Source organism: Nonlabens sp. Ci31, assembly GCF_012974865.1.
GTDB lineage: Bacteria > Bacteroidota > Bacteroidia > Flavobacteriales > Flavobacteriaceae > Nonlabens.
This window is the reverse complement of the sequence record NZ_CP043633.1, coordinates 2592844-2650514: the sequence shown is the minus strand read 5'-3', so window position 1 is coordinate 2650514 and position 57671 is coordinate 2592844. Positions and strand designations below refer to the sequence as shown.

The following is a 57671-nucleotide window of genomic DNA, read 5'->3' as shown; positions in this document are numbered from 1 at the left end:
AGCGCCCAGTCTAGGTAAATAGAGCTATTTACAGAAAGGTATTTTTTATACATTTCTATTTTCTTAGAAGCAATACCAAAACTGTATGAACTCAATACATCAAAACTTTCTACAAGACGAGTAGGGAAAATTTTATGCAAGCCTAGCCTTCTGGAAAACCGCATCCTTCTAGGAAATTCTTTGTTAGATTTAACGGTAGAGATAAGAATAAGTTTATCTACGGTTATCTGTTTTGCCATTTCCTGAACAATTATACCGCCGAAAGAAACCCCTATAAGAACCGGGTTTTCGTGAGTGACTAATGTTAATAAGCGTCTGACATACGAAGTCAAACTTTCCTTTTTTTCAGGGATCATCCATTCTAAATAATGAAGAGTAAATTCATTTTCAGGAAGTTGTATATTCTCGAAAATTAAAGAAGAAGCTGCCATACCCGGCATAAGGTAAACGTGTCTCATAAGTTAAGTAATGATTTACATCAGTGGTTTAACATTAATATTTCCTTTTATGCATCAATTTTAAACTATCTTTGCACCATTATAAGTGAAATTTTTACTCACATCGCTAATCGACCATAAAGTTACCTTTAATAAAATTAGTGATCGTCTATTATTTAGTAGGTTATAATGAGTTAAAATAATGTATATGGATACCTCCGCTACCCTTGAAGTTACTGACAATGAATTTTTACGTCAGTACGAATGTCGCAAAGGCGATATGATGGCAAAAATAGAATATGCCCAGCAAGAAAGAAAAATTTTCCTTACTAAATTAATCATGCCTGAAGAACTTGAGGACGATGTGGAGTTTAGAAACGAATTTTTAACTGCTGTTTTTGAAAACATAAAAAATGAGAAAGAACTCAAAGTGGTTCCTACTCATCCTAAAATTGCAGGTTTTGTAAGAAAAAACCGATTGAAATACAAGGATATGCTTCCGGTTGGAATTGCTATTTAAGTACTCCAATACCCATTAAAAAAGGCTCTTATTTATTAAATAAGAGCCTTTTTTGTTATCAGTTATGCAGTTGATTCCATTGGACTACTGCTTTCTCTAAGTCTTCTGCTGTGTCAATTCCTATACTTAAGTGATCTGTAGCAATCATTTTGATTTTCTTACCATGCTCCAAATACCGTATACACTCTATCTTTTCTGACAACTCTAATGGTGTAGGAGATTGATTATAAAAATCTAATAAAGCTTCTTTTCTAAAAGCGTAAATCCCTATATGTTTAAAAACGGGTTGTAAAAGGTTCTCGTCTCTGGGAAATGGAATCACAGAACGTGAAAAATACAAGGCATGACCACTCAAATCTGTAATCACTTTTACATTATTGGGATTTTGAATATCTTGTTGATCCTGTATTTCGTGCATTAGAGAAGCTAAGGAAATTTCTTTCTTTGGATCATTTTCAAATACTTCAATGAGCTTTTTAAGATCTGCTTGATTGGTAAATGGCTCATCTCCTTGAACATTAATGACTATATCTGCTTTATAATTCTCTACTGCTTCTGCAATGCGATCACTTCCTGTTTGGTGATCTCTGCGACTCATTACCGCTTCTCCCCCATTATTAATAATCTCGTCATAGATCACTTTGCTATCTGTCGCAACGAGTACTTGATCAAAAAGACCGGTGTTCAAGGCTGCTTCATAAGTACGTAAGATCACTGACTTCCCACAAAGATCCTTCATGAGTTTACCAGGAAATCTACTGGCTTCAAAACGTGCTGGAATAACCGCGATTTTTTTCAAAGGTGTTGTTTTAAAATATTAGGAGAACAAGAGCCTCTTCTTTTAAATAAGAACACCCTGATCACGGATCAAATTTACTTTTTCCTTTGCTACTTCTACTTGAAAAACATATAGATTTCTAAATTTTCTATTGTTCAATTTTATTCTTATGATAGCGCTTCTATGATTTTGCGGTAATTAGTATGCTTTATATTTATTAATGCTTCAGAGGATATGGTAGATGTTTTGAAGAAGAAAACCGGACAAATAACTACGAAAAGATGGAAAAAAATAGAGAAAATCCTTTAAAAATCATCAGAAGTAAAATACATACCGATGTATAAAAATAATTGTGATCATAACATAATTCGCTTAAGCCAGGTTTATCCTTTTGCAAAATCATCTATCTCAAAGATTTGAGTCTTTGATTTAAAACTAACTTCAGAGCTTTTACTCTTAAAAAGGTTTTTAAAAAACACCATCCTTTTGTTCCTTAATTATTTTCCTAAATCAAGTTATTAGCTCTTTCTCGCAATCATTTAAATCACAAAAAAGACATAAATGATGTCTTTTTTACATCGACACCTTGCTCTCTAAACCAATTTACTTTTTTATCATTTTCTTTTAATTCGTACAAATATAATTTTCTCAACCTGCCATTTTTCAATTTAACCGCTACTGTGTCACTACTTCTTGACTTGCGATAAATAAGGTGGCTGATTTCTTTTAATGGAATTTTTGATGCATAAGAAAAGAATAACAAATGAACCAGAAGAAGAACTAAAAACAAGAAGAATAGTCAGATTGATTGGATTTTAAAAATTCTAATCCAGCAAAGACAAGTTGTATGAAACCCATTGCGTATACAAACCCTTTATAGACTTTGCATTATCTGCAACCTCAAAAATTTGCGTTTTTGAGTTAAAACTAACTTCAGATCTTTTGGCTTCAAAAAGGTTTTTGAAAAATGTCTTCATATTGATCAACGTAATTTTAATATTATCTAATAATTGAGCGGAAGTAAAGGTAATCTTCTATCTGTTTCTTTTATATCAAAACTATTTTCTCTCATAAAATGTATAAATGTTTTTCTCGCAGCGGTCGTCTCAAAAATTATATTGCGGTATGTGCCATTTTTAAGCCTTATGGAAGTTTGCTGAACTCCGACAAGATTGCGGATAAACAGATGATCAATTTTGTTTATTAAAATTCTGGATGCAACACACCCTGTCTTGATCATGACTACTGATATCAAAACACAAATTAAGATTATCAATCCTAATAATACTGACCACCATGTATCCCAATTTTCATGAAATATTAAAATATTAGCACCAGTAATAGGCCCAACCAATAAATTTAACCAATATCTCGAGATAACATCATCCTCTATTACTATAGATTCATTATCTGGCGTGATATAATAGCTAGCATTTTTAGGTTTAAAAAGTAAAAACATAAGTATGAGTAGTTGTAGTTGTTCCGCTTTCGCAAAAGCAATATAATTATAAAAAGAGAACAGATTTAATCAGCAACTGCCTCCTTTTTCTTCTTAAACAATTTCTTATACAACTTCCTTATTCCTATCAAAAGAAAGAAAACTACTATAACGGCAAGCGGCGCAAAAGCAATGGACAGAACGGATAGCACACTAGAAAAACCAGCTTCTATGGTACTTACTACTGGATTACCTAATCCACCAGTGGTTGCGGTACTGCTAGCACGAACGGCAGATGTTGTGGTAGAAATAGCAGCGGCAGTTCCTCCACCGGCGATAACGGCAAGCGACCAAGTAATTACCGGATTCAAATCACCCATAACACTTACCATCACAGCAGTACCAGCGATAGCAGCCAGCGGTACTGAAATTGTGTCTAGTAAATTGTCTATATAAGGAATGTAATAAGCCAGTAATTCTACCACAGCGGCAACGCCCAAAACAATCACAGCCGTAATACTTCCAGCCCATTGCCAGCTTTCATGAAGAGGTATAATACCTAAATATGCCGCAATACTTGCAAAAAGAAGCGGTATAAATACTCTAAAACCGACACTTGCGGCAAGTCCTATTCCTAGACAAATACTTAAAATAATATCCGTCATGAACTAGTTTTCTATAAAATGATCGTTTTTAAAACCTATAAGATACAAATTTGTTTTGGCACGAGTAACTGCCGTATACAGCCATCTTAAATAGCCTTTATTAGGTCCTTCCGGTAAATAAGGTTGCTCTACAATCACATTTTCCCACTGCCCACCTTGTGATTTATGACAGGTAATCGCATAAGAGAACTTCACCTGCAAGGCATTAAAAAACGGATTCTCTTTGATCTCTTTATACTGTTTGTATTTGGGTAGTTTTAGATAATCCATACGCACTTCTTGATAGAGTTTATTACTCTCGTCATATGTTAAAGAAGGTGTTTCTGAAGTGAGGGTATCCATTAAGAGAACGGTTTCAAATTCTTTCATTTTAGGATAATCCACCATTCTTACTTTCACCTCTGCAAAGTGAAAACCGTAAATATTTTTAAAAGAAAAGATTTCTAAAACTTCTACGATGTCACCATTGGCTATAAATCCAGCATCACTAGAGGGTTCTAACCAATGGTAGTTGTTCTTAACTACCATTAGATAATCTCCTGGTGAGAGCTCATTCTCATTAAACAAGATACGCGATCGTATTTGCTGGTTATACAAATTGGCTCTTTTATTAGAACGTACGATAATCGCGGTTTCTTCATGGCCGTGAAAATCATAGGCGCTAGTGATGGCATCCATGATCTCATAACCGTCTATAAGTCTATTGATATCGGTAAAATTCTCTACATCAAATTTAAAATCAAATTCCTCATGTAGTATATGATTGCGTATTCCTGTAGCATTGAGCAGGATTCCCGAGTTCTCGCTTTGGCGTTTAACCTCGTCTAATTCGATCTCTGTGACTTCTTTTAAATAACGTTGCTCAATCAACTGTCTGTCCAGTGCTGGAGAAACATCAAGTTTTACTGGAGGCAGCTGTGCGGTGTCTCCTATAATCATCAACTTACAATTTACACCACTGTATACATATTCAATGAGGTCGTCTAGAAGAGAACCGTTCCCACCAAACATTTTATTCTCTGCAACCACATCAGGAATCATTGATGCCTCATCTACAACAAAAAGCGCATTGCGGTGTTTGTTTTGCTTCAAGGTAAACTGCACGCTACCATTTCCTTGACTTTTTGGATAATAAATTTCTCTGTGAATCGTAGCTGCTTGTTTATTGGAATAATTACTGATCACTTTTGCTGCTCTACCGGTAGGTGCAAGCAGCACACAAGTCATTTTTAACTTCCAAATACTCTTAACAATAGTACTTGTCAAGGTGGTTTTTCCAGTTCCTGCATAACCGCGCAGCATAAAAAGCCGATCTTTATTTTTATCTAAAATAAAATCGGCTATGGACTCTAAGGCCCTATCTTGCTCATTTGTAGGCTTGAAGGGAAAGTCTAATAGGAGTGCTTTGTAAAATTCTTGTGAAGTCATTGAGGATTGTGGAAAACTGAGTATAAACTTAACTCAAATTTTATATCTCAGGCTAGGACGAGTGAAAAAAAATTGTAGATTTGTTAGCGTTAAAAAATAGCATTAAACCCTTCAAATATGGTCAATTTAATTATAGCAGTTGTTTTAGGTCTTATAGTCCTTGTTTTATTAGCGATATTCATTAATAAGATCCCTAAAAAATTACACCCCATTATAATTGTTGTGTTACTAGGTATAAGTGGCTTTTTTGGATACAAGCTTTACAAGTCTATAGAGGAACCCGTAAAGTTTGAAGCAGCAAAAGAAGAGCGTTACAAAGAAGTTGTAGCCCAATTGGTACTCCTAAGAGAAGCACAAAATGCCCACAAGTCCATCACAGGGGGATATAGTGATGATATTGATAAATTATCTCGTTTTATAGACACCGCTCAGTTTGCTTTAACTCAAAAGCGTGATAGCACGATAATTGATGAAGAGCGCAACATCAAATTTAGACTTCGTGCTGATGATCCTAATGGATACAAAAAAGAGATAACGCTTACAGATACTTTAGGATTTACTTCAGTTAAAGATTCCCTATTTAGTAAAGTAGACGTCTCTCAACTATTAAAGTATACTATCAAAGGAGCTCCTGGTTCTATCGAGTTAAAGACCGATGTTGTCATCGATAAAGAAAACAGAGTACCGGTTTTCCGTGCGGTGGCAAATAAGAAAGATATTCTCTTTGACCAACCAGAAAGGTTAGTACAACAAGAATTAGAAATGAAAAGTGTAGAAGGTATTGATGGCCCTACCATCTTTGTAGGTAGCCTTGAGGAAATTACTACTAGTGGAAACTGGCCAAGACAGTATGCACTCAACGAAAAATAGTCCTGACGACTCCATAAAGAAACTGTCCGTCCTGATTCATCAGGATGGACTTTCTTTTTATACCTATGACGCAACAGGAATTTTAAATTCGTTGCATAGGGAATTTAAGCACCGAGCAAACCCTATAGAAATCTTGCAGTCCATAGAGGATTGTTTTAAGGAAGAGGATTTTTTAAATTACGCTTTCGCGAAAGCTACCCTATTCTACCACCATAACATATTTACCAGCGTCCCAGCACTTTTATACAAGCAAGACCACGCAGTAGATTATCTCAAATACAATGCGAGAATATTAGAAACAGATGTCTTGAGTGTGGACAAAGATCTGGGAGATCTAGACATACATACGGTGTACATTGCGTATGCTAATATCAATAACTACTTCTTTGACCGCTATGGCAGCTATGAATATTTTCATTACAGCTCTCGCATCCTAGAGTTGAGGAATAAGGAAGTCCCTGCGTTGCAACCCCAAGTATACTTAGACATTAAGAAAAGTCATTTTTACTTGACTATTTTTAAAAACGGAAAGCTCGTGGCACAAAATCTTTTCCCGCATGACGCTATAGAAGATATTTTATATTACACGATGTTTACCACGCATCACAATGATCTCGATCCAGAGACCATGAAAATGATCTTATGTACTGAGCAGCAAGAAGAAAAATTATTTGATCTCTTATATACCTACGTACGTTATGTAAGTTATATAGAAGATTACCCTAACTATTTAGAACAAATCTTATGCGTATAATATCTGGAAAACACAAAGGCCGCCGTATATCGGCTCCCAAAAACTTACCTGTACGACCTACTACAGATATGTCTAAAGAGGCATTGTTCAATATTTTGCGTCATAAGATCCATATCCATAATATCAAAATGCTGGAACTTTTTGCCGGTAGTGGCAATATGTCTTATGAATTTTGTAGTCGTGGTGCTGGAAGCGTTATAGCTGTGGATCAACACCAGCCTTGTATTGCTTTTATAAAAAAAACTGCCGAATTACTAGATTTCCCTATAGATACCGTAAAGGCAGACGCATTCAAATTCTTAGAAAAACACAAAGGAAAGTACGACATCATCTTTGCAGACCCCCCTTATGCACTGGAAGAAGAGGAGTTTCTGAAAATCCCAAACTATGTGTATGCTAACGAGCTTCTTGCCGAAGATGGTATTCTTATTATAGAACATTCTAAACACACCTCACTAGCTACTCACGAACACTTTGATAACGAGCGCCGTTATGGCGGTACGGTTTTCAGCTTTTTTGAAGGTCCTAGTAGTGAGGAAGAGTAAAAAGTTTATGTTATGAAAAAGATACTTTTATTGATGATTACTCCTATTTGTGCAATCCGATTTTGCCCAAGATGATTTTGATAAATTAAAGGATTTTCAGTCAACCATAGAAAGATCTGACTCTCTAGATCAAAAACTTCTATCCATCTATTATGAAGTATCAAAAGAGGTCATCATTATGGATAAATTAGATAGAAAGATCGATTTTCTTCATAAACAACATCAGATTTCTATCTAAAAGAATTTTGATATTGATATTAAAATAAATTACGTTAGTATCAATGGTATTATAATAGTTGGATGGATTTCTCAATATGATGATTATGAGAAAAAATATTTAAAAACTAAATCATTTAAAGGTTCTATCAATGATCTCAATGAGTATTTAATAAAACATAATGACCTGTATCAATCCAACATAAAACTATCTGAATTAAATAAACAGATTTTTGAAAAATATAAGGTCGCTTCTGGATGTGGATATAATGGAAATTATGTTTCTGATGAATATAAAACGATGCTTAAATACGTTGAAAAGGGAAAAGTCAATAAACTAAATAAATTACTAACATCATTTTCGTCAGAATTACAAACTATTGGTGCTATTGGGTTAATTATGGAGGATGAATTGAATGAAAGACAAAAAACCATCATACCGCATTTAAAGGATCGAAATTCTCAAATTTACAGCTGTGGCGTTTGTAGTTATCGATATAATGAGCCTTTTAGTCATAGAATTTCCTACTTTTGAAAAACAGCAATAGTTACTTTTTTTTTAATTAATGAAACCTATAAACATTACTTCTAACAGATCTAAAATTGAATTGCTAGCCGGCCTTTATAGTGTCAGAATCGTAGGTGGATGGAAAGTTAAAACCAATAACTTTCATTTTGTTATCAAAGAATTGAGAACTGGACTTGAGATAGAAAGTAAGAAAACATCATGGGGTATTCAATCTTATGTATTGGGTAGAAAGGCAAAAAAAATAGGCTCCATAAGCATTCCTAGAAGTAGCACTTATGAAATTGAACTTTTTAATGTAGATCAACTCCAGGTAAAACCATATAACCATCCTTTAATTAACTACTTTCAAAACTACTTACCTAAAGATCAAATTGAGTTTTTTATTGGATAATTGAGCAAAACACAAGCGATACCAATAATTAGTCCTTAAAATAATGATGACAACCACAGCAAAATATATCATCCTACTCTTCGGAGTCTTTATTATTTTTGCTGGATTCTTAATGCTTTTGATCCTAAAAAAACAAGAGCTACATTAAGAAAAGCCGGAAGCTACAACTTGATCAACTATACAGAGATTACGCTTCGATTGATTCCTGCTATTGCCATGATCTTGTATGCTGACTATTCCAAGTTACCTATTGCTTTTGACGTTTTTGGATGGTTTATGCTATTCACTTTTCTAGTTTTATATGTCATTCCAAGAAAGATACATCACAATTTCTCTTTGAAAAGCGCTGATAGACTTCTTCCTATTTACTAGCAATTGTTAGCGCCATTTGCTTTTTTATTAGGTGAATTGATGATATATAAAGTATTATGAAACCACACCTCTCTGAACATCACAATCGTTCCAAGTTGGGAATAGAGAGAAAATCTGTAATACAACGCATCATTGATAAGAAGAAGAAAGCACAGAACAATGGCAACTAAGACTTTCTTTTTTCAAGCGACTAGCAACCTTAATAATGATTTCAAGAGTGCAGAAAACATCAAAAAAATAGTCGCTGAAAATAGAAATATAAAGATAAAACAGCTGACCCTATTTTTATTCATCATCACTTGGTTATACGTGTTGATGAATAACTAATCAAATTAAAATTCCCTTAAAAAAATAGAATTACAAATAGGCACTGCAGCGATTAATAAGATTACCTTCCCTAAAAAAATAATGTCTATAGAGCGTAAAGTACAATTAGTAGAGGGTCTTTTTCACCAATTGGAGCAAGAAACTACTGCCTTTGCCAAAGCATCAGGAATGAGTTGTGTTTCTAGTTGTGGTAAATGTTGCACCTATCCAGATGTAGAAGCTTCTCCATTAGAATTTTTACCCTGGGCATTTCATTTGTTTTTAAATGGAGAAGCAGAAATTATGCTCTTAAAATTAAAAGAAAATCACAGTTCCACTTGTTTGATTTACCAACCTTTGTCTGTCATTGATCAAGGCCGTTGCAGCAATTATAAATACCGAGGTTTGATCTGTAGGCTTTTTGGAAGTGCTGCCAGCACCGATAAATATGGCAAATTGAGAATAGCTACTTGTAAAATCATAAAAGAAGGGCAAACGCACGCTTATAATGCTACCCTAGAAGCTATTTCTAAAGGATTATCCGTTCCTGTTTTTTCGACCTATTACATGCAATTAAATCAAATTGATTTTCATTTAGGAAACATCATACTACCAATCAATAAAGCTCTTAAAATGGCTATAGAAGAAGTTTTACACTATTATGCCTACCGACCTTTTCCACTTTCAGGAAAAAAAGTGGTCTGATCATACGATGCAGTTATTTATTAAAATGGAATAAAAAATAGCAGGTCTATAAGCCGGATTCTGTTACCTAATTACTCAAGCACCTTATCATTTATCTAGTATAACGATTGCTCGTTATCTCTAACTGCCTACCCTTCAGAATCGCGCGGATCGCGCTCAAGCTCTGATTTACGCGACATTTCACTACATAGAGTTTACCTGGTTTCACTACAGCATTACCTGTACATACTTTCTGTTGCACTAGTCCTATCCCGATAGCTCTCGGGACGACGGCCGTTAGCCGCTATGTTATCCTATAGTGTCCGGACTTTCCTACCTCGCTTGCACAAGATCGATAAGGCGACCTGCTAAGTCGCAAAACTAGTTAATAAATGTTGATAATTCACAGAAATTATAAGCTTAGAAAGCCGATCTAAAAGCTCATAGAAAAGTATCTTTGACTTATGGAACCATTTATAGTATCGGCTAGAAAATACCGTCCTGAAACCTTTGAAGATGTCGTAGGTCAAGGCGCTATTACAAAGACGCTGGAGAATGCAATAAAAAGCAATCACCTAGCGCAAGCTTTGCTATTTACCGGGCCTAGAGGGGTCGGCAAAACAACTTGCGCCCGAATTCTTGCAAAAAAAATCAACCATGAAAGTGGTAACTATGATCCAGACGAGGATTTTGCCTTTAATATTTTTGAGTTAGATGCCGCTTCTAACAATGGTGTCGACCAGATAAGAAGTATAGTAGACCAAGTACGCATACCACCTCAAGTAGGTAAATACAAGATTTATATTATTGATGAGGTACACATGCTTTCTAATGCGGCCTTTAATGCGTTTCTTAAAACTCTAGAAGAACCACCTGCTCATGCGATCTTTATTCTTGCCACAACAGAGAAGCATAAAATTATTCCAACGATACTTTCTCGTTGTCAAATATTTGACTTTAAACGTATTACAGTGAGCGACATGCGAGAGCATCTAAAGCGCATATCTTTAAAAGAAGGCATCAATGCTGAAGAAGATGCCCTACAGATCATCGCTCAAAAAGCTGATGGTGCCTTGAGGGATTCCCTATCCATTTTTGACCGTGTGGTAAGCTTTTCGGGAAAAGAGCTCACTATTGAAGCAGTTACCGAAAACCTAAATGTTCTTGATAGAGATACTTATTTTAATGTGACTGATTTATTGCTGGAAAATAACATTCCACAATTGTTAGTGGACTATAATGTCATCATGGCAAAAGGTTTTGATGGACAGCACTTTGTAAGCGGTCTGGCTTCTCATTTTAGAGATCTGATGGTCTGTAAGGATGAGCGTACCATACCATTGCTAGAAGTAGGAGAGAAAACGAAGGCAAAGTATTTAGACCAGTCTAAAAAAGTGGATCTTCCCTTTTTAAGACAATGTATTGAAATAGCAAATCAAGCTGACTTTAATTATCGATCGAGTCGCAACCAGCGGCTTCTGATAGAATTAACTCTTATGCAACTTGCCTCCATCACTTCTGATGGAGAAAAAAAAAATGATGTAAAGTACATCATACCAGCTGTCCAATTTGAGCACATTGCTGTTAATGCAACCCTTTCATCTTTACCTACTTCTATTGAAGTAAAAGAAGAAAAGAAAGAGGTGGAAACGGTTTTGCAAGAAAAAAGCTCTCAAGTAGGCGAAGAATCACCCACGTATAACACTCCTGAAAGTACAGCAAACCATTCAGGTACAGAAGGCAAGCAGGAAGAAAAACAGGAAGAAAAACAAGAAGAATTAGTTACTGATGCGCCTTCACCTTCGATATCAGCATCTCTTGAAGAGAAACGAAAAGCCTTACTAGATAAAAGCAGGAAAAAGATAAGCGGGCTTTCTATTCAAGGAATAGAGGAAAAAAATACACATATTGCTCAACAACAAGGTAAAAAGGTAGCACAGCACCAATTGCCAGAGGAAGTGTTTACTCAAGAGCAGTTAAGCCTGTTATGGGTTAAGTATGTGGACCATCTTAAAGAAAGAGGACAACTTATACTAGCCAGTATCATCAACGCAGACCAGCCTATTCTTAAAGGCAACACTATCATGTTACGTTTTCCTAACAAATCCATGAAGGAAGATCTCGAGAAATCACAGGGTCAGATCTTAGAATACTTAAAACGCGAGTTAAACAATTATCTTATAGAATTTGAAATAACAGTAGATAAAAGCGTTACTAAGAAATATGTTTATACCGACCAAGATAAGTTCACAAAACTAGTAGAGAAAAACCCTGCCGTAGACCTATTGAGAAGAACATTTGATTTGGACTTTTAATAGAAAGAAAATAGACCAAACATAAAAAGCCTCTTTAATAAGAAACTTTACTGTATATAAATTGAAGTGGTATTTATAATTTATAAGAGACTCCTAATTGCAACCACCTATTACTCGCCTCAGAAACACCTGCAAATTCTTTATCAAAAACATTAGAAAACCCATAACCATAGCGCAAGTCTAGAGCTAAGTTCTCACTAAACATATAACCTAAACCTACAACACCATCAAAATCATAGTTGTAGTAGTCGTTTTGATCTCTTTCAGTCACGTTAACACCAGCTTGTGGACCAATGAGAACAAAAATCTGGTTACTCGTTTTTATATGAGCTAGAACGGCAACTTGCAACCAGTTGGTCTTTAATTGTACTATATCCCCGTTATCTAACCTTATTTCGTTTTCATTCACCCCCAAAGCAGAAAGACCTATTTCTGGTTGTAGATAAAAAGTGGCATTCAAAGGGATCTGTGCAAAAAAATTAGCGTGTAAACCTACTCGATTGTTATAGTCGTTTGATAAATCCCCACCTGATAATGAAGCGTAATTTACTCCTAAACGAAAACCATAAGAATTTGCACCAGCAACTTGAGCATACATCATAGTTGTTCCAGATACCATAAAAACAAAGAGGAAAAGTTTTTTCATAACTATTGTTGCATTGTACTTTAAGATATGTTAGCATGCATCCATGTAATGAAGCGCTCCTCGAAAGTGGTATAAATTAAAACCCTTTACTTTTATTACTTGTCAGCATTGTATATGGATTTAATGATACCATCAGTCAGACCTATCTTAGGAACATAGATGTTTTTAGCTCTACTCCACTTCATAGCTCTTAAATAGATACGACAAGCTGGTATAATAACATCTGCCCTATCGTGATTTAAGTTAAGGTGGTAGACTCGCTCTTCGTAATTATAATTTTGGAGTTGGTCGTAGTAATTAGCTAAATAAAAGTAAGAGAGCGGCTTACCTATCCCTTTACCACTGCTTTTAAAAATGTTATTAATATTGCCACCAGAACCTATTAAATCAATGCGTTCATAAGGGGCTGTTACCTCTTTGATCCATTGCTGAGCGTCATCCCAAAGTGTTTTGTTTACCATGTCATTCAGCAATCGTACCGTACCGATTTTAAAAGATCTGGATACGATTTCTTTACCGTATGCAAATAGGGTAAACTCGGTACTACCACCACCTACATCTACATAGAGAAAGACTTTACTTTCATCAATAACTGCGTGTAAGTCAGTCATTGCGATGATAGCCGCTTCGTGAGACCCATCAATGATATCTATATAAATTCCAGACTCCTTTTCAATGAGTTCTACTACATCTTTACCGTTCTTTGCTTCTCTCATTGCACTAGTCGCATAAGCCTTATAAGATTTTACTTTGTGCACACCCATTAACAACTGATAAGATTTCATAGCATCTATCATTCGAGCAATATTTTCTTTGGAAATATTGCCTGTAGTAAACACATCTTGACCTAGTCTTACCGGCACCCTAATCAAGCTTATTTTTTTAAAAACTGGTGGCTCATCATTGTATAAAGTTACTGTTGCAATTAGCAATCTAATAGCATTGGTCCCTATATCAATGGCTCCATATTTTCTTATTTCAAATGCCATTACCTTGTAATTTGATTTTTATAAAACTCATATGTGGCATATTGCGATCTTACAGGTGGCTCATCATTAACTACATAATTATTAAGTTGGTCTCCACATATTTCTCTTGCTTTCACATTATCACTCCAGCATATATCCATGGTGGCTATAATTTCGGCCTTGATATCTTCATCGTATATAGGACAAGCTATTTCCACACGACTGTCTAGATTTCGTCCCATAAAATCTGCACTAGATATATAGAGGTCGTTTTGTCCTTGATTATAAAATCGATACACACGAGGATGTTCTAAAAATCGGTCTATAATACTGATCACCTTTATATTCTCACTCATTCCTTTCACACCAGGAACAAGACAGCAAATTCCTCTCACAATCAATTCTATTTGAACACCTGCATTAGACGCCTCGTAAAATAAATCAATCATTCTAAAATCTGAAAAAGAATTTACTTTCATGCGCATTTTTGCAAATTTTCCCGCTTTCGCGAAAGCGATTTCACGACGAACCAATCGCTCAATTCCATTTCTGAGATAATTAGGAGAAACGAGTAAATGTTTATATCGATGCTGACGGTAATTGACCTCAAAAAATTCAAAGACACGCTCTACTTCTTTCAATATCTTCCGATTTGCAGTAAACAGGGTGTAGTCGGTGTAAATACCAGCAGTGGATTCGTTAAAATTACCAGTAGAAATAAAGCCATATCTAACAATTTTACCATCTTCTTCACGAGTGATACAACAAGCTTTACAATGCACTTTGAGTCCTGGAACACCAAATATCATATCAACACCTTCTTCCTGCATTAACTCTGCATAATTGATATTGGCTTGCTCATCAAACCTAGCTTGTAGCTCGATGGAAACAGTAACCTTTTTTCCGTTTTTTACAGCATTAATTAATGATCCAGCAATTTGCGATACTTCAGCCAGCCTATAAATAGTTATTTTAATGGTCCTTACTTGGGGATCAAGAGCTGCTTCTCTTAAAAACTTAATGGTATTAGCAAATGTGTGGTAAGGTGTGTATTGAAGGATGTCCTTTCTAGCTATTCTTTCTAAAAGAGAACCTTTAATTTTTACTTCTTTTATCGGCAAAGCCGGCAGTTTTTCATATAGTAAATCTGTTCTTCCCAGACTAGGAAACTTCAAGTAATCCCTTCTGTTGTGATACCTTCCTCCCGGAATAATACTATCGTGGTTATCGATTTGTAATTTCTTCATGATAAGATGCAAAGTATCTTCATGAATATGGCGGTCGTAAACAAATCGCACCGGATCTCCGTCTTTACGATCGTGAACACTACGACGTATTTTTTCTAATAAACTTTTCTTAAGGTCCAATTCCATATCTAGCTCTGCATCTAATGTCACCTTGATCATGTGTGCTTCAATTTCTTTATAATCAAAAATATTGAAGATATAGTGCATGCGATGCCTGATAAGGTCATCAATGAGTATGATGAATTGCCTTTCATCACCTTCTATTTGAGGTAAAACTACAAATCGATTCAAATACTTAGGCTTCTCTATAAGGGCGTATCTGATACTTTTATCTGTCATGAGCATACGCACAGCGAGGTAACCGTATCCATCTCTCAAATGAGGGAAATCTACCTCATCGTTAATCATTATGGTACCTATTGCTGGACTTATTTTTTCATTAAAGTAGTTTCTTATAAAGTCTTCATGATCGGGAAGCACTTCCGTCTCATCTACAAGGCTGATCTTTTCTTTCTTAAGCTCCTGTTCCAGCTCTGCAAGTACGCTAAAACTATGAGCTTGATCAACGATAACCATTTTATTAATTTCCTGTAAAAGGTCTTCTGCACTGATTCCGCCTAAAGATTTTGTGGCGTTCTTTCCTGCTCTTTGAATGCGTTGTATGGTCGCATAGCGAACTTTAAAAAATTCATCTAGATTATTTGAAAAAATTCCCAAAAATCTCAAGCGCTCTATAAGCGGTACATTTTTATCGCTTGCTTCTTGTAATACTCTTGCGTTAAATCGCAACCAGCTCAATTCTCTATTATAATATTTACTCATTTTAACAATTTAGGGAATAAATGAAATTTAGTGATGCCTTTACCTAGACAAGACCAAGAGTTGGAATCAAAATCTATAGCTACAACTCCTGTAGTAGGAACATTGTCAAATCTGGTGCTTCCCAAATCATTTACCAGATCTGTTATTCCATTGTTATGACTAAAGATAACGAGGGTTTCTATTGCATCCTCTGCATTAGAGATGACATGTATCAATTCATCACTGCTAAAAGTATACAACTCTCTTTTAAGCTCGAGTTTTGACAGACTGTAATTGAAATACTCACTAACTAAAGTTGCTGTTTGCAGGGCTCTAGCCGCAGTACTGGTCCAGATTTGATCTGGATCTACATTCAGGTCTTTTAATGCCTCTCCTATGAGATGTGCATCGTCAATACCGCGTTGTGTCAGTACGCGATCGTGATCTCTCACCTGAAGCTCCCAAGTTGATTTACCATGTCTTATAACTATCAATCGCTTCATTAGGGTTGTAATCTTTTAAAGGTCCAACGGTCGTTTTCCAATTCAAACAAAATGCGATCGTGAAGCCTGTTCGGTCTTCCTTGCCAAAATTCAAAACTTATCGGATCACAATCATATCCACCCCAAAATTCTGGTAATGGTATCTTTTGATCTTTAAATTTCTCTTCAAAATGATGCAACTGTTCTTCTATTTTTTCACGGGAGATAATAGCGCTACTTTGATTGCTTGTCCAGGCTCCTATCTGGCTGCCTCGTGGTCTGGAATGAAAATAATCTAAGGACTTCTCCCTGGAAACCTTTTTCACATTTCCTTTAATTATAATCTGACGTTCTAATGCCGGCCAAAAAAAGTGAAGACTGACTTTATCATAGGCTTCCATAGCGACTCCTTTTTCTGAAGTATAATTCGAATAAAACAAAAACTTACCTTCTACAATCTCCTTTAAGAGTACGATACGTGATTTAGGAAAGCCATCCAAACCTAGCGTACAAAGACTCATCGCATTTGCCTCATCAACTTCTATAGTTGATTTGGCTTCCTGAAACCAAGAGTCAAATAGTTGATAAGGGGTTTTCGGTAGGTTTTTTTCTAGTAAGGCATCTTTTTCATAAGATTTACGTAAGTTTTGAAGATCTCTTTGCATGGGACTAATTATTTCACTGCAATTTACATTAAATGCTTCTTTTGAAATGGCAAACAATTCTTAAATATACAGATAGATGATGAGTATTTTGCTTTCGCAAAAGCGAGATGATGCATTTCTAAATCGTAAAAAAATAGACGAGTAGAACATAAAAAACTACTGTTTTAAATCTAGAGGTAAGAATTAAAAAACATTTTAGATAATATACGGAGAATTTGAAACAAAAAAACCGTCTTCATAATAAAATGACGACGGTATATAAAAAGCAATAAAACTTCTAGTCGGGGTGGCAGGATTCGAACCTGCGACCTCCTGCTCCCAAAGCAGGCGCGATGACCGGGCTACGCTACACCCCGAATTTTATTTATATCAGCTCGGGAACTGATGATTTAACCTTTAAAATTAATATTTTTTAAGATATTAAAAGGGTTAAGTTGCGGAGAGACAGGGACTCGAACCCTGGCGACGGTTGCCCGTCGACAGTTTAGCAAACTGCTCCATTACCACTCTGGCACCTCTCCTAAATTTTAAAGAACTTGCTCCATTTCTGAAAGCGGTTGCAAATGTAAGCCAACTTTATAATTCCACAAACTTAAATGAAGATTTTTTCAATAAATTATTCAGGGTATTCTATGCGCAAATGATAGATACTGGCTAACTTCTTTTTAATCACAGCTTTAATAGTTTCTATCTGTTTAAAGGTAATATTTGCGTTGAGGAATTGACCACTTTCTACCTGACCGTCTATTATTTTATTCACTAAAGTATCTATTTTTACAGACGTGGGATTCTTGATGCTTTTAGAAGCTGCTTCTACACTATCAGCTATCATCAGTATAGCTGTTTCTTGACTAAAAGGCTTTGGGCCTGGATAACGGAAGTTATCCTTTGCAACTTCTGGATTATCCTCCTTTGCTTGGGCATAAAAATAATAAACCAAGCTATCTCCATGATGAGTTCTAATGAAATCGATGATACGATCTGGCAAGTTGTATTTACGAGCGATCTCAATACCGTTAAGGGTATGGTCAATGATGATTCTCGCACTATCTACTGGATCTAAATCATTATGCGGATTGATACCACTGCCTTGATTTTCTGTAAAATAAGTTGGATTAGACATTTTACCGACGTCGTGATAAAGCGCTCCAACACGAACTAACATGGCGTTTGCTCCTATTTCATTTGCGACAGTTTCTGCAATATTGGCAACGTTTAAAGAATGGTGAAATGTACCAGGAGCTTTATTAGATAAAGCCTTTAAAAGTTTTGAATTTGTATCGCTTAATTCTAAAAGTGATACGTCACTTACTAAACCAAATACCTTCTCAAAGATATATATCAACGGCCAAACAAAAAGCATCGCCAGACCACAGAGTACAAAGTAGCCTAACCTACTCCACTCCCAACCAGTAACACCTCCTTGATTAATAGCATAAAAGGCAAAATAGGAAAGGAAATATATGCCTATTATTTGAGCAACAGTAAGAAACAGGTTTGCTCGCTTATAAATTTCATTATTGGAGAGAATGGTTACAATACCTGCCATCATTTGTAAGAACAAATACTCGTCACTATTAGGCACAATAAAACTTAAAATAAAAATAGCAATGACATGAGTGAATAAGCCTAATCTCGCGTCAAAAAACGCTTTTAAGATTAAAGGTAAAATACAAACAGGGACGACATAGATGTACTGAACATCAATATTAACTACCGTTGCGGTTAAAACAACCACTACTAGTATATTGAAAAATATAAAGAAAAGCTTTCTGAAGTTTTCAAATATTGATTTCCTGTACCTCCATAAAAACAATATCAACATGGTGTACGCCATACCTACTAGTATGATATAACCACCAAGCTTCCAATTGTATTGTGAATCTGTCCACGTTTGAGATTTATAAGTATTGTTTAAGGTGTTGAGTACTTGTAACTTTTCTCCTTCAACAATTTCTCCTTGAGCAATGATCCTGACTCCTTGAGAAACCACTCCTCTAGTGGTTAGAATTTTATTTAACTCCTCGTTAATCGCTAAATCCGTTAATCCCTTATCATAGGTAATATTGGGTTGTATGACCTCTAAAAGGTCTGCTATCAATTCACTTCTCTTAAAACTGCTCGTATTCAAGCGGTCTACCCGTTCATTTAAAAGTTGACCTAAATCTTCAGGCTCATACAGATCGTTATAGGTAGCCGATTGTAATTCGTTATTAAACTCTATTAGAACAGGTTGGTTTTCTTCTAAATCTAATGGTAATTCTAAATAACCCACTTTATAAATTTCAGAAAATATTTTGCTTAATTCAGAATTGACACGTTTGAGTTCTTCTGTACTGATTATATCATCGCTCTTTATAGAATAATTATTAAGCCAGTTGTTGCGTACATTTTTTTCAACAGTCTGATCGATTTTAAAATAACGTGGCGCATTATCTGAAATACTTTGTCTCTCGTTTAAAAGAGCGTTTTCACCTTTCTCGATTGGGAATGAAAAAGGGGCGTACAAAGTTTCATAATCCCAAGGTTCTCCTTGGTTGTAATCGTATTTAAAACGATTGTTATTTGGGAATATATAGACCGTTAGTGCTGTGCAAAAGCATAACAAAATTATTCTATAAATAACATTTTGATAATTATATAATCTATTCATCTCGCGCTGTATAAAACAAATTAACAACTATACTTTTAAAATATCATTATTTAATGAAAACAATTGGTTGATGCATTAAAGGAACTCTATGAATTGCTTATTAAAATCATTATTTTTGCAAAGAAAAACAGAATCATGAAGAAAGTAGTTATTGTATCTTATGCTAGAACGCCTATAGGAAGTTTTATGGGTAAATTATCTTCTGTTCCAGCGACAAGATTAGGAGCTATAGCCATTAAAGGTGCCTTAGATAAAATTTCATTGGACCCAAATCATGTTGATGAGGTATTGATGGGAAATGTCGTCCAAGCTGGCACTGGACAAGCACCAGCAAGACAAGCTGCTATAGGAGCTGGGATTAGCGATCGCACCCCTGCTACTACCGTAAATAAAGTATGTGCTAGCGGAATGAAAACTATTATGATGGCTGCGCAATCTATCGCACTAGGTGATAACGACGTCGTTGTAGCCGGTGGAATGGAAAACATGAGCATGATTCCACATTATGTTCAAATGAGAACTGGACAAAAGTTTGGTCCTACTACCCTAATAGACGGAATGCAAAAAGATGGCCTCGTTGATGCTTATAGTCAGGAAGCCATGGGAACTTGCGCAGATCTATGTGCTACAGATCATAATTTCACAAGAGAAGATCAAGATAACTTTGCCATTCAATCCTATCACCGCTCTGCAGCTGCTTGGGAAAATGGAAAATTTAACGATGAAGTGGTTCCTGTTGCTGTTCCACAAAGAAGAGGAGAAGATATTATTGTATCTATCGATGAGGAGTTTACCAATATTAAAATGGAAAAAATCTCTGCTCTTAGACCAGCATTTTCAAAAGATGGCACCGTAACTGCTGCTAATGCCTCTACTATCAATGATGGCGCTGCAGCTTTAGTATTGATGAGTGAAGAAAAAGCTCAAGAGCTTGGTTTAGTACCACTGGCAACAATTATAGGCTATGCTGACGCCGCTCAAGAACCTAAATATTTCACTACTTCTCCTTCTAAAGCATTACCAAAAGCGCTTAAAAAAGCTGGTGTTCACATGGGAGATGTGGATTACTTTGAATTTAACGAAGCTTTTTCAGTAGTAGGTCTTGCCAATATGAAAATTCTAGGCCTTGAAGATAAAAATGTTAACGTTTACGGAGGAGCCGTATCATTAGGTCATCCATTAGGATGCAGTGGAGCAAGAATTGTGACCACACTTTTAAGTGTGTTAAAACAAGAAAATGGAACCATAGGAGCAGCTGCAATATGTAACGGCGGCGGCGGCGCAAGTGCGATAATCTTACAATCTTAATTAAGTTTTATGAGATACGGTATCTGTCCGATTTCTATTGCTCCCTTAAGGTCTGAAACTAGTGATGCCAGTGAAATGGTGTCTCAAGTACTCTACGGAGAAATCTTTAAAATTGTAGAGAGCAGAAAAAAGTGGTCTAAAATTAGACTGGCTCATGATAATTATGAAGGTTGGATAGACAACAAGCAGTTCCAAGAGATCGAAGCAGAAGAATACCATCACTTACTAAAAGAAGAGCACTACTATTCTAAAGATTTAATAGCACATCTTACACATGAAGACCATACCTTGAGTACCATAACCATTGGTGCTCAAGTGAGTTCTACTCCTTTCTTGAACGACCTGTTTCCAATAGATACCGCTAAGATCAACTTTAGTAAATCTCAACTTATAAATAACGCGTTACTTTTTTTAAACACACCTTATTTATGGGGAGGAAGAACACCGCTAGGAATAGACTGTAGTGGTTTCTCACAACTTATATACCGATTAAATGGTTTTGATCTCTTAAGAGATGCTAGCGAACAAGCAACACAAGGTGAGGTTCTTAGTTTTATAGAGGAGTCGGAGCCAGGTGATTTAGCTTTCTTTGACAATCAGGAAGGAAAGATCACTCATGTAGGAATCATTATGAGCGATAATTATATTGTTCATGCTCATGGAAAAGTACGTATAGATCGGCTGGATCAAAGCGGCATATTTAATATAGAAAAGAATATACACACTCATAAACTGAGAGTGATCAAAAAAGTTATTTGATTTTAAAACAAAATATGACAATAAAAAAAGCTCTTAGATGTTGATCTAAGAGCTTTTGTTTTATACTGCTTTCGCGAAAGCGGGATAATAAAATCAAATTACTGATCCATTACAATTTGGACTTCATTTCTGTAACCTTATCGTTCATGTCAAACACACCGTATAAACTAATTAATGTATTAATCGCGGTTTTATCTTCTGGCTCTACTTCATGAGCTTTTTCATAACAAGCAATTGCTTTCTTGTATAGTTCTAATTGATCCTTTGCAGGCGTGGTCTCTAAATTCCCTTTCTCCACGTAACAAAGACCTAAATTAGCTTGCGCAACAAAATTTTCGGGCGCTATACCTATGCTCAACTCATAATACTTTATGGCTTGGTCATAATCCTTTGTATTTAGTGCTGCTAATGCAAGTTTATCATACACCTTAGGGTCTTTAACTTCTTCCGTAAGACTTTTTGACGCTGCTTTATATTCCTCAATCATTTCTAAGTTCAAATAAATATCTGCCTTAGCAAACTTTAAAGACTCATCATTAGAAAAATCTTTTAAAGCCTTAGTAAATGTAGTTTTTGCTTTATCTACATCACCATCATTTTTATACATCCAGACCAAGTTAGTTACCATACTACCTACCTGTGAGGAGGTTTTAATATCTTTTGGTTGAGTGTGCGATTTTGAAGTAACAGCAAAGTCACGTAGCTTTTTGCTAGGGAAATCCTCTTCTTGTTGATTTGATATATTTACAGCAACGTAAGCAGTCTCTTGACCGGTATATGTATTATCCAGCAAGATTTGATACTTTTCTTTAGCCATTTCAAACTCACCAGCCTGGTAAGCTAAATTAGCCGCATTAAAATACATGTTCATATTAGAAGGATCCAGCTTTGAAAGATAGTTGACAATAGTTAACGCCCCTTTCATATCATTAGATTTGAGCTTTTCATTTGCCAGAGTAAATAAGCGATCTTTTGCTTTACTTTCTACTACAGCTAATAACTCCTTTTCATCATAGCCTAATTTTTCAGCGTTTTCAATTAAGTCTAAAGACACATAAATCTCCTTCTCAGAGGCACTACTTTTACCAGAAACACCAACGGTAGTTGCTGCTTTGTAAAAAGAATACGCTCCTTCATACTTGGGCTCTATGGTACTTTCATCGATCGAATTGAATAATGCAATAGCCGTTGAAATATCATTAGATTTTAGTGCCTTCTCAATTTTTCTCATTTCTCTTTTCTGAGCCATAGCTATAGAAGCTACAGCCAGAAAAAGTATTGTTAATTTAAGTTTCATACTATATATATTTATTATTCTTCACTATCATCTACAACTGTCGTGCCAGCGTCTTGAGTTTCAGAAACTGTACCGTCCTCAGATGCTATTTCTTCTTCTTCCTCTTTAACAACTTTAGCTACTGCAGCAATAGAATCGTTTCCTTTCAAATTAATCAAACGCACTCCTTGTGTTGCGCGCCCCATTACCCTTAGGTTAGCCACATTCATACGTATCGCAACTCCAGATTTATTGATAATCATCAAACCATCCTCGTCGCTTACATTCTTAAGTGCTACAAGACCACCCGTTTTCTCCGTAACTGAAATGGTTTTTACACCTTTTCCTCCACGATTGGTCTCTCTGTAATCATCAAGACTCGAACGTTTTCCATATCCTTTTTCTGATACGACAAGAATATTAGAATCCATATCGTTAACCGCCACCATTCCTATGACCTCATCATCTTCATTAGATAATCTTATTCCACGAACTCCACTGGCATTTCTACCCATAGGACGTGTTTTAGATTCATCAAAACGAATGGCTTTACCACTCTTCAGACCTAACATTACATGACTGTCTCCGGTAGTAAGTTTTGCCTCTAGAAGGGTATCTCCATCTCTGACGGTGATCGCATTGATACCGTTTGACCTAGGTCTAGAGTATTGTTCGAGAGATGTTTTCTTAACCACACCTTTCTTCGTACACATAATCACAAAGTGACTGTTGATATACTCTTCGTCCTTAATATCTTGGGTACAAATAACTGATTTTACATTATCATCCTGCTCAATATTGATTAGGTTTTGAATAGCGCGACCTTTAGAGGTTTTACTACCTTCTGGAATTTCATAAACGCGCATCCAGAAGCATTTCCCTTTTTCTGTAAAGAACAACATGTACTGGTGATTAGTTCCTACAAAGAGATCTACTAAGAAATCTTCATCCCTTGTGGTACTCGCCTTTTGTCCTACTCCACCGCGATTTTGGGTTTTGTATTCTGTAAGACTTGTCCTTTTAATATAACCTGCATGAGAAATAGTGATAACTACTTGCTCATCAGGGATCATATCTTCTATACTGAGATCACCACCTGCATACTCTATTAGAGAGCGACGCTCATCACCAAATTTTTCTCTAACCTCAATAAGTTCCTCCTTAATGATTTGCATGCGACGTTCTTTCTTTTCAAGAATGTCTTTCAAGTCAGTAATGGTCTCCATCAATTCACTATACTCTGTACGTAGTTTATCTTGCTCCAGTCCAGTAAGCTGTCTCAGTCGCATTTCAACTATCGCACGAGCTTGTATTTCGGAAAGCTCAAAACGCTCAATTAATTTTGCGCGAGCTTCTTCACCGTTACTACTAGATCGTATCAACGCAATAACCTCATCGATGTTATCACTAGCAATGATCAATCCTTCCAGAATGTGAGCTCGTTCTTCTGCCTTACGCAGCTCATAGACAGTTCTTCTAACAACTACATCATGCCTGTGCTCTACAAAATGATGGATCATCTCTTTTACATTGAGCAACTGAGGACGTCCTTTCACTAAAGCAATGTTGTTAACACTAAAACTAGATTGAAGTGACGTATGCTTGTATAATTTATTAATCACGATATTAGGAATAGCATCGCGTTTAAGAACATAAACAATACGCATTCCGTTTCTATCAGACTCGTCTCTTATCGAGGCGATACCTTCTAGTTTTTTATCGTTAATAAGATCGGCTGTTTTCTTAATCATATCTGCCTTATTGACCTGATAAGGCAACTCGTCCACTATGATACATTCACGACCTTTAACTTCTTCAATTCTAACACGCCCACGTATTTTTACACGTCCACGGCCCGTATGAAAAGCGTCTTTCACACCATCATAACCATAAATAATACCACCAGTAGGAAAATCCGGAGCCTTGATATGAGTGATCAGTTCATCGATCTCAATATCATTATTCTCAATGTAGGCTATAGTACCATCAACCACTTCTGTTAAGTTGTGTGGTGGCATGTTAGTCGCCATACCTACAGCTATACCACTGGCACCATTTACAAGAAGATTAGGGATTTTAGTAGGAAGAACAGTAGGCTCTGATAAGGTATCGTCAAAGTTAAGCTGCGTATCAACCGTTTCTTTATCAATATCTGCAAGCATCTCTTCAGATATCTTACGCATTTTTGCCTCTGTGTAACGCATTGCTGCTGGAGGATCTCCATCCACACTACCGAAGTTACCTTGACCATCTACCATCATGTAACGCAGTGACCATTCTTGAGCCATACGCACCATAGCATCATAAACAGAAGTATCTCCATGTGGGTGATACTTGCCAAGTACTTCTCCTACTATTCTCGCACTTTTCTTGTAACCTCTATTAGAAAGCACACCCAGTTCATACATACCAAAAAGAACTCTTCTATGTACCGGTTTTAGTCCGTCTCGCACATCTGGCAGTGCACGTGACACTATGACTGACATCGAGTAATCGATGTATGCTGACTTCATTTCATCCTCGATGTTTATCGGGATTAATTTTTCTCCATCTGCCATGTAAATCAGATTATATTAATTAGTTATTTTAACAACTAGCAATTTAAGTAAATCCCTAGTATTAATAAGGCTTTGATACTCATTATGAGCTATTTTTATTAACACTTTTAATCACTTCATGTGGATAAGTTTTAAGAGTTTAAATATTGGGGGAAATGACTGTTATTGTTAGGCTTTCGCGAAAGCCTAACAAAGTATTAACCCTTTTTTATAGTACGGAATGCTTTTTGAAAGGATAAAATCAATACATTTAAACGAAAGAAGCAATATGGACGATAATTTTTCACCAAGAGTAAAGGACGTCATCGCCTATAGCAAGGAAGAGGCGTTGCGATTAGGTCATGATTTTATAGGTACTGAACATTTAATGTTAGGATTACTGCGTGATGGAGATGGGAAGGCGATAGAGATTTTAACTAATTTATCGGTGGACTTGGATAGTTTGCGTCGTAAAGTTGAAATACTCAGCCCAGCAAACCCAAATATCTCAAGCGCGATAAATGAAAAAAAGAATTTACATTTAACGAGACAGGCAGAGCGTGCACTCAAAACCACTTTTCTAGAAGCAAAACTTTTTCAAAGTACTTCTATAAATACAGCACACCTTTTATTATGTATTCTACGTAATGAAAATGACCCTACGACAAAGCTTTTAAACAAGCTTAAAGTAGATTATGATAATGTAAAGGACGAATTTAAATTGATCCTTTCCCAAGAAGATGGCTATGTAGAAGATGTGAGTGCACAATCTTTTAGTGATGATGATGCTGGAGATGACATGCAAGACGGCGGTAAAGAAAACCTCTTCTCTCCTAGCGCAGATAAAAAGGTTAACAAAAAGTCTAAAACTCCTGTTCTTGACAATTTTGGTCGTGATTTAACTAAAATGGCCGAAGATGACAAATTAGATCCAGTTGTAGGTCGTACAGAAGAAATACAACGTGTATCTCAAATTTTGAGTCGTCGAAAGAAAAACAACCCTTTATTAATAGGAGAGCCTGGTGTTGGTAAAAGTGCTATAGCTGAAGGTCTTGCTTTAAGGATTATTCAGAAAAAAGTATCTCGTATTCTTTTTAACAAAAGGGTAATAACACTTGATTTAGCTAGCCTAGTCGCTGGAACTAAATACAGAGGTCAGTTTGAAGAGCGCATGAAAGCGGTAATGAATGAACTAGAGAAGAATGAAGATATTATTCTTTTTATAGATGAAATTCACACCATAGTAGGTGCTGGTGGAGCCGCTGGCTCCCTAGATGCAGCTAACATGTTTAAACCTGCACTAGCCCGTGGAGAGATTCAATGCATCGGGGCAACAACACTAGACGAATACAGAAATAGTATTGAAAAAGATGGTGCGTTAGAAAGACGTTTTCAAAAGGTAATGGTGGAACCTACTTCAGTAGAAGAAACAATTATTATATTGAACAACATCAAAGGTAAATATGAAGAACATCATAATGTAGAGTATACTCCAGAAGCTATTAATGCTTGTGTGAAACTTACCAACCGTTATATGACAGATCGTTTTTTACCAGATAAAGCTATAGATGCTTTGGATGAGGCTGGATCTCGTATTCACATTACCAACATAGAAGTTCCTGATCAAATCGTTGAAATAGAAAAGCAACTGGAAGAAGTTAAGGAAGAGAAGAATAACGTCGTTAAAAAGCAGAAGTATGAACAAGCTGCAAAACTGCGCGATGATGAGAAAAAACTAGAATTGCAACTTTCTGAAGCGCAACAAGCATGGGAAGATGCTTCTAAGCTCCATAAAGACACTGTTACAGAAGATAACGTGGCCGAAGTTGTTAGTATGATGACAGGTATACCTGTGAATCGTATCGCTACTAAGGAAATGAAAAAACTGAGTAACCTCAATGAATCAATAGGAGATCTTGTTATAGGGCAAGAAAAAGCAGTAAAACAAGTCGTTAAAGCAATACAACGTAATAGAGCTGGATTGAAAGATCCTAACAAGCCTATTGGTTCTTTTATTTTCTTAGGACAGACTGGAGTTGGTAAAACACAACTGGCAAAGGTTCTTGCTAGCGAGCTTTTTGATTCTGAAAATTCGCTCATTCGTATTGATATGAGTGAGTATATGGAGAAATTTGCTATTTCTAGATTAATAGGAGCACCTCCAGGTTATGTAGGTTACGAAGAAGGTGGCCAGCTTACTGAAAAAGTGCGACGCAAGCCTTATGCAGTGATCTTACTAGATGAAATAGAAAAAGCACATCCAGATGTTTTCAATATGCTACTTCAAGTTCTAGATGATGGTTTCTTAACAGACAGCTTAGGAAGAAAAATTGATTTTAGAAACACCATTATTATCATGACTTCTAACGTAGGGGCTCGCAAATTGAAAGATTTTGGTTCTGGTGTTGGATTCGGTACCGCAGCACGTAAATTGGCTGAAGGTGATAATGCTAGTAGCGTTATACAAGCAGCTTTAAAGAAAACATTTGCTCCAGAATTCTTAAACAGAATTGATGATGTCATTGTTTTTAATGCGCTTGAAAGAGAAGACATTTACAAAATCATTGATATCGAACTTGCAAAGCTCTTTTCTCGTATTAAAGATTTAGGATACGAATTAACGCTAAGTGATGAAGCAAAAAACTACATAGTAGACAAAGGCTTTGATAAAGAATATGGAGCTAGACCTCTTAAACGTGCCATTCAAAAGTATATTGAAGATACTCTTGCAGAAGAGATTGTCAATAGTCAACTGCAAGAAGGTGATACCATATTCATGGAATTTGACAAAGAAAATGACAAGCTAGTCGTAAAGATTGTAAAACCAGACACAGAACAGTCGGCAGAATAATCTTATAGACTACAGTTGTAAATACCAACGCATCTTAAAAATCACTTTTTAAGATGCGTTTTTTTATTTAATCATTAGTCAGTTTATATATAAACTGACAGTAATATATAAAAGTTGACTCAAACGATGTATTCTTTAAAAGTACTTATAAGTGTGCTTAAACACATCTTTTAAATATTACATAAACGGTAAAATTCAGCTTTAATCGATTTTATGTTATTAGCTTGATTATACTATGTATGCATAGTTCTTTAAGAGTACCTTTACGACATGGATAGTAAAACGAAGCATATTAAGACATTAGACCTAGATTTTGGAGATTTTGAATTGTACACTGATGTAATTATAGGTAGAATAAAAGAAGGAATTCATTTTAATTTAGAATTAAATAATATGTTGGCTGATGCCGTTATTTCTTACTACGGTGAAAATTATAAATTAGGATATATCAGCATCCGTGAAAACAGCTATAGTATTGACCCTATGGTACATTTACACAATACGAAGCATAATGATCTTTGTTGTATAAGCATCGTAGAAACTAAGGCGCAAGGCATGAGCTCTGTCCCTTTGGAAAGTAAATTTTTTAAGCCTGGTAAATTAAAATCCTTCCCTAACAAAGAAGAAGCACTTCTTTGGACTCATAAGGAACTACTTGATTGTTTTAATGGATCCGTACCCAACCATAGAATGAACTAATTCATTATATCCATATCTAACTCGGTAAACTCCATTATTTCTTTAGCAAGTTGTATGTCTTTATACATAACACGATCGTTTTCATAAGGTTCTACAACACTGCGCACTACAGATATTATGGACTTCAAGAAACTAGAGGTCTCTTTAGTATGAAACTCCAGAGCTTGTGAACTGGTCAATAGCTCTATAGCCAGCACTGTCTTTATATTATCAATAATCTTAAATGATTTTGTAGCTGCATTTGCGCCCATACTTACATGATCCTCTTGACCATTAGAACTCACAATACTGTCTGTTGAAGATGGATTTGCTAAATGCTTATTCTGGCTAACTATACTTGCCGCTGTATATTGTAGGATCATCATGCCACTATTAAGGCCTGCGTTTTTACATAAAAACGGCGGTAAATCGCGTGTTCCACTCATCAATTGAAATATTCTACGTTCACTAATGCTACCTATCTCACTCATAGCTATGGAGAGAAAGTCTAAACCTAGTGCGAGCGGCTGTCCGTGAAAATTACCACCAGAAATGATAGTATCTGATTCTGGAAAAACGTTTGGATTATCTGTAACAGAATTACATTCTGTCAAAACGGTTTTGACGATATAATCAATCGCATCCTTTGTAGCACCATGAACTTGAGGTGTGCATCTAAAACTATACGGATCTTGTACATTTTGTTTTTCATTTGCCGCTATCTCACTATCTTCTAATAGTTCTCTGATGATCGAGGCACTTGTCAACTGTCCTTTATGAGGCCTTATCAAATGAATACGCTCATCAAATGGAGACATGTTACAAGAAAAACCGTCTATAGATAAGGCAGCAGTAATATGAGACCAGTACCATAACTTTCTAGATTCCAGAGAAAGCAATACCCCGTAAGCAAGCATGAACTGAGTTCCATTAATTAAGGCCAGTCCTTCCTTGGATTGTAATTGTAAGGATTTCCAACCCTTTATCTTATTAATTTCTTCACCCGTATATCTATTTCCTTGATAGGTTACTTCTCCTAAACCTATTAATGGCAATGCCAGATGTGCCAGCGGCGCAAGATCTCCTGAAGCTCCCAAAGACCCTTGCTCATAAATGATCGGATAAACACCTTGATTGTAAAAATCTATTAAACGAAGCACCACTTCCACACTCACGCCACTATGTCCGTAACACAAACTTTGAATCTTAAGAAATAACATCCATTTCACAATTTGTTCGGGCACTTCCTCACCCGTCCCGCAAGCATGAGACATGACTAAATTATGTTGTAACTGAGTCAAGTGAACGCTATCTATTTGAGTATGACATAACGAGCCAAAACCAGTATTAATGCCATAAGTAGGCTTGCTATTGACACTTCCAAAATTCTTGTCTAAATAATCCCTACATGCTTGAATTGCATCTAGCGCGCTTTCTGATAGTTGAAGTTCAGTAACATTTTGAGAAATGTGATTTAAATCTTTTAGACTTAATCTTTTGGAAGAAATTTCATGTGTCATTTTTAGGCTGTTTAGACGGTGTAATATTAAACAAAAAGATCAACTCTATCATAGCAATTGTTCTTCTTATGCCTTAATAATTAAGGATATTCAATATTTTAGACCTAAATTATATTAAATCTCTAAAAAAAATCGATTGGAGTTCATCCGTCAATAGAATTACAGAGTTCCTATAAACTCCATTGTTGGTTTCAATAAGATACGAATTAATAAAGAGCAGCAAGAAATTGCTCATTATTTCTATTTAAATCTTATGAGTTACAGCTGCGTTTCCAACTTAAAAAAATTATTTTTGCATAATGAATGAGAATAAAGATAATATCCTATTTCCTAAAGGAACACTTATACCAATAGGTGGAAATGAAGATAAAGGAATAGAAGACAGTGAACAGTACACGTTAGAATTTGTAGAAGATGGGATTCTCTTTCATGTAGTGCAGGAATCCGGTGGTACTGATGCAAATATTGTAGTGATCCCTACCGCATCAAGTATACCGGTTGAAGTTGGCGCTAATTATTTAGAAGCATTTGATACCTTAGGTTGTAAAAATGTTACAGTGCTAGATATTAGGTCAAAAGAAGATTCTGAAAAGCAGTCTTCCATAGACATCATAAAAAAGGCCAACTGTATTATGTTTTCTGGGGGTAATCAGTCTAAAATTACACAAAAGATAGGCGGTACCACTATTCACGATATATTAATAGATCGTTATAAAAATGAAACTGGTTTTGTAATCGCTGGCACCAGCGCTGGCGCTATGGCTATGTCTAATGAAATGATTTCAGGTGGCAGTGCAACAGAGTCTTTTATAAAAGGTGCTGTTAGAATGCGTAAAGGCTTGAGCCTGATACCTGAACTAATCATAGATACCCATTTTATAAAAAGAGGTCGTTTTGGACGTCAGTCTGAAGCTATTGCAAAGTTTCCACATCTATTAGGAATAGGCCTTGCTGAGGACACAGGAGTGATTATTAAACAGGGCACACATTGTACCGTTATAGGTTCTGGGATGGTGATTGTTTTTGACGGAAGTTCACTATCTCACAACAACGAAAAACTTCTCGAAGAAGGGACGCCTATGACTATAGCAAATATGACCATTCACGTGTTATCCAACAGTGATCAATACGATATTAAAAATAGAAGAGTAACCGTTCTTCCTATAGAAGCTCCTTTTATTTAATAGAAAATCTGTTTAAATAACAATTATATGATTTCCCATGGCATTCACTTATCACACTAGCGTGCAATAAGGTCGGTCTTTCCGTTATATCTTTTTATTGAGTTAGTCATATAGTTTCCGTATCTTGTTATCATTAATAACACGGGTTATGGAAGTATTTAAAGGTCAAAATATACTGAGTTTTGTGAAAGAACTGCCAGATGATGATGCTTGTAAAGCATATTTAGCAAAAATAAAATGGCAGGATGGTTTTACATGTACAAAATGTGGTCACACTAAGGGCTGTGAAAAATCTGGTTATAGATATCACTGTTACAGTTGCAATCACGTTGAAAGCGCCACTGCAAACACCTTGTTTCATAAGGTTAAATTTGGTTTGCAAAAGGCATTCTGCGTTGTGTTTGAAATGAGTACTAGTACCAAGAGTGTTTCCAGTGTTCAAATGGGAAAGCGATTTGATATCCGTCAAGGTACCGCTTGGTATTTCATGCAGAAAGTTAGAAAGTCAATGAAAAGCAGTCAAAAATATCCTCTAACCGAAATAGTTCATGTAGATGAATTTACCGTAGGGGGAAAAGAACAAGGCAAGCAAGGTAGAAGTTACGATTCAAAAAAGAAAAAAGCAGTGATAGCGGTAGAACTGAGCGCCGAACATAAAATCAAAAGAGTTTATGTGAAGTCTATAGATGATTACTCAGCTAAATCACTAACTCCAATATTTGAAGAACATATAGATCCCTCTGCAAAAATAGTTACCGATAAATGGAGAGGTTATGCTCCACTTAAAAAGAATTATGATATAGAGCAGAAACTAAGTAATAACGGAAGTAATTTTAAAGAACTACATGTTGTAATTATGCAGTTAAAATCTTGGTTGAGAGCAATACCTACACATGTTAGTAAATGGCATGTGCAAAGCTACTTTGACGAATTCTGTTTTAGAATTAATCGATCTCAATCCAAACAGAGCATATTCCATAAAACAATAGAAAGAATGGTAATAGCTAAACCAATTTATCATAAAGATATAAAACAGATGCTAAGTGTGTAACTCAATCTTTTTATTTATAAAATATTTAGTTATTCAAGACACTCACCTATAAAAAGGATGCCACTACAATCCCTAATGCAAACATCAAAAATATTGAAGAACATTAGATTTAGCTAGTAATCAATAAATAAGCTATTGATCATAGCTACTCACTTATAAACAAACAGGTAAGAACTTTAAAAATTAATTTCTTTTTTAAGTATTTTAAGAAGGTATCGCTTTCAAAAAATCAATAGTCTTTATATTGAAATTTTCAGGTTGCTCCACGTTGACAACATGGCCGCAGTTTTCTACTACATACAAAGAAGACTGCACGTGTTCTTTTACCACCCTCTTAATAGAAGGCAAGAACAAATGGTCTTGTGCTCCCATAACATATAAGGTAGGAATTTGAATGTCGTTAGCTCTAAATAAACGCAACAGCGGATTAATTTCTGCCGTTAATTTAAACCACCTGATAAACTCTTTTCGGTATAGTTTTTTAGCCTCGTTTGCAAAAAGCATTCTAGATTCCTTGTGGTTTTTCTTTGGCATAATGATGAATGCAAAGAGTTTGTAAAGGATCATATAAGGGACAACAGACTTAAAAATGTTACCAACTCGCATTAAAACCTGAGAACGAACATTTAATTTCAAAATAGCGCCACCCATTACCATGCTCTCCACTAGATCTTGTCTTTTTTCAGCCAAATTACGGATCAAAATGGTCCCCAAAGAAATTCCAATAAAATGGGATTTCTTTATATCCAAGTGTTCCAATACTTCAATAATATCATCTGTAATAACGTCAAAAGTATAGTCCTCCTTAAAGGTATCTTTTAATACAGGCTTACTGTTTCCATGACCTCTAAGGTCTAATACCAAAACATTGAACTCTTTTTTAAAAGCTCGTATTTGACGAAACCAAATGGAACTGCTTCCACCAGCGCCATGCACAAAACTCACCCACTTGGTGGTGTTTTCGTTTAAATATGTATAATGGTGTAGCATAGGGTCTGTTGCAAATATACTCGTATCCCATTTACCATTTAAATTTACCTTAATAAAACTTCCTTTTCAAAGGTCTCCAATACAAATACAGGGGTTATTAGTCGCAACTTCTACTTATAAATAGAAATACCTTCCTCACCAGTGGAAGATTTATGAGCCCGATACATTCCTTCTGTATTAAAAGGCATGGAGATATTTCCTTTTGAGTCCACTGCGATTAACCCACCGTCGCCACCTATTTCTAGAATGCGTTTATGAATTACTTCTTGAGCTGCTTCATCTACAGACATTCCTTTGTGTTCCATAAGACAGGCAACATCGTAAGCAACAACGCCACGTATAAAAAACTCCCCGCTCCCTGTGCAACTAATCGCACAGGTTTTATTATTAGCGTAATTACCAGAACCGATCATAGGACTGTCTCCTACTCGACCCCATTTTTTATTAGTCATTCCTCCAGTAGATGTAGCAGCGGCTATATTGCCATGTTTATCACAAGCAACGGCCCCTACAGTGCCAAATTTGGAGTCTTTTTTTGTAGAATGATCCAACTGAAAACTATCAGTGTCTTTGATTTCAATCCATTGTTGGTATCTAAATTCGTCATGAAAATAGGCCGCATCTTTAAAATTGTAATTCAATTCCTTAGCAAATTCATGAGCTCCTTCACCAGCTAAAAAGACATGTTCACTTTTTTCCATAACATCTCTAGCAAGACTTACCGGATTCTTGATTCCAGTAATTAAAGAAACCGCACCAGCGTTTAAAGATTTACCATCCATAATACTGGCATCCATTTCATGGGTTCCATTTGCTGTAAATACAGCTCCTTTTCCCGCATTAAATAATGACGAGTTTTCCAAAACAATTATTGCTGCTTCTACTGCTTCTACTGCTGTGTTACCTGCTTCCAAAACAGCATATCCAGCAAGCATTGCAGTCTTTAAATCATTCTTATATCTTGACTCTAAATCTGGAGTCATCATTCCTTTTACTAATGTGCCAGCACCACCGTGTATGGCAATAGAAAATGTGTTGTTCATTCCTTGTTTTTATTTTTTTTAGACTGTACCTGTTCATTTGTTTAACCGAACATGAGTTTAGCCTTCTACTTCTTTATTCCTATACCGCTTCCTTCCCCGACCATTGCCACAAGATTCTTACGGGCATTAAAGGCGGAATTCCGGATGTTTCCATTTTCAAAAAAGTCAAACTGAGTTTCCTTTCATAAATCGTTTTCTAGTATCGCTCGAACTGGCATCGCTTTATTTTTATTTTGACTTTAATTTTTAACTCATCAAATCAATTAATCCAACAAATGCAATTCCCCCCTATTATCCATCTCCTTCAATTCTTTTACAAGCTCTAATGCATCTGGAACAACGTCGCTACACAAAACAATAAGAGATCCTTCTACTACATTTTTAACAGCGTATTTAATAGCTTCACTTTCAGAAGGAATAATAGTGGTCTTCTTATTGGGGTCTTGACTTTTAATCCCATCATCCAGCATCTTTATAAGCTCTTGCTCTGTCTTTCCTCTCAAACGTTTATCTTGTCTAATGATAATTTCATCAAACATTTCGGCAGCAATAGCGCCCATTTCATTATTATCTTCTTCTCGTCTGTCGCCTATTCCTGCTATAATTCCAACTTTGACAGTAGCATCTAGCTCATCTATAAAATCTTTTAACGCGCGCATACCTGCAGCATTGTGGGCATAGTCTAATAGAATATCAAACTTGCTGAACTTAAATAGATTTAAACGTCCTGGAGTTTGTGATGGAGAAGGCACAAAAGTTTCTAAAGCTGCTTTGATATCTTCGTTACTCATTCCTTGTACATGAGCTGCAAGAATAGCAGCAAGTACATTCTGAATCATAAACTTAGCTTTCCCACCAAAAGTTAATGGAATGTGCTCTGCTTTCATCAGTCGCATTTTCCACTCTCCTCTACAAATAGTGACATAACCCTCTTCATAAACAGCCGTAATACCATTCAATCTTTGCAAAGCTTTAATTCTAGGGTTATTTTCATCCATAGAAAATAAAGCGACATTACATTCAACAGTGCGTCTCATTTCGTATACCAAATCATCATCGGCATTTAATATTGCATATCCATCTGGCAAAACGGTTTCTGGGATAACTCCTTTTACTCTAGCGAGTTGCTCGATGGTATGGATTCCTTTTAAGCCTAAATGGTCTGCAGCGATATTGGTAACAATACCTACATCACATTTTTTAAAACCCAGACCAGCACGTAATAAACCACCACGAGCAGATTCTAATACCGCCATATTTACCGTTGGGTCTTTTAAAACAAACTCTGCGCTGGCAGGGCCTGTACAATCTCCAGTCATTAATAAACGGTTTTGGATATACACCCCATCACTGGTGGTATAGCCTACGCGATAGCCATTCATTTTTGCAATATGCGCAATCAAACGTGACGTGGTTGTTTTTCCATTAGTACCTGTTATAGCGATAATAGGAATGCGACCCGTATCTCCTTTGTTTGGAAATAATTTATCAATAACAGGAGCAGCAACATTACGAGGTAATCCTTTGGTGGGTGCCAAGTGCATTCTAAATCCAGGACCCGCATTTACTTCTAATACCGCTCCACCTGTTTCAGATAATGGTTGTGAAATATCTGTTGTCATGATATCAATTCCACAAATATCCAAATCGATAATTTTTGAAATACGCTCTGCCATACTCACATTAGCAGGGTGAATGATATCGGTGATATCTTCAGCAGTTCCTCCTGTACTTAAGTTTGCCGTATCTTTTAAAATCAATCTTTCGCCTAGAGCTATAACAGACTCTAAGGTATAACCGGCAGCTTTTATAATAGTTTGTGTCAACTCATTTACAGTGATTTGAGTCAGTACATTTTCATGACCATAACCACGACGCGGATCACTATTTACCTTATCTATTAATCCTTGTACAGTTGATTTTCCGTCACCTACAACATGTGCAGGAGTTCTAATCGCTCCAGCAACCAGTTTATTATTAATAACTAACAAACGGTAATCCTCGCCTTTAATGAATTTTTCAACTATTATTGCTCCACTTCGAGAACTCTCTTTTGCATGGTTAAAAGCCACTAAAGCACTTTCGTAGTTTTGTATGTCCACTGTAATTCCACGACCGTGATTTCCGTCTATAGGCTTAATAACAACCGGGTAACCTACGTATTTACAAGCATCTTCTAAGCTGCTCTCTCTACGTATAATATCTCCACAAGGCACTTCAACTTCTGCCCTTTCTAATAGGTATTTAGTATCTTCTTTATCACAAGCCAGCTCTACACCTATGCTGCTTGTCTCACTAGTAACAGTAGCCTGAATACGTTTTTGATTTGCTCCATAACCCAACTGCACCAAAGAATATTTATTCAACCTGATCCATGGAATGCCTCTTGATTCTGCTTCTTCCACAATAGAACCCGTACTAGGACCTAGGCGATCTGCTTCGCGCAATTCGCGCATTCTTTGTATGTCGTCATTGAGATCATAATCTTCTGCAGCGATTAATGCATTACATATTTTTACGGAAGCTTCTGCTGCATAACGACCAACACTTTCTTCCATGTAGGAGAACACAACATTGTAAACACCTTCTTCCCCATAACCACGTGTCCTTCCAAAACCCGTATCCATTCCTGCAATGGTCTGAATTTCTAACGCAATATGTTCTATGACGTGCCCCATCCAGGTCCCATCGTCAACCCGCATAAAAAAACCACCTTCACAACCTTCAGAACAGCGGTGTGAGTACATAGTGGGAAACATCTTTTTTAATCGCTCTGAAAACCCCGGTACTTTATTAGTAGGAAACTCTTCCATTTTTCCCAAATCCAAAACCATTACAATAAGTTTATGGCGTCTTATGGACCAGTAATTAGGTCCTCTCATAGCATTTATTTCACGTATATTCATAGGGTTGTTGGTTTGATCGTTTAAGAATTACATCATCTCATTTGACAATCGCAGTAAATAGCCTCAAAGGAACTTATTATCTCATTTGAAGATAAGAATAACTTTTGCTTTTAAATATATAATAATTACATCAAGCACCAAATCCTAAAGTAAGAAACTATAAATTATTATTGTTCTTGCTCTTGATCTTGCTCTTGCGGTGGGTTTCTAAATAGCTGAAGTATACTGGGGCCAATAAAATTAGATATCACAGATGCCTTTAAACCTTCATGAGCATAGGTCTGTGCTGCAAGATCGCCACTTGCTCCATGTATATAAACAGAGAAAGTAGCTGCTGTAAGTGGATCATATCCCTGCGCTAGAAAAGAAGCCATAATACCCGCTAATACATCTCCACTGCCAGCAGTGGCCATTCCTGGATTACCCGTATCATTGATAAACATACTTGACCCAGATATGATAAGGGTATGCGCACCTTTCAAGACAAGAATTAAATGGTATTTCTTAGAAAATTCTTGCACTTTTTCCAATCGCTCATAGCTATTATTCCATCCCCCGATAAGCTGTTTTAATTCACCATCATGAGGAGTTAGGATAGAATCTTTGGGCAATGTTGTTAATAGTTCTGGGTGTTGGGCTAGGATAACTATTCCGTCTGCATCTATTACTGCGGGTGTTGTTTGTTGTTTTATCGCTTTCGCGAAAGCGGAAACTGTATCCTTCTCTGTTCCTATTCCAGGTCCAATGCACAAAACAGTCCCCTTCAGATGATGATTAAAATCTGTAATAAAGTCATTTCCATCGCCCAACAAAGTCATCACTTCTGGCAAGGAAGTCTGCAAAATATTATTCCCCCCTTCTGGTAAGTAAGCAGTCACCTTTCCTGCTCCAGAGTTAATGGCAGCACCCGCGCAAAGAACCGCAGCACCCATCTTACCTTTACTACCTGCAAAAGTAAGTACATGACCATAGTCTCCTTTATAGGTAAATTTCTCCCGAGCCTTGTACCTAATTTGAGCGGCTTCTCTATCAATTAATTCTGCCAGTGGAGCAATTCCTATTAAATATTCAGGGTCTAGCCCTATATCGATTATTTCAAAAGTACCTACGTAACTGGCTGTTTCAGAAAGAAAAAACGACAATTTAGGTGTTTGAAATGTAAACGTATGATCTGCTTTTAGAATAGCATCTTCTGGTTGATGAGCTGTATTTGCGTACAAGCCACTAGGCATATCGATGGAGACTTTAAAAGCTTTAGATTCACTTATATAGTGGATCAAATCGGCCATCCATCCCTCTAATGCTCTATTGATTCCTGTTCCAAAAATGGCATCTATAACAATGTCTTGAGGTGTTATTTCTGGAAAATCTTCTTTACAACTCAATAAAATGGGCCAGTCTTTGGTCACCTCTTTCATACGATTATAATTTACTAGAAAATCAGGCGATCTTTTTTTACTACAATTGGTCACATAAACAGTCACTTGATAACCATGCTCCATCATGTGCCGAGCTATAGCAAGACCATCGCCCCCATTATTACCTATTCCACAAAATATCTTTACAGGAACTGGGGCAGCATTTAATCGCTGATGAATTCTTTCAAAAACAAGAGTTGCTGCCCGTTCCATCAATTTGATACTAGAGATTTGTTGTTTGCTAATCGTAGACTGATCGGCCTCTGCCAGTTGTTTTGCGCTTAAGATTTTCAATAGGTCTGTTTTATATATGGCAATTTAATTAAATCAAGGCAATACTTACTTACTAGATTTGTGAATTAGTTGGCAATTTGCTGTGCTTAAAAACTAGGTAGTTTTAATCGGAAAACTCTACATTTGAACTTGTAAAAATCAACACATGAAAAATACTGCACTTACCTCTATTCATGAAACATTAGGAGCAAAAATGGTTCCTTTTGCAGGCTTTAATATGCCTGTTCAATATGAAGGTGTGAATATTGAACACCAAAACGTAAGAGAACATTTAGGTGTTTTTGATGTTTCTCATATGGGAGAATTTTTAATCAGTGGTCCTAAAGCTTTAGAGTTGGTCCAAAGAGTTTCTTCTAATGATGCCTCAAAACTTACTGTGGGTAGAGCTCAATATGCGTATTTACCTAATGAAACCGGCGGTATAGTAGATGACATGCTTGTTTACAAAATGAAAGAAGACGAGTATTTTCTTGTTGTAAACGCTTCTAACATCGATAAAGATTGGGCTCATATTTCTAAGCACAACATCATGAATGCAGACATGAAAAACCTGTCTGAAGATTACTCCCTACTGGCTATTCAAGGGCCTAAAGCTGTCGAGGCGATGCAATCGCTAACTTCAGTAGACTTAAGTACTATAAAATTCTATCATTTTGAAGTAGCTAATTTTGCAGGTGTTGAAGATGTCATCATTAGTGCCACCGGTTACACTGGCTCTGGCGGATTTGAGATCTATTGTAAAAATAGTGATGCAAAACAAATCTGGAAAAAAGTATTTGAAGCAGGAGCAAGTTTTGGAATAAAGCCAGTTGGACTTGCTGCAAGAGATACCTTACGTCTAGAAATGGGGTACTGTCTTTATGGAAATGACATAGATGAAACCACCTCTCCTTTTGAAGCAGGACTGGGCTGGGTGACTAAATTTACCAAGCCGTTTGTCAATTATGAACAACTCCAAAAACATAAAGAAAATGGTGTTGATCGCAAGTTAGTTGCCTTTGAGATGGATGATCGTGCGATACCTCGCGGTGGTTATGAAATAAAGGACAGCAAACAGAAAGATCTAGGTATAGTTACTAGTGGAACGATGTCTCCATCCATGGGTATAGGAATAGGAATGGGATATGTACCCCCTGTTTTTGCTGCTCCAGGAAGTAAAATTTACATACAAATCAGGAAAAATTTAGTTCCTGCGACTGTGGTGAAATTACCTTTTTATAAAAAGTAAAGCCCATCCCTGACCCTTCCTAAAGGGAAGGTGAGTTGGTAGACTTTCTAAAAAAATAATCATTTTTGAGTAGAATTTTAATTTTAGGCGGTAGTGGCTTTATAGGTAATGCACTCTATAAAGAACTGGCACCATTTTTTGATGTACATGCAACTTTTAAAACGGATCATGCTGCTTTTGAAAAAAACAAGCATTTTCATCAGTTTGATTATGAACTGGAAAGTCTTGATATACTTTTAGATAATCTTAAGCCTAAGTTTATAGTAACAGCCTTAAGGGGGAATGTTACCAGTCTGGTGCGCATGCATTTTGAAATTGCAGATTATATAGAAAAGAACGACTGTAAGCTTATCTTTCTATCCAGCGCAAATGTCTTTGATCGTTTCACTAATTATCCTAGTTACGAATACGACAAAACACTATCTGAAAGTATTTATGGCAGGTTTAAAATTAAAATTGAAAACGAATTACTACGCAAGCCCGTTGCTAAATATGTGATATGCCGCATTCCTATGATTTACGGCGCAGGCTCTCCTCGAGTAAATGAAATAAAAGCTCAGCTTCAATTAAATGAAGCGATAGATGTTTTTCCTAATGTGGTGATCAATGCTACTCATATTAACAAATTAGTACAACAGCTGCATTATATTATCAATAGAAGAAGACGTGGTATCTTTCATTTGGGAAGCAACAACCTCATCCATCATATTGATCTCATCAAGGATATTTGTGAACAGTTGGGTTATCCAAACCCCTTGTTGAAACAAGTCTATGATTCAAACGAAGACCGACATCTTGCTGTTTTACCCAGAGACAATATATTGCCTAAGCATTTACAGCTGAATATAGAAGGGGTGGTAAATAGTTGTGGAGTGTTGTAAAATGAAAGTTTATAGGCTTTGGTTTATTCCGCTTTCTATTTTCTATAGGGAAGTTTACTCTAAGGCTGCTCAAGGCAAAAACAAAATAAACAAAAATTTTAAATTCACTACACCGGACTTTAAGCTGCTAAAAAGCAGATTTCTTTAAGGTATATAACGATCACTCCCCCAATTAGGCGGTCGCTTTTCTAAAAAGGCTTCTCTTCCTTCTCTTGCCTCGTCGGTCATATAGATCAATCGCGTCATTTCTCCAGCAAAAACTTGTTGACCAACCATACCATCATCAGTAGCATTTAATGCAAATTTTGCCATTTTTATAGCTATTGGGGATTTCTTAAGGATTTCTTGCCCCCAATTGTATGCAGTTTGATCCAGTTCATCATGTGGTACAACAGCATTCACCATTCCCATATCCATGGCTTCTTGAGCAGAATAGGTTCGACCTAAAAAGAAGATCTCACGTGCTTTTTTCTGTCCTACCATTTTGGCGAGGTAGGCACTTCCATAACCAGCATCAACACTAGCCACATCAGTATCTGTTTGTTTGAATACGCCGTGTTCTCTGCTCGCTATGGTCATGTCACAAACGACATGCAAACTATGTCCACCACCTACAGCCCAACCTGGCACAGCACAAATCACCACTTTAGGCATAAAACGTATCATGCGTTGTACTTCTAGAATATTAAGACGCCCAGTTCCAGAATCGTCTTTGTAGCCATCGTGTCCGCGTGCATTTTGATCTCCACCACTACAAAAAGCCCAACCACCATCTTTCTTTGAAGGTCCTTCTCCAGTCAGAACGACTACTCCTATAGAAAGGTCTTCTTGTGCATCGTAAAAGGCTTTGATGAGTTCGCTTACTGTTTTAGGTCTAAAAGCATTGCGCACCTCAGGTCTATTGAACGCGATACGGGCGATACCATCACATTTTTTATAAGTGATATCTTCAAATTCTATAGCAGTTTTCCAATGTATGGACATAAGATCAGTTTTGTGGCAAATATAAGGTCTATCCTATTGATACCATACTCTCACCACCTCAATCATATAAACATATCCACCTTGCATGCTAAGTCTTTTGGCATTGTGCTCTTTCTTGTTATGCCCAGAATCTGGAATGAGAAGTGTTTCTATATTTATAATTTTAGAATTATAATTCTTGCGCACCCATTCATTCACCCGTGCCATAACCACCTGAGTAGATTCATAATTATTCCCTTTCCAGAAACTTTTATGAGACACTTTCGGCTCAAAGTCTATATAGTTGATTTCGTTTGTCATAATTTATTAGTAGCAAATAAATTGTTTTTGTTACGCTTTCGCCCCGAGCTGGCTCAGAGTAAATTTCTGTTTAAAATTTAAAAAAACAGAAAGCGGAATCAAGTTGATCTAATGAAAGTTAGCTTTGATCGAATCAAAATCACTGTTGCTATATTTATCCTTTGTTAATTGGATATAAATTGTGTAATTACTATTAAAAATAAAAAACATGAAAAGCAAGCTCTTATACTTACTTATTATCGCTATCTTATTTTCATGTACGGAAGACGATGGTACCGCTACCACAATTACTTGTGCTGATAACACTTACTTTGCTTGGAGCACATCAGATATGGCAAATTTTAACGGTATTATTAATGTGGTTCAAAACACAACTTCAAATATTGCTACCAGTTCTTTTAACCTTAATAGCAGTATCAGCAACAGTATTACCGCACGTAATAATCCGAGCGCTTGGGATAAGGTGAACAGACAGTCCATATGGTTCAATCAGGAAAATCAGTCCGATGTGCTGGTTTATGATGAAAGTCTAAACACCATTACTGCTACCCCATTACCGGCATCAACTCAAGGTATTCTAGGCCGTATTACAGCTCCAGTTTTTCTTAATGGCACTTTATATGTGATGGATATGGATATTAATCCTGCGCAGCCTAGTTATACTATTCATACCCTAAATACTTCTACAGGTGTTTTAGGACCAGTGCTGACAACTATTAGTTTAAATCCTGGCACAACCTCAAGAGACACTTCCTTTACTTTTGCTACCGCGACTAGCAATGGAGTGGATACACTTTTCTTTAGAATAGCTAATAATATTCATTATTACAATGTAAATACTGGAATTATAACCACTTACAACAGTTTACCCATTACGGGTGATAATTATAGCGGCTTAGAGTACCATCAAGACAAAGATGTATTTTATGTTGTTTCTAGTATTAATAATAATGTGGATCTAGTTGAGATTAAAATCAATGCTGCAAACAACTACCTTATTACACCATTATTTACAGGGCTTAACGTAAACGAGAACTCTATGCAACTGGAATGGAAAGATTGTGGTAAGCGCTTGCACCTAATATCCAATTATCCGGCCAGTCAAAATTCTGGCTTACAAGACAGGACAGAAATCACCGAGTTTAACCTAGATTTTAGTCCAACATTTGTTACACAAACCTTCAACAGCTTCATCTTTGGGTTTGTACATAAAGAAATTTAACGGGTACAGTACCAATTCTATAAAAAATTGATCATAAAAATTCTAATACTTGACCTTATGAAAAAAACGGCACTATTATTCCTTTTTGTACTGAGCACCTGGCACCTACAATCACAAACCATAAGCGCTAGTAGCCTTACTGGTGAAGCTACCATTCAAAAATCTACTCCACAGAGAACAAGTATTCCTACAGGTGAGCCACTTGCGTACAAGATAGATTTTCAAAATTTAAATCAGGCAAATACACTAACCATTACCGATGTTTTGCCAGCTGGATTATGTTATAGTGCCAGTGATATTATTGCCGATAATACTTTTATAGATTTTAATGGAAACCCAATTTCTAGCCCGATTGCTGGTCTTATTGATACGAGCGCCCTACCTACTGTAGTATTCAATATACCAAATAATATTCAACGGGGTTCCTTTACTATTACTGTCACATTTTGTGCCGGTATAACTGCTGATGGTTTTAATGTCACCAACAACATCAGTGCAGTCTATACAGCATCCAGTGGAACAGAAACATTTGCGACTAGTACCGGACTTACCAGCACCGCAGCTGCCGTTAATCCATGGGGTGAGATTTCAAAGACACCCCTATTTCCTGCGGTTACTGATCAAAGTGGCAATTTCTTTATTCCTACAACCGCAGGAAAAGCTCGATTTAAAATTACCGTAGAAAAAGATCCTGCTTACCAAGGAATTACCTTTGGAATGTTGAATCTAGTGAACCCGTCAATATCGGAGATAGTTGCGCCACCCTGCGCGACAGCTATCTTAATAAGTGGCCCTGGAACATTTAATCCCGCTACTAACGTTATAACATTCAATAACAACTTAATAGGCGCTAATCCGTTTGAAAATGTAGAGTTTATTGTAGAGGTAGATTATGGTAATTGTCCAGCATTTACAAACGGACAAGTAATACCTAATATAGTTGAGTTAAATGGAACACCTTTAGGTAGCACACCTACGACAGCTATTGCGACCGATACGGCAACAGTAATTGCAGTAGATAATTTACCGCCACCATCGCTGGGCAGCTCTATATTTAAAAACGTTTTAATGGCAAATCCTGTCGCTGGTTGTCAGGGTTCTTATACTATCTTTTACTCCAATACAGACAACAGACCAGTGGCTTTGCTAGACATTATAGATAATTTACCTAATGATATACTGCCTCAGTCTATATTTATTAACGGTACCATAAATAGCGCATCCAGCAATATGCTGTTTGATTTAATCTTAAATGGGAATACTGCTATACCTATGAATTTGAGTAACGGCTATATTGGTGTTTTCCCTTTCATGGCATCAGGAAATAGTTTACAACTTACTGCTCAAACCAACACAGTACTATTCCCTGGAGACCAGTTAAATATAACAATACTTTTTACATTGGACCCTGTACTGAACGTAGGTGATGTAGTAACTAATTGTGCAAACTTTCAAGCTCAAGTAGTTTTAGAGGCTCCTGCCGCAAATATGCCTTTTAACAATAACAGTTGTGCCTCATTTACCGTAGCTGCAGAGGAAGTTAAACTTTGTGCTTTAAAAAAAGTACGTAAAGCCAATACCAATAATGCGTTTGTAAGCTCAATCACTAATGTAGTTCCTACTGACGAGCTAGAGTTTGAAATTTGTATTCAAAATAACGGCAGCCTAGATTTTACTGGTTCGTTAACTGATATCTTAGATCCTAAGTATGAATTTATTTCTGTAGATAATAGCAATATGCCCACGGGAACAACCTTCAATCAAAACGGTCAAACGCTTACATGGGATGCAATAAACCTAGCTGAAAATTGTTCTAGTTTTTCCACCATATTTGAATGTATAAATACAGCAAATCAATTCTTTTGTGCGCTCGTTAAAGTAAAGGTAAAAGCGTTAACTGCGCCCGGAAACATAGATAACATCGCTACAATAGTGAACACAGCAAATAGTTTATCCGTAATTACAGATGCTGCTAAAGTTAATGTCATTGAAACAGTTGTCATAAACTTCAAGAAAGAAATATCCAATGATAATAACAGTTTCCAGCAAGGCTCGCTAATATATGACCCTACTTGCAACCTAGATGTTTATTATAAAATGACAATTGAAAACCTAGGCAACAAGACGCTAACACAATTTCAAATAATCGACGAATTACCCGCCATGGGCGATGTATTTTATCCTACAGTTCTTAGTAGAAATAGTACGTTCTCTTTATCAAATTTAAGCTCAAACGCACCTGATTTCGCAACATCTTATTTGAATACTTCACCCTCAAACGGTGTGAACCCTGCAAATTTTAATTGCAATGTAGTTACTGCGGGAAGTAATAACCCCAACTTAAATACGCAAACTATTTTTTATGAAAACAATACCATACTTGCACCTGGTGGTAGCTTTGAAATAAACATTAGTGCTAGTTTACCTTCTATTAACATAAATACTGGTTCTATGGCCGTTAATAGTGCCTATTTAATAAATTGCGACGCTGGCACTGGTATTATTATCCCAAGCAATCGAGTAGCACTTCTAATAGACTCACCATTAGACCAGTGTGAACCATTGAACTTCTTACCATATCAAGTCGCCGAAGGTGTTTTATTTCCCCTCGCCATTGCACAGGAACTAGATACTGACCGTTTCGACACTAAAGATAAAGAATACGGCGACGTAGATAATGACGGTGATACTGACATTTTGTATACTAAAATTAATAGCAGTAACGGTTTTCCCGTTTTATACTGGTTAGAAAATACCGCCGGGACAAACACCACTCCCGTCTTTAACCTTCCACCAGTAAACTTAAATATTACAAATGCCCTTTCTTATAGACTCTACGATTGGAATAACAATGGCTGTTTAGATATAGTCGTATATGGTGTTAATGCAGAGACTAGAGTTTATTTTAACGACTGTGCAGGGAACTTTAGTTTTGGTCTTGGTTTGTTAGTGGGAACGCTAGATTATACCTTTGGCCCAGCTCTTATGGCCGTAGGAGATGTGAATAGTGATGGACTACCGGATATTGTAATTTCATCTCAAAGCATGCTGTTTCCCGGTACTGCTTACTATGAAAATAATGGGGCTGCTTCTTATCCTTACCTCGATTTAGTAGCTCCACAAGATTATATATCCTCTGGAGTAGGTATAACGAGTCCGTTTATCCCAGAAGACGGAGGTAGTTTTCCCACACCTGAGTTTTACGATGTGGACTGTGACGGTGATATAGACTTACTAATAAGTGACCCGCTGAACATTAATTTTTCTGGCGGCAGAATGTATTTTCATGAAAATAACGGAGGTCTAACCACTGGTATCTTTCCTAACATGAACATTACCGGCATATCAAACCAGTTTGGTTTTAATGATACACCTCCTAATATAAACGATTTAAGATGCGACTGGGTGATCACCAGAATCGTAGACTATTACAGTAACGGGTGCCCTATTGCTATAAGTTACAATCCTTGTGAGCGTAAATTTTTCTACTATGAACAAGCTAATTGCGGCGGTTGTACAACGCTCTCTAGTAATGAGGTGGCGGTACAAGAAGACTTATTAAAACTATATCCTAATCCTACTATCGATAAGTTATATATCTCTGGAGAACAAATTGACGGTCTTGCATATATCATTTATGACCTCAAAGGAAGAAAAATGTCTCATAACAATTACAATACTGCAACAGGTATTAATACTCAAGATCTTAAAAACGGTATTTATATCATAGCTATAAAAATTGATCATCAGTGGAAAGCTCTAAAATTTATTAAGAAATAAACTTTAAAGGTTCCGCTTTCGCGAAAGCGGAACCTTACATAAACAAATAAAATAGCAGATACCGCCGGCTACTGTACTCCATTAAAAACAACAACCATAGCTAATTCTGAACAAAAAATGAATGGGTATATACTGTTGACAATTATAGTTTTAATCAACATTTTAGTTTTTAAATCGTATAGAGTACTTATATATTTACCAACAATAAACAATTCTTCTGTTAGCACATTTTCTTTTTAAAATTTGAATTGTATAAAGAATAGTACCATGAAATATGTTTTAATAGTCATTGGGGTTTTTCTAATGAATTGCAGCCTGTACGCTCAAACCATAAGCATTAGCAATACTACCGGTGAAGCCAGTATACAAAAATCAACACCTCAAGTACCCAGCATACAGACAGGTGAACGTTTTAGTTACACCATTGATTTTCAGAACCTAAACAATAGCAACACATTAGTCATTACAGATGCATTGCCTGCTGGCTTGTGCTTTGCCGCTAGTGATGTAAGAGCTAATAATGCCTTTGTAGACTTTAATGGTTCCTCTATTCCTGCACCTAATAGCATTCCTAATTTAATCGATACCTCAGCACTACCTGCGGTAGTATTTAATATACCTAATAATGTACAAAGTGGTTCTTTTACTATTAGCGTCAGTTTTTGTGCAGGTGAAACGCCTAATGGTTTTACCGCCACTAATACTATTTGCGCAGACTACACTAGCAATGGAAATACAGAAAGTTTTTGCAGTCCACAAGGTTTAACCAGCACTGCGCAAGCAGTAAGCCCTTGGGGCCAAATTTCTAAGGAAGCTATTTTACCAGCGGTGAGCGATGCTGCTGGAAATACATTTGTTCGTAATACTAATGGGATAGCAAACTACCGTATTATCGTTCAAAAAGATCCAGCTTTTCAAGGGCTTACTTTTGGTATGCTTAATCTGGATAACGTAACTATATCTGAAATAGCATCACCAGCTTGTGCTGTTGTGTCTTTAGTAAGCGGTCCTGGAACATACAACAGTGTTACAAATCAAATAGAGTTAAACAGCAGCCTTATAGGGTCGGACCCTTTTTTTACGATTGAATTTATCGTAGAGGTAGATTATTCTCCTTGTGGCACACTTACCGAAGGACAAAGCTTAAGCAATAGAGTAGAATTAAATGGAACTCCTGCAGGAGGGACACCACAAAATAACATTGCAAATGCAACTACAGTTGTTACCGCTACCGCTACTTTACCTGCTCCCAATCAAACTAGTGCTGTTACGAAGTTAGTTAATGCTAGAAACCCGGTAGTAGGATGTCAGGGCAGGTATGAATTTCAATTTTTTAACTCCGATAACCGTGCAATCGCTCCTTATGAAGCCATCGACACCATTCCTGCTGGATTGATTCCAGATAGTTATGAAGTCATAGGAGATATAAGCACGTTAAGTGCAAACAGAACTTTCGATGTTTTTATAAATGGAACTTTAGACCGCAGTTTCACTTTACCTGATGATAACTTTATCAGGTTCCCTTGGAATGGTGCCAGTGGCGATGTCATTAGAATAGTTGCCCAAAATGGAACAGAGCTATATCCAGGTGATTTTCTCATAATAGGTATATACTTTACTATAGACGCTAGTTTATCACCTGGTGACTTAGTAACTAACTGTGTGGATTTTACTGCAGATATTATTCTAGACGGAGATCCTAATGTCCCAACTGGAAATCAATCCTGTATAGACTTACTTATTGAAGCTCCTTCTATGGACATTTGTGTTACTAAAAATGTGAGAATTGCCGACACACCAGATCCATTTACAACCAGTATTACCAATATTGCTCCCAATGATGAAGTAGAGTTTCAAATTTGTGTTCAAAATAACGGAAGCATTGATTTTAACGGCCGTATGGAAGATGTATTAAATCCTAGGTATGAATTTATCTCCGTAGATAATTCGAGTATGCCTTTGGGAGTCACTTTTACTCAAACGGGTCAAAACCTTGTTTGGGATGGCTTAAGCATTGATCAAACTTGCGAAATTTTTAGCTTTGATAACGGCTGTGCCATTCAAGGAACCTTCTTTTGTGCTACTGTAAGAGCAAGAGTTAGACCCTTTACAGCAGCCGGAAACATAGATAACGACGCTCGTATTATAGAAAATTCGGGAATACTATTAGCTACATCAGATTTTGCTAAAGTCAATGTGATAGACTCCGCTGTTTTTGTAATAAGAAAGGAAGTGTCTCTAGATAATATAAATTTTCAAACCACTCCTTTAGTCGTAGATCCTAATTGTGACGATACTATTTATTACCGCATAAGAGTGGAAAACATAGGGAATAGAGATGCCAGCCAATTCATTCTCTTTGATGAACTTCCTTTTCCTGGTGACCTATTCTACCCGACCAACTTGAACCGCAACAGTACTTTTTCTTTTACGAACATCATAAGTAGCAGTAGTGATTTTAATACAAGTTATCTCAACTATAATCCCGCTTCTAATTTTACTCCTGATAATTTTAATTGTGGTGCTACTCCAGCAGGATCAGCTTTCAGTGCCTCTAGCAGAACAGTACGTTTTGAAAATAGCCGCACCTTAACAAATACCGATGTTTTTGAGGTCCTTATTGAAGCCACCTTACCTAGCAATAATTTAACGTCTAGCGATATGGTAATTAATAGCGCATATATTGTCAATTGTGCTGTGCCAGGCAGTATTATTGCCACCTCTAGCATCACCTCGCCAGCAATTGTGGATATTCAAAAAACAGTAGAAGCTGGATTTGATGTTTCTATAGGAGTTTGCTCTACCGGAACTCCTATTAATATATTTGACCTTATTTCAGGTAGTCCAGATGCCGGTGGAACCTTTACACCTGCATTAGCGAGTAACGGAGCTGTTTTTGATCCAGCAGTAGACCCTGCTGGTGTGTTTACCTATACCGTAACAGCAACACCTTCTTGTGCCACAGACTCTTCAGAGTTGACCATAAGCATAAGTCCGCAACCTGATCCTGGACTTGATGCTTCCATAACCGTTTGCGAGACCGATACAGTAGTGAATTTATTCAGTTCATTAAATGGCACCCCTGATAATGGTGGTTCTTGGTCACCAATTTTAACCAGTGGTACAGGAATATTTGATCCTGCAATTGATCCTGCTGGCACCTATGTGTACACCATACCTGCAGCAAACTTTTGTCCTGCTGTTAGTGCTCAAGTTAATGTGACCGTTAATGCAGCTGCAAATGCTGGAATAGATGCTACTGTAGATCTGTGTTCAACGGGAACTCCGGTAGATTTGAACACACTATTGTTGGGAAATCCAGACTCGGGAGGTACTTGGACTCCCTCTCTAATTAGTGGTACAGGAATTTTTGAACCAAGTATGGATAGCGCAGGAGTTTACACCTACACCGTTAGTGGAAACCTCCCCTGCCCAGATGACAGCGCCCAACTTACGATGAGCATCACTACCTCACCAGATCCAGGAACAGACGGTACGGTAGACATTTGTGCTAACGCAAGTCCTATAGATGTATTCAATAGTTTAAATGGCACACCACAAACTGGTGGAACATGGACACCAGCTTTGAACAGCGGTTCTGGAGTTTTTGATCCTGCTATTGATCTATCAGGAAATTACACCTACACTTTAGCTGCAGTAGGCTCTTGTCCTCCATCAACTTCACAGGTAAGCGTAAATATTACTCCGGCTCCCGATCCTGGTGCTAACGGTACCATTACATTGTGTAATTCCAGTCTCCCATTAGATCTTATCAATGCGTTAAACGGTACACCAGACACTGGAGGGATTTGGACACCAGCGTTGGCTTCAGGTACAGGATTATTTGATCCTGCTACAGATACTTCTGGAACTTATACCTATACAGTGAGTCGCAATGCTTGTATGGATGAAAGTGCAACGGTTCAAGTTAACTTTAATCCAGATGTCATTATAGCCACCGCTAATAATTTAGAAGAATGTGATCAAGTAGGTGGTAATGATGGGCTCACTTCCTTCGATCTCACACAAGAAGAGAACACTATCTTAAACGGTCTCAACCCAGCAAATCATAACCTTACTTATTATGCTACGAGTAATGATGCGGTAAATGGTAGCAATGCTTTAAATACAAACTATACAAATACCAGTAGTACACAAACTATTTTTGTCAGAGTAGAAAATATTGCGACCAACTGTTTTGCTACTACTTCTTTTAACATCATTGGTTTAATGTTGCCAGAACCGCAACTACTTGACGAATATGAAGCCTGTTTGAATGAAGACGGAGTTCCCATCAACCCTTCTAGATTACCTATACTGGATACCGAGCTTTCGAATGCTATCTATACGTTCGCATGGCTTTTTGAAGGCAATCCTATAAATGGAGCAACAGACAGTACTTATCGTGCGGATACTGTTGGTAATTACAGCGTAGTAATTACCAATACAACTACAGGTTGTATCAACACCGATGAGACTAGGGTAGTACAAGAGCCTTATCTTGTGGCACAAGCCAGCTTGGTAACTACTCAGTTTGATCGTGATCCAGTTATCGAAGTAACTGTTCTCAATGATCGTGGAGATACGTATTTATACCGTTTAGATAATGGCCCTTGGCAAACCAGCAATCGATTTGAAAACCCTGGAAATGGAATTCATACCATTACTGTCAAAGGACCTAACAGCTGTGGTATTGCCAGAGATAGCATTTTAGTATTGCGTTATCCGAGGTTCTTCACACCTAACAGTGATAGCTTTAATGATTATTGGCAAGTAGAGAACTTAACAGATCTGGATGGAAACAAACTTTATATTTTTGACCGTTATGGCAAGTTACTTAAACAACTTTCTTTAGACGGTCCTGGTTGGGACGGAACTTATAATGGCAACCCTATGCCGTCTTCAGATTATTGGTTCACGCTAGAATATGTAGATCCCAATACAGGAGAAATGGCAGTTTTAAAATCTCATTTTAGCCTAAAGAGATAGTGTTTACGATTCCGCTTTCGCGAAAGCGGAACAACTAACTAACGATCAATAAAAGGCAAGTTTTTAAGCTATAGCAAAATTTACTAGGCATTTATAATACCTATTTAGGTTTCGGGAAACAGGGCGATTTGACTATTTAAAAATGGACGCATTTGCTACTTCGATTATTTTATGAATAACAAATTCTTGTTAAGTTCGTATTATAAAACGACCTATCATTTAAATTTGCAACATGAGTGAAGAAAAGAAGCCAGATTACGTAGTTTATGATGAAGAAACAGGTACTTATAATGCCGCACTTCTTCCTTATTCCAGTGGCGTATCGGCTCCTAAAATCACCACTCCAGATATTACCTCATGGAAACAGACCAATATTAATAAGGTCAACCATGAGATCAAATCCCAATTTGACCAACTCAAAGCACAATACGATGGAATGGTTAAAAAATATGAGGACAACCAACTCGTTTATGGAGCTAAATTCTCTTTTGAGCCTATCGTAGGGGAAACTTATCATTTATACAAAGGACGTAAAGATGGATTACCTTTCTTATCGGTTATCTCTCCTGAAGAATGTTCTTGGGATTCTGTAGGCACCTATAGACTTACTTCTGAAAAATTGTGGGAAGAAATAAGTAACTAATCCCACTACCTTACTGCGCATCACCACTCCTAGACACTTCGCTTAGAACTGCTTAAATACTCGTTTTAAATAGGTTCACCTATTTTTTGTTATTTTATAACTAAATAATTAGTTTAAACTAACTTCTTAGTTTATATTTGAACTAAGTTTTTAGTTAATCTTATAGTTTTATGAAAACACTCACCACTGCCGAAGAAGATATCATGCAACACCTCTGGGATCTCAAAGAAGCAAACGTTGCGCAAATTATCGATAAAATGCCAGAGCCTAAACCTGCTTACAATACGGTTTCTACCATTATCAGGATTTTAGAAAATAAAGACTTTGTCAACTATCGTAAGGAAGGTCGTGGTCATATTTACTTCCCTAGCGTTTCTAAAAACGATTATTCTCAAGCTACCGCAAGTAAACTAGCCAGCAATTATTTTAAAGGTTCCTTTAAGAGTATGGTTTCCTTTTTTATGCAGCAGGAAGACCTAAGCGTAAAGGAACTAGAAGAAATCTTGAACGAAATAAATAAAAAGAATTCATGATACAGCATTTGATCCACAGTTCTATACTCGCTGCATTGTTTTATGGCGTTTATCACTTCTTTCTAAGAAAAGAAACATTTTTTCAATGGAATAGAGCTTTTTTACTGGCTATTCCACTATTGAGTATTGCTATACCTTTTTTAAATGCTCCTTTTGAAATTGAATTAGCAACATTCAATGAGCCTGTTGTTATTCCAGCGTCGTTAGAAATGTCAGAAACTTTAATTATTGATAATCACGTGACGGCTGTTCCTATAGAAAAACCTATTGACTATATGATAATTGCTTTGCTTATCTACGGAATAGGTGTTCTTATAAGTCTATTATCCTTCTTATATAAAATTTCTACCATAAAGGAAATCATTAGTAAAGGAACCTCTCAATTTAAGAATGGACTTCAAATTACTAAAACAACACAAAAACTTACTGCTTTCTCCTTTTTTAATAACATTGTTATTGATGAAAATATAGGTCCAGAAAAAACCGAAGAAATTATCGCGCATGAACGTGTACATATCAAACAGCTTCACTCCTATGATTTAGTCGCATATGAGCTGTGTAAAATTATTTTTTGGTTTCATCCTATTCCTTATTTAGCACAACGCGAGTTGAAGTTAGTTCATGAATATATCGTAGATCAATTCCTATTGAAAAACCAAGAAAGCAATACCTATCAAGAATCATTATTAAAAACCGTTTTTGGAACCGATCAATTTACCCTTGCCAGTTCTTATTTCAATAAATCCTTATTAAAAAACCGAATCCTTATGTTACAGAAAAAGAAAAGTACCGCAAAAGCCTTATTTAAACTCGCTTTCATTCTTCCAATCGTTCTAGGCAGTATCATTTTTACGGCTTGTACGCAAGATCCAGAGTTAACTACTGAATCCACAGAAATAAATGAAGAAGAAAAATCAAATTTCATTCCTCGCCTTTCAAAATTTGAATACGGACAAAAAGATTTATATCAAGGACTGAGTGAAAATGATATTAAATTTTATAATTCTTTTAGAAATAGCTTAAAGGTTGATAGCCTTAATGATAAAGCCTTTGACGTATTTTTAGAAATGATTAAATCGGAAGATGGAAAACGCTGGTCTAGAATCTTCACAAAAATCAATAATAATGGAAAAACCCTAATCGTTGATGACGTCAATGAAAATTTTAATATTATTTATATAACCGAGTCACCTAAAAGTAATCCTAGCTACATGACAGCACCTAATGAATGGAATACCAATTCGATAAAATCGTATGTTGAAGGTTTTTTGGTCGGCACTGGAAAGGATAAAGTATCTGAGTTGGACGACGACGTCTACAGTAAAATGATGGGTCAAGTTATCCAGATGAAAGAAAACACCATCGAAGAAATCGTAGAAATAAAAGAGGTTTATCCAAATTCAAACACAATCGATCCTGATGCCGAAGTCATTACCGAAGATATACCCTTTGCCATCATAGAAGAAGTACCACATTTTGAAGACTGCACAGGTACTAATGCAGAATTGAAGAAATGCACTTCAGACAAGATCACGCAATTTGTGAACAAAAACTTTAATACTGGTATCGCTAAAGATATGTCTGGACGTCATAAAATATCAGTCCAATTTAAGATTGATATCAATGGTAATGCGGTAGAAATAAAGTCAAAAGCTGAAAGTGTCGAGCTACAAAAGGAGGCGACTCGTGTAATCAAGCAATTACCCAAAATGACTCCAGGTAAGCAAAGAGGTGAGCCAGTTGGCACTATTTATGCGCTACCTATCATATTTGAGGTTCAGAAATAAATATTTTTTTAGCTTTCGCGAAAGCGGAACAACCCTTATCAAAGCGATTCTTTACTAATAAGAATCGCTTTTTTATTTTTATTGCTAAAATTATTAGCAATTTAAGTAATTGATTGTCAATTATTTAATAAAATAAGTGAAAATAATTCTTTAATTAACTGTAACAATTGAAAAGCGTGGTCGTCTATTAAGTATAACCAAAAAATAAAAACATTATGAAAACTTCTACAGGATTTTTAAACGGAAACCAACTGACAAACAACAGAACAAGTAACGCGACTACGTTTTCAGATTCATGGAACTCCAGACGTCGTTACAGATAAATGAAACACCAATCTTCAAACCTAGATCATGAAAAACTCCATAAAAATTTTAGCACTAAACTCCGATTTTCCCATGCTTTCCAGAAATCGCTCTACAGATGAAAATCTTCCTTTCAATGAGGATATGGAAGCCAGTAGAACTTTCTTTTTATGCTAAAAGAAACAGTGTTTTTTCAACCCAGTAGTTATTTTGAATTAGCCTTCTACCCTACTCCTTTTAAAAGACACTCAAATTTAATAACCACCAACAACAGATAAATCCCTTAGTGAACGCTAAGGGATTTATCATTTTATTATTGTTTTGTGACTGTCGAAGATTTACTTTTAATTTAAATAACAGATCATGAAACGATTTTCTCTACTACTACTATTCATTATTCTCGCCATCGGTTGTAAGAATAAGTCCGATTCTACAGAAGATCTCGCGGTAAATAAGCCATTAAATGATTCTTTTTCTGTCTTTGAAAGCAATCAACAAATTCCTTCTGTTCAAAATATTCCACTTATAGAAGATCAAAAAGACTATACAGTAACACCTATTGTAAAAGACCTTACTAATCCTTGGGGCATGACCTGGCTGCCTAATGGCGATTTGATCTATACAGAAAAGGAAGGGAAACTATACCGATTCGACGGGAACAAATCACAGGAAATATCTGGAGTTCCTGAGGTGTATTTACGCGGTCAAGGGGGTTTGCTCGATGTGACTCTACATCCTGATTTTAAAAAAAACAACAAGATCTATATTTCCTATGCCAGCGCTGAAGGTGCAGGCTCGGGTGGGAATACAGCAATTGCAAGCGCAATCTTAAAAAACGATGAATTAATCGACCTAAAAGTCCTCTACAAAGCAACTCCCAATACAAAAAAAGGTCAACATTTTGGCAGTCGCTTTGCATGGGATCGAGAAGGCTACTTGTATTTCTCTGTTGGTGAGCGTGGAGAACGAGATATCAACCCACAAGATTTGAAACGAGATGGTGGTAAAATCTATAGAATACATGACGATGGGCGTATTCCTGAAGATAATCCTTTTGTAGATATTCCTGGAGCTAAAACTGCCGCTTTTACGTATGGAAATAGGAATCCGCAAGGGATGACCGTACATCCTAAGACGGGACAAATCATCGCCCATGAACACGGCCCCCAAGGTGGTGACGAAATTAACTTTATAAAACCAGGACGCAATTACGGATGGCCAGTCATCAGCTACGGAGAGAATTATGGAGGTGGTGAGTTTGCCGAAAGTACTGCTAAAGAAGGAATGGAACAACCTTTCTACTATTGGGTACCGAGTATTGCTCCTAGCGGTTTTGCTATTATTGATAATGCTGCCTATAGAGACTGGAACGGCAACTATTTAGTAGGCTCCCTAAAGTTTCAATACCTAGAAATGCTCTACGTGAACAACAAAGGCGTTACCAAAAGAGAAAAGCTAGTCGACGGTTTAGGCCGCATGCGCAATGTAAAAATAGG

Annotated in this window: 44 protein-coding genes, 2 tRNA genes and 1 other RNA gene (2 of these 47 only partly in view); 24 read left to right on the top strand and 23 right to left on the bottom strand. The window is 36.6% G+C overall.

The window, feature by feature from the left end; all coding sequences use genetic code 11:
* Window positions 1-458 carry the 5' portion of an alpha/beta fold hydrolase gene (locus F0365_RS11715; protein ID WP_169933854.1) on the bottom strand. Its footprint begins 190 nt before the window's first position, so the window shows 458 of its 648 coding nt (coding positions 1-458); it begins with the start codon at window positions 456-458; the stop codon falls past the left edge of the window.
* Between the two features lie 187 nt (window positions 459-645).
* Here F0365_RS11715 and F0365_RS11710 point away from each other — a divergent pair, with 187 nt between their 5' ends.
* Window positions 646-957: a GNAT family N-acetyltransferase gene (locus F0365_RS11710; protein ID WP_169933853.1), complete on the top strand. Its 312-nt coding sequence runs from the start codon at window positions 646-648 to the stop codon at window positions 955-957.
* A gap of 58 nt (window positions 958-1015) precedes the next feature.
* On the opposite strand, the gene kdsB is transcribed toward F0365_RS11710, so the two are convergent.
* From kdsB to F0365_RS11690, 4 genes are all read right to left on the bottom strand, one after another.
* Complete coding sequence (kdsB, locus tag F0365_RS11705; RefSeq protein WP_169933852.1) at window positions 1016-1756, bottom strand: 3-deoxy-manno-octulosonate cytidylyltransferase; 741 nt, start codon at window positions 1754-1756, stop codon at window positions 1016-1018.
* Window positions 1757-2738: 982 nt separating this feature from the next.
* On the bottom strand, window positions 2739-3194 hold the full coding sequence (locus tag F0365_RS11700) for a hypothetical protein (protein WP_169933851.1): 456 nt from the start codon (window positions 3192-3194) through the stop codon (window positions 2739-2741).
* A gap of 65 nt (window positions 3195-3259) precedes the next feature.
* Window positions 3260-3838: a DUF4126 domain-containing protein gene (locus tag F0365_RS11695; RefSeq protein ID WP_169933850.1), complete on the bottom strand. Its 579-nt coding sequence runs from the start codon at window positions 3836-3838 to the stop codon at window positions 3260-3262.
* Window positions 3839-3841: 3 nt separating this feature from the next.
* The gene (locus F0365_RS11690; RefSeq protein ID WP_169933849.1) at window positions 3842-5266 is read right to left on the bottom strand and encodes an ATP-dependent RecD-like DNA helicase; all 1425 of its coding nucleotides are present in this window, start codon (window positions 5264-5266) and stop codon (window positions 3842-3844) included.
* A 117-nt stretch (window positions 5267-5383) separates the two neighbouring features.
* Between F0365_RS11690 and F0365_RS11685 the strand changes: the two genes are divergently transcribed.
* From F0365_RS11685 to F0365_RS11655, 7 genes are all read left to right on the top strand, one after another.
* Entirely contained in the window at window positions 5384-6136 is a 753-nt protein-coding gene (locus F0365_RS11685; protein ID WP_240961632.1) for a hypothetical protein, read from the top strand.
* Window positions 6117-6890, top strand: a complete 774-nt coding sequence (locus F0365_RS11680) for a DUF3822 family protein (RefSeq protein WP_169933848.1) — start codon at window positions 6117-6119, stop codon at window positions 6888-6890. Before F0365_RS11685 ends, F0365_RS11680 begins: the two co-directional genes overlap by 20 nt.
* Window positions 6881-7435: a 16S rRNA (guanine(966)-N(2))-methyltransferase RsmD gene (gene rsmD / locus F0365_RS11675; protein WP_169933847.1), complete on the top strand. Its 555-nt coding sequence runs from the start codon at window positions 6881-6883 to the stop codon at window positions 7433-7435. The genes F0365_RS11680 and rsmD overlap by 10 nt, the downstream gene beginning before the upstream one ends.
* 49 nt (window positions 7436-7484) lie before the next feature.
* Window positions 7485-7673 (top strand): hypothetical protein, encoded by a 189-nt coding sequence (locus tag F0365_RS11670; protein ID WP_169933846.1) that lies wholly within the window; start codon window positions 7485-7487, stop codon window positions 7671-7673.
* Window positions 7674-8217: 544 nt separating this feature from the next.
* Window positions 8218-8571 (top strand): hypothetical protein, encoded by a 354-nt coding sequence (locus F0365_RS11665; protein WP_169933845.1) that lies wholly within the window; start codon window positions 8218-8220, stop codon window positions 8569-8571.
* 531 nt (window positions 8572-9102) lie between these two features.
* On the top strand, window positions 9103-9270 hold the full coding sequence (locus F0365_RS11660) for a hypothetical protein (protein ID WP_169933844.1): 168 nt from the start codon (window positions 9103-9105) through the stop codon (window positions 9268-9270).
* A gap of 81 nt (window positions 9271-9351) precedes the next feature.
* Window positions 9352-9954, top strand: coding sequence for a YkgJ family cysteine cluster protein (locus F0365_RS11655; protein WP_169933843.1), 603 nt, complete (start codon window positions 9352-9354; stop codon window positions 9952-9954).
* 33 nt (window positions 9955-9987) lie between these two features.
* On the opposite strand, the gene rnpB is transcribed toward F0365_RS11655, so the two are convergent.
* Window positions 9988-10305, bottom strand: an RNA gene (gene rnpB / locus F0365_RS11650) — RNase P RNA component class A.
* A 92-nt stretch (window positions 10306-10397) separates the two neighbouring features.
* Here rnpB and F0365_RS11645 point away from each other — a divergent pair.
* Window positions 10398-12248, top strand: a complete 1851-nt coding sequence (locus F0365_RS11645) for a DNA polymerase III subunit gamma/tau (RefSeq protein ID WP_169933842.1) — start codon at window positions 10398-10400, stop codon at window positions 12246-12248.
* 73 nt (window positions 12249-12321) lie between these two features.
* On the opposite strand, the gene F0365_RS11640 is transcribed toward F0365_RS11645, so the two are convergent.
* The 8 genes from F0365_RS11640 to F0365_RS11605 all read right to left on the bottom strand — a co-directional run bounded on the left by F0365_RS11640 (window position 12322) and on the right by F0365_RS11605 (window position 19710).
* Entirely contained in the window at window positions 12322-12894 is a 573-nt protein-coding gene (locus F0365_RS11640; protein WP_169933841.1) for a porin family protein, read from the bottom strand.
* A 95-nt stretch (window positions 12895-12989) separates the two neighbouring features.
* Window positions 12990-13883 (bottom strand): Ppx/GppA phosphatase family protein, encoded by an 894-nt coding sequence (locus F0365_RS11635; protein WP_169933840.1) that lies wholly within the window; start codon window positions 13881-13883, stop codon window positions 12990-12992.
* Window positions 13883-15931: a polyphosphate kinase 1 gene (gene ppk1, locus F0365_RS11630; RefSeq protein ID WP_169933839.1), complete on the bottom strand. Its 2049-nt coding sequence runs from the start codon at window positions 15929-15931 to the stop codon at window positions 13883-13885. Before ppk1 ends, F0365_RS11635 begins: the two co-directional genes overlap by 1 nt.
* Window positions 15928-16413 (bottom strand): SixA phosphatase family protein, encoded by a 486-nt coding sequence (locus tag F0365_RS11625; RefSeq protein ID WP_169933838.1) that lies wholly within the window; start codon window positions 16411-16413, stop codon window positions 15928-15930. The genes ppk1 and F0365_RS11625 overlap by 4 nt, the downstream gene beginning before the upstream one ends.
* Window positions 16413-17057 carry a pyridoxamine 5'-phosphate oxidase gene (gene pdxH / locus F0365_RS11620; protein ID WP_169933837.1) on the bottom strand — a complete coding sequence of 215 codons (645 nt, stop codon included), beginning with the start codon at window positions 17055-17057 and terminating at the stop codon, window positions 16413-16415. The genes F0365_RS11625 and pdxH overlap by 1 nt, the downstream gene beginning before the upstream one ends.
* Window positions 17058-17338: 281 nt before the next feature.
* A tRNA-Pro gene (locus tag F0365_RS11615) sits at window positions 17339-17413 on the bottom strand.
* A gap of 81 nt (window positions 17414-17494) precedes the next feature.
* Window positions 17495-17578, bottom strand: a tRNA-Ser gene (locus tag F0365_RS11610).
* A 95-nt stretch (window positions 17579-17673) separates the two neighbouring features.
* Window positions 17674-19710: an HD family phosphohydrolase gene (locus tag F0365_RS11605; protein WP_169933836.1), complete on the bottom strand. Its 2037-nt coding sequence runs from the start codon at window positions 19708-19710 to the stop codon at window positions 17674-17676.
* Window positions 19711-19845: 135 nt separating this feature from the next.
* Between F0365_RS11605 and F0365_RS11600 the strand changes: the two genes are divergently transcribed.
* Both F0365_RS11600 and F0365_RS11595 read left to right on the top strand, forming a co-directional pair.
* The gene (locus F0365_RS11600) at window positions 19846-21018 is read left to right on the top strand and encodes an acetyl-CoA C-acyltransferase (RefSeq protein WP_169933835.1); all 1173 of its coding nucleotides are present in this window, start codon (window positions 19846-19848) and stop codon (window positions 21016-21018) included.
* Between the two features lie 9 nt (window positions 21019-21027).
* Entirely contained in the window at window positions 21028-21777 is a 750-nt protein-coding gene (locus tag F0365_RS11595; protein ID WP_169933834.1) for a C40 family peptidase, read from the top strand.
* Window positions 21778-21886: 109 nt separating this feature from the next.
* Here F0365_RS11595 and F0365_RS11590 read toward each other — a convergent pair whose 3' ends face one another.
* The gene (locus F0365_RS11590) at window positions 21887-23074 is read right to left on the bottom strand and encodes a tetratricopeptide repeat protein (protein ID WP_169933833.1); all 1188 of its coding nucleotides are present in this window, start codon (window positions 23072-23074) and stop codon (window positions 21887-21889) included.
* A 14-nt stretch (window positions 23075-23088) separates the two neighbouring features.
* Entirely contained in the window at window positions 23089-25611 is a 2523-nt protein-coding gene (gene gyrA, locus F0365_RS11585) for a DNA gyrase subunit A (protein WP_169933832.1), read from the bottom strand.
* Window positions 25612-25879: 268 nt separating this feature from the next.
* Here gyrA and F0365_RS11580 point away from each other — a divergent pair, with 268 nt between their 5' ends.
* Window positions 25880-28441 carry an ATP-dependent Clp protease ATP-binding subunit gene (locus tag F0365_RS11580; protein ID WP_169933831.1) on the top strand — a complete coding sequence of 854 codons (2562 nt, stop codon included), beginning with the start codon at window positions 25880-25882 and terminating at the stop codon, window positions 28439-28441.
* A gap of 270 nt (window positions 28442-28711) precedes the next feature.
* The gene (locus tag F0365_RS11575) at window positions 28712-29140 is read left to right on the top strand and encodes a hypothetical protein (RefSeq protein ID WP_169933830.1); all 429 of its coding nucleotides are present in this window, start codon (window positions 28712-28714) and stop codon (window positions 29138-29140) included.
* Here F0365_RS11575 and hutH read toward each other — a convergent pair.
* Complete coding sequence (hutH, locus tag F0365_RS11570) at window positions 29137-30639, bottom strand: histidine ammonia-lyase (protein WP_169933829.1); 1503 nt, start codon at window positions 30637-30639, stop codon at window positions 29137-29139. The genes F0365_RS11575 and hutH overlap by 4 nt on opposite strands.
* Window positions 30640-30938: 299 nt before the next feature.
* On the opposite strand from hutH, the gene F0365_RS11565 reads away from it, so the two are divergent.
* Window positions 30939-31823, top strand: a complete 885-nt coding sequence (locus F0365_RS11565; protein WP_169933828.1) for a cyanophycinase — start codon at window positions 30939-30941, stop codon at window positions 31821-31823.
* Between the two features lie 148 nt (window positions 31824-31971).
* The gene (locus F0365_RS11560) at window positions 31972-32874 is read left to right on the top strand and encodes an IS1595 family transposase (RefSeq protein WP_169933110.1); all 903 of its coding nucleotides are present in this window, start codon (window positions 31972-31974) and stop codon (window positions 32872-32874) included.
* A gap of 204 nt (window positions 32875-33078) precedes the next feature.
* Here the strand turns inward: F0365_RS11560 and F0365_RS11555 are convergent, their stop codons facing one another.
* From F0365_RS11555 to F0365_RS11540, 4 genes are all read right to left on the bottom strand, one after another.
* On the bottom strand, window positions 33079-33864 hold the full coding sequence (locus F0365_RS11555; RefSeq protein ID WP_169933827.1) for an alpha/beta fold hydrolase: 786 nt from the start codon (window positions 33862-33864) through the stop codon (window positions 33079-33081).
* Between the two features lie 110 nt (window positions 33865-33974).
* Window positions 33975-34907, bottom strand: a complete 933-nt coding sequence (locus F0365_RS11550; RefSeq protein ID WP_169933826.1) for an isoaspartyl peptidase/L-asparaginase family protein — start codon at window positions 34905-34907, stop codon at window positions 33975-33977.
* Between the two features lie 263 nt (window positions 34908-35170).
* The gene (cphA, locus tag F0365_RS11545) at window positions 35171-37813 is read right to left on the bottom strand and encodes a cyanophycin synthetase (protein WP_169933825.1); all 2643 of its coding nucleotides are present in this window, start codon (window positions 37811-37813) and stop codon (window positions 35171-35173) included.
* Window positions 37814-37980: 167 nt separating this feature from the next.
* On the bottom strand, window positions 37981-39525 hold the full coding sequence (locus F0365_RS11540) for an NAD(P)H-hydrate dehydratase (protein WP_169933824.1): 1545 nt from the start codon (window positions 39523-39525) through the stop codon (window positions 37981-37983).
* Between the two features lie 145 nt (window positions 39526-39670).
* Between F0365_RS11540 and gcvT the strand changes: the two genes are divergently transcribed.
* Together gcvT and F0365_RS11530 are read left to right on the top strand one after the other, a co-directional pair.
* Window positions 39671-40753, top strand: coding sequence for a glycine cleavage system aminomethyltransferase GcvT (gene gcvT, locus F0365_RS11535; RefSeq protein ID WP_169933823.1), 1083 nt, complete (start codon window positions 39671-39673; stop codon window positions 40751-40753).
* Between the two features lie 65 nt (window positions 40754-40818).
* Complete coding sequence (locus F0365_RS11530) at window positions 40819-41634, top strand: sugar nucleotide-binding protein (protein ID WP_169933822.1); 816 nt, start codon at window positions 40819-40821, stop codon at window positions 41632-41634.
* A gap of 144 nt (window positions 41635-41778) precedes the next feature.
* Here the strand turns inward: F0365_RS11530 and F0365_RS11525 are convergent, their stop codons facing one another.
* Window positions 41779-42618, bottom strand: a complete 840-nt coding sequence (locus F0365_RS11525; RefSeq protein ID WP_169933821.1) for a 1,4-dihydroxy-2-naphthoyl-CoA synthase — start codon at window positions 42616-42618, stop codon at window positions 41779-41781.
* A 33-nt stretch (window positions 42619-42651) separates the two neighbouring features.
* Window positions 42652-42918 (bottom strand): hypothetical protein, encoded by a 267-nt coding sequence (locus F0365_RS11520; RefSeq protein ID WP_169933820.1) that lies wholly within the window; start codon window positions 42916-42918, stop codon window positions 42652-42654.
* Between the two features lie 208 nt (window positions 42919-43126).
* On the opposite strand from F0365_RS11520, the gene F0365_RS11515 reads away from it, so the two are divergent.
* From F0365_RS11515 to F0365_RS11485, 7 genes are all read left to right on the top strand, one after another.
* Complete coding sequence (locus F0365_RS11515) at window positions 43127-44140, top strand: hypothetical protein (protein WP_169933819.1); 1014 nt, start codon at window positions 43127-43129, stop codon at window positions 44138-44140.
* 57 nt (window positions 44141-44197) lie between these two features.
* On the top strand, window positions 44198-47920 hold the full coding sequence (locus tag F0365_RS11510; RefSeq protein ID WP_169933818.1) for a T9SS type A sorting domain-containing protein: 3723 nt from the start codon (window positions 44198-44200) through the stop codon (window positions 47918-47920).
* Window positions 47921-48187: 267 nt separating this feature from the next.
* Window positions 48188-52909, top strand: a complete 4722-nt coding sequence (locus F0365_RS11505; protein WP_169933817.1) for a T9SS type B sorting domain-containing protein — start codon at window positions 48188-48190, stop codon at window positions 52907-52909.
* A gap of 232 nt (window positions 52910-53141) precedes the next feature.
* Complete coding sequence (locus F0365_RS11500) at window positions 53142-53552, top strand: DUF2452 domain-containing protein (protein WP_169933816.1); 411 nt, start codon at window positions 53142-53144, stop codon at window positions 53550-53552.
* A 170-nt stretch (window positions 53553-53722) separates the two neighbouring features.
* Window positions 53723-54085 carry a BlaI/MecI/CopY family transcriptional regulator gene (locus tag F0365_RS11495; protein ID WP_169933815.1) on the top strand — a complete coding sequence of 121 codons (363 nt, stop codon included), beginning with the start codon at window positions 53723-53725 and terminating at the stop codon, window positions 54083-54085.
* On the top strand, window positions 54082-55872 hold the full coding sequence (locus tag F0365_RS11490; RefSeq protein ID WP_169933814.1) for a M56 family metallopeptidase: 1791 nt from the start codon (window positions 54082-54084) through the stop codon (window positions 55870-55872). Before F0365_RS11495 ends, F0365_RS11490 begins: the two co-directional genes overlap by 4 nt.
* Before the next feature lie 666 nt (window positions 55873-56538).
* A protein-coding gene (locus F0365_RS11485; protein ID WP_169933813.1) for a PQQ-dependent sugar dehydrogenase crosses the window boundary here: on the top strand, window positions 56539-57671 show its 5' portion. The gene runs 61 nt beyond the window's last position; the window shows 1133 of its 1194 coding nt (coding positions 1-1133); its start codon is at window positions 56539-56541; the stop codon falls past the right edge of the window.

Bases quoted from the DNA above. Each gene is read 5' to 3' on its own strand.
- F0365_RS11685 (WP_240961632.1), top strand. From the start codon at position 5,384: ATGGTCAATTTAATTATAGCAGTTGTTTTAGGTCTTATAGTCCTTGTT.
- F0365_RS11665 (WP_169933845.1), top strand. From the start codon at position 8,218: ATGAAACCTATAAACATTACTTCTAACAGATCTAAAATTGAATTGCTA.
- F0365_RS11700 (WP_169933851.1), bottom strand. From the start codon at position 3,194: ATGTTTTTACTTTTTAAACCTAAAAATGCTAGCTATTATATCACGCCA.
- rsmD (WP_169933847.1), top strand. From the start codon at position 6,881: ATGCGTATAATATCTGGAAAACACAAAGGCCGCCGTATATCGGCTCCC.
- F0365_RS11680 (WP_169933848.1), top strand. From the start codon at position 6,117: ATGCACTCAACGAAAAATAGTCCTGACGACTCCATAAAGAAACTGTCC.
- gyrA (WP_169933832.1), bottom strand. From the start codon at position 25,611: ATGGCAGATGGAGAAAAATTAATCCCGATAAACATCGAGGATGAAATG.
- F0365_RS11520 (WP_169933820.1), bottom strand. From the start codon at position 42,918: ATGACAAACGAAATCAACTATATAGACTTTGAGCCGAAAGTGTCTCAT.
- F0365_RS11560 (WP_169933110.1), top strand. From the start codon at position 31,972: ATGGAAGTATTTAAAGGTCAAAATATACTGAGTTTTGTGAAAGAACTG.
- ppk1 (WP_169933839.1), bottom strand. From the start codon at position 15,931: ATGAGTAAATATTATAATAGAGAATTGAGCTGGTTGCGATTTAACGCA.
- F0365_RS11635 (WP_169933840.1), bottom strand. From the start codon at position 13,883: ATGGCATTTGAAATAAGAAAATATGGAGCCATTGATATAGGGACCAAT.
- cphA (WP_169933825.1), bottom strand. From the start codon at position 37,813: ATGAATATACGTGAAATAAATGCTATGAGAGGACCTAATTACTGGTCC.
- F0365_RS11565 (WP_169933828.1), top strand. From the start codon at position 30,939: ATGAATGAGAATAAAGATAATATCCTATTTCCTAAAGGAACACTTATA.
- F0365_RS11555 (WP_169933827.1), bottom strand. From the start codon at position 33,864: ATGCTACACCATTATACATATTTAAACGAAAACACCACCAAGTGGGTG.
- F0365_RS11500 (WP_169933816.1), top strand. From the start codon at position 53,142: ATGAGTGAAGAAAAGAAGCCAGATTACGTAGTTTATGATGAAGAAACA.
- F0365_RS11600 (WP_169933835.1), top strand. From the start codon at position 19,846: ATGAAGAAAGTAGTTATTGTATCTTATGCTAGAACGCCTATAGGAAGT.
- F0365_RS11660 (WP_169933844.1), top strand. From the start codon at position 9,103: ATGGCAACTAAGACTTTCTTTTTTCAAGCGACTAGCAACCTTAATAAT.
- F0365_RS11515 (WP_169933819.1), top strand. From the start codon at position 43,127: ATGAAAAGCAAGCTCTTATACTTACTTATTATCGCTATCTTATTTTCA.
- F0365_RS11710 (WP_169933853.1), top strand. From the start codon at position 646: ATGGATACCTCCGCTACCCTTGAAGTTACTGACAATGAATTTTTACGT.
- F0365_RS11590 (WP_169933833.1), bottom strand. From the start codon at position 23,074: ATGAAACTTAAATTAACAATACTTTTTCTGGCTGTAGCTTCTATAGCT.
- F0365_RS11575 (WP_169933830.1), top strand. From the start codon at position 28,712: ATGGATAGTAAAACGAAGCATATTAAGACATTAGACCTAGATTTTGGA.
- F0365_RS11550 (WP_169933826.1), bottom strand. From the start codon at position 34,907: ATGAACAACACATTTTCTATTGCCATACACGGTGGTGCTGGCACATTA.
- gcvT (WP_169933823.1), top strand. From the start codon at position 39,671: ATGAAAAATACTGCACTTACCTCTATTCATGAAACATTAGGAGCAAAA.
- F0365_RS11605 (WP_169933836.1), bottom strand. From the start codon at position 19,710: ATGAATAGATTATATAATTATCAAAATGTTATTTATAGAATAATTTTG.
- F0365_RS11690 (WP_169933849.1), bottom strand. From the start codon at position 5,266: ATGACTTCACAAGAATTTTACAAAGCACTCCTATTAGACTTTCCCTTC.
- F0365_RS11595 (WP_169933834.1), top strand. From the start codon at position 21,028: ATGAGATACGGTATCTGTCCGATTTCTATTGCTCCCTTAAGGTCTGAA.
- F0365_RS11490 (WP_169933814.1), top strand. From the start codon at position 54,082: ATGATACAGCATTTGATCCACAGTTCTATACTCGCTGCATTGTTTTAT.
- pdxH (WP_169933837.1), bottom strand. From the start codon at position 17,057: ATGCAAAGAGATCTTCAAAACTTACGTAAATCTTATGAAAAAGATGCC.
- F0365_RS11640 (WP_169933841.1), bottom strand. From the start codon at position 12,894: ATGAAAAAACTTTTCCTCTTTGTTTTTATGGTATCTGGAACAACTATG.
- F0365_RS11510 (WP_169933818.1), top strand. From the start codon at position 44,198: ATGAAAAAAACGGCACTATTATTCCTTTTTGTACTGAGCACCTGGCAC.
- F0365_RS11645 (WP_169933842.1), top strand. From the start codon at position 10,398: ATGGAACCATTTATAGTATCGGCTAGAAAATACCGTCCTGAAACCTTT.
- F0365_RS11505 (WP_169933817.1), top strand. From the start codon at position 48,188: ATGAAATATGTTTTAATAGTCATTGGGGTTTTTCTAATGAATTGCAGC.
- F0365_RS11695 (WP_169933850.1), bottom strand. From the start codon at position 3,838: ATGACGGATATTATTTTAAGTATTTGTCTAGGAATAGGACTTGCCGCA.
- F0365_RS11495 (WP_169933815.1), top strand. From the start codon at position 53,723: ATGAAAACACTCACCACTGCCGAAGAAGATATCATGCAACACCTCTGG.
- F0365_RS11525 (WP_169933821.1), bottom strand. From the start codon at position 42,618: ATGTCCATACATTGGAAAACTGCTATAGAATTTGAAGATATCACTTAT.
- F0365_RS11655 (WP_169933843.1), top strand. From the start codon at position 9,352: ATGTCTATAGAGCGTAAAGTACAATTAGTAGAGGGTCTTTTTCACCAA.
- hutH (WP_169933829.1), bottom strand. From the start codon at position 30,639: ATGACACATGAAATTTCTTCCAAAAGATTAAGTCTAAAAGATTTAAAT.
- F0365_RS11580 (WP_169933831.1), top strand. From the start codon at position 25,880: ATGGACGATAATTTTTCACCAAGAGTAAAGGACGTCATCGCCTATAGC.
- F0365_RS11625 (WP_169933838.1), bottom strand. From the start codon at position 16,413: ATGAAGCGATTGATAGTTATAAGACATGGTAAATCAACTTGGGAGCTT.